The 55,472-nt window shown below is 60.0% G+C and carries 53 protein-coding genes and 5 tRNA genes; 29 read left to right on the top strand and 29 right to left on the bottom strand.

The window, feature by feature from the left end:
• The first annotated feature begins 130 nt into the window (after positions 1–130).
• The 4 genes from zwf to ACRZ94_RS06545 all read left to right on the top strand — a co-directional run bounded on the left by zwf (position 131) and on the right by ACRZ94_RS06545 (position 5,588).
• Positions 131–1,579, top strand: coding sequence for a glucose-6-phosphate dehydrogenase (zwf, locus tag ACRZ94_RS06560; protein WP_480796947.1), 1,449 nt, complete (start codon positions 131–133; stop codon positions 1,577–1,579).
• Positions 1,576–2,247: a 6-phosphogluconolactonase gene (gene pgl, locus ACRZ94_RS06555; RefSeq protein ID WP_480796946.1), complete on the top strand. Its 672-nt coding sequence runs from the start codon at positions 1,576–1,578 to the stop codon at positions 2,245–2,247. Before zwf ends, pgl begins: the two co-directional genes overlap by 4 nt.
• A gap of 5 nt (positions 2,248–2,252) precedes the next feature.
• A complete protein-coding gene (pgi, locus tag ACRZ94_RS06550) occupies positions 2,253–3,863 on the top strand; it encodes a glucose-6-phosphate isomerase (RefSeq protein WP_480796945.1) in 1,611 nt (536 codons plus the stop codon).
• Between the two features lie 105 nt (positions 3,864–3,968).
• A complete protein-coding gene (locus ACRZ94_RS06545) occupies positions 3,969–5,588 on the top strand; it encodes a long-chain-fatty-acid--CoA ligase (protein WP_480796944.1) in 1,620 nt (539 codons plus the stop codon).
• Between the two features lie 14 nt (positions 5,589–5,602).
• Here ACRZ94_RS06545 and ACRZ94_RS06540 read toward each other — a convergent pair.
• The 3 genes from ACRZ94_RS06540 to ACRZ94_RS06530 all read right to left on the bottom strand — a co-directional run bounded on the left by ACRZ94_RS06540 (position 5,603) and on the right by ACRZ94_RS06530 (position 6,871).
• Positions 5,603–5,677 (bottom strand) — tRNA-Asn (locus tag ACRZ94_RS06540).
• A 127-nt stretch (positions 5,678–5,804) separates the two neighbouring features.
• A tRNA-Asn gene (locus ACRZ94_RS06535) sits at positions 5,805–5,879 on the bottom strand.
• Positions 5,880–5,956: 77 nt separating this feature from the next.
• Positions 5,957–6,871, bottom strand: coding sequence for an MBL fold metallo-hydrolase (locus ACRZ94_RS06530; protein WP_480796943.1), 915 nt, complete (start codon positions 6,869–6,871; stop codon positions 5,957–5,959).
• A gap of 44 nt (positions 6,872–6,915) precedes the next feature.
• On the opposite strand from ACRZ94_RS06530, the gene ACRZ94_RS06525 reads away from it, so the two are divergent.
• Positions 6,916–8,235 carry an ATP-binding protein gene (locus tag ACRZ94_RS06525; protein ID WP_480651555.1) on the top strand — a complete coding sequence of 440 codons (1,320 nt, stop codon included), beginning with the start codon at positions 6,916–6,918 and terminating at the stop codon, positions 8,233–8,235.
• 37 nt (positions 8,236–8,272) lie between these two features.
• Here ACRZ94_RS06525 and ACRZ94_RS06520 read toward each other — a convergent pair.
• Positions 8,273–8,349 (bottom strand) — tRNA-Ile (locus ACRZ94_RS06520).
• Positions 8,350–8,456: 107 nt separating this feature from the next.
• Between ACRZ94_RS06520 and purM the strand changes: the two genes are divergently transcribed.
• The 3 genes from purM to rnd all read left to right on the top strand — a co-directional run bounded on the left by purM (position 8,457) and on the right by rnd (position 11,359).
• Positions 8,457–9,503 carry a phosphoribosylformylglycinamidine cyclo-ligase gene (gene purM / locus ACRZ94_RS06515; RefSeq protein WP_480651553.1) on the top strand — a complete coding sequence of 349 codons (1,047 nt, stop codon included), beginning with the start codon at positions 8,457–8,459 and terminating at the stop codon, positions 9,501–9,503.
• Positions 9,500–10,099, top strand: coding sequence for a phosphoribosylglycinamide formyltransferase (gene purN, locus ACRZ94_RS06510; protein WP_480651551.1), 600 nt, complete (start codon positions 9,500–9,502; stop codon positions 10,097–10,099). Before purM ends, purN begins: the two co-directional genes overlap by 4 nt.
• A 102-nt stretch (positions 10,100–10,201) precedes the next feature.
• Complete coding sequence (rnd, locus tag ACRZ94_RS06505) at positions 10,202–11,359, top strand: ribonuclease D (protein WP_480651549.1); 1,158 nt, start codon at positions 10,202–10,204, stop codon at positions 11,357–11,359.
• A 6-nt stretch (positions 11,360–11,365) separates the two neighbouring features.
• Here rnd and ACRZ94_RS06500 read toward each other — a convergent pair whose 3' ends face one another.
• The gene (locus tag ACRZ94_RS06500; protein WP_480651547.1) at positions 11,366–11,896 is read right to left on the bottom strand and encodes a hypothetical protein; all 531 of its coding nucleotides are present in this window, start codon (positions 11,894–11,896) and stop codon (positions 11,366–11,368) included.
• Between the two features lie 139 nt (positions 11,897–12,035).
• Between ACRZ94_RS06500 and ACRZ94_RS06495 the strand changes: the two genes are divergently transcribed.
• Positions 12,036–12,446: a SufE family protein gene (locus ACRZ94_RS06495; protein ID WP_480651545.1), complete on the top strand. Its 411-nt coding sequence runs from the start codon at positions 12,036–12,038 to the stop codon at positions 12,444–12,446.
• A 2-nt stretch (positions 12,447–12,448) separates the two neighbouring features.
• On the opposite strand, the gene ACRZ94_RS06490 is transcribed toward ACRZ94_RS06495, so the two are convergent.
• Positions 12,449–13,102 carry a DUF1638 domain-containing protein gene (locus tag ACRZ94_RS06490; RefSeq protein WP_480651543.1) on the bottom strand — a complete coding sequence of 218 codons (654 nt, stop codon included), beginning with the start codon at positions 13,100–13,102 and terminating at the stop codon, positions 12,449–12,451.
• A gap of 100 nt (positions 13,103–13,202) precedes the next feature.
• Entirely contained in the window at positions 13,203–13,901 is a 699-nt protein-coding gene (locus ACRZ94_RS06485) for a corrinoid protein (protein ID WP_480651541.1), read from the bottom strand.
• 278 nt (positions 13,902–14,179) lie between these two features.
• Between ACRZ94_RS06485 and ACRZ94_RS06480 the strand changes: the two genes are divergently transcribed.
• Complete coding sequence (locus ACRZ94_RS06480) at positions 14,180–15,265, top strand: PA0069 family radical SAM protein (protein ID WP_480796942.1); 1,086 nt, start codon at positions 14,180–14,182, stop codon at positions 15,263–15,265.
• Positions 15,266–15,301: 36 nt separating this feature from the next.
• Here ACRZ94_RS06480 and gltA read toward each other — a convergent pair whose 3' ends face one another.
• Both gltA and gltX read right to left on the bottom strand, forming a co-directional pair.
• The gene (gltA, locus tag ACRZ94_RS06475) at positions 15,302–16,597 is read right to left on the bottom strand and encodes a citrate synthase (protein WP_480651538.1); all 1,296 of its coding nucleotides are present in this window, start codon (positions 16,595–16,597) and stop codon (positions 15,302–15,304) included.
• 120 nt (positions 16,598–16,717) lie between these two features.
• A complete protein-coding gene (gene gltX / locus ACRZ94_RS06470) occupies positions 16,718–18,118 on the bottom strand; it encodes a glutamate--tRNA ligase (RefSeq protein ID WP_480797256.1) in 1,401 nt (466 codons plus the stop codon).
• Positions 18,119–18,196: 78 nt separating this feature from the next.
• Here gltX and ACRZ94_RS06465 point away from each other — a divergent pair, with 78 nt between their 5' ends.
• The gene (locus ACRZ94_RS06465) at positions 18,197–20,245 is read left to right on the top strand and encodes a ComEC/Rec2 family competence protein (protein WP_480796941.1); all 2,049 of its coding nucleotides are present in this window, start codon (positions 18,197–18,199) and stop codon (positions 20,243–20,245) included.
• On the opposite strand, the gene lexA is transcribed toward ACRZ94_RS06465, so the two are convergent.
• From lexA to ACRZ94_RS06435, 6 genes are all read right to left on the bottom strand, one after another.
• A complete protein-coding gene (gene lexA / locus ACRZ94_RS06460) occupies positions 20,239–20,937 on the bottom strand; it encodes a transcriptional repressor LexA (RefSeq protein WP_480796940.1) in 699 nt (232 codons plus the stop codon). The genes ACRZ94_RS06465 and lexA overlap by 7 nt on opposite strands.
• A 78-nt stretch (positions 20,938–21,015) precedes the next feature.
• Positions 21,016–22,188 (bottom strand): molybdopterin molybdotransferase MoeA, encoded by a 1,173-nt coding sequence (locus ACRZ94_RS06455; RefSeq protein WP_480796939.1) that lies wholly within the window; start codon positions 22,186–22,188, stop codon positions 21,016–21,018.
• A complete protein-coding gene (moaC, locus tag ACRZ94_RS06450; RefSeq protein WP_480651528.1) occupies positions 22,185–22,658 on the bottom strand; it encodes a cyclic pyranopterin monophosphate synthase MoaC in 474 nt (157 codons plus the stop codon). The genes ACRZ94_RS06455 and moaC overlap by 4 nt, the downstream gene beginning before the upstream one ends.
• The gene (gene trpC / locus ACRZ94_RS06445) at positions 22,658–23,470 is read right to left on the bottom strand and encodes an indole-3-glycerol phosphate synthase TrpC (RefSeq protein ID WP_480796938.1); all 813 of its coding nucleotides are present in this window, start codon (positions 23,468–23,470) and stop codon (positions 22,658–22,660) included. Before trpC ends, moaC begins: the two co-directional genes overlap by 1 nt.
• Entirely contained in the window at positions 23,467–24,486 is a 1,020-nt protein-coding gene (trpD, locus tag ACRZ94_RS06440) for an anthranilate phosphoribosyltransferase (RefSeq protein WP_480651525.1), read from the bottom strand. The genes trpC and trpD overlap by 4 nt, the downstream gene beginning before the upstream one ends.
• A complete protein-coding gene (locus tag ACRZ94_RS06435; protein WP_480796937.1) occupies positions 24,483–25,064 on the bottom strand; it encodes an anthranilate synthase component II in 582 nt (193 codons plus the stop codon). Before ACRZ94_RS06435 ends, trpD begins: the two co-directional genes overlap by 4 nt.
• A 195-nt stretch (positions 25,065–25,259) precedes the next feature.
• On the opposite strand from ACRZ94_RS06435, the gene ACRZ94_RS06430 reads away from it, so the two are divergent.
• The gene (locus tag ACRZ94_RS06430; protein WP_480796936.1) at positions 25,260–26,813 is read left to right on the top strand and encodes a divergent polysaccharide deacetylase family protein; all 1,554 of its coding nucleotides are present in this window, start codon (positions 25,260–25,262) and stop codon (positions 26,811–26,813) included.
• Between the two features lie 47 nt (positions 26,814–26,860).
• Here the strand turns inward: ACRZ94_RS06430 and trpE are convergent, their stop codons facing one another.
• From trpE to fabI, 5 genes are all read right to left on the bottom strand, one after another.
• Positions 26,861–28,372 carry an anthranilate synthase component I gene (gene trpE / locus ACRZ94_RS06425; RefSeq protein ID WP_480796935.1) on the bottom strand — a complete coding sequence of 504 codons (1,512 nt, stop codon included), beginning with the start codon at positions 28,370–28,372 and terminating at the stop codon, positions 26,861–26,863.
• Positions 28,373–28,384: 12 nt separating this feature from the next.
• On the bottom strand, positions 28,385–30,226 hold the full coding sequence (locus ACRZ94_RS06420) for a peptidyl-prolyl cis-trans isomerase (protein ID WP_480796934.1): 1,842 nt from the start codon (positions 30,224–30,226) through the stop codon (positions 28,385–28,387).
• Between the two features lie 79 nt (positions 30,227–30,305).
• The gene (locus tag ACRZ94_RS06415; protein WP_480796933.1) at positions 30,306–31,481 is read right to left on the bottom strand and encodes an aminotransferase; all 1,176 of its coding nucleotides are present in this window, start codon (positions 31,479–31,481) and stop codon (positions 30,306–30,308) included.
• A gap of 22 nt (positions 31,482–31,503) precedes the next feature.
• A complete protein-coding gene (gene gpt, locus ACRZ94_RS06410; RefSeq protein ID WP_480651514.1) occupies positions 31,504–32,013 on the bottom strand; it encodes a xanthine phosphoribosyltransferase in 510 nt (169 codons plus the stop codon).
• A 4-nt stretch (positions 32,014–32,017) separates the two neighbouring features.
• The gene (gene fabI, locus ACRZ94_RS06405; RefSeq protein ID WP_480651513.1) at positions 32,018–32,824 is read right to left on the bottom strand and encodes an enoyl-ACP reductase FabI; all 807 of its coding nucleotides are present in this window, start codon (positions 32,822–32,824) and stop codon (positions 32,018–32,020) included.
• 134 nt (positions 32,825–32,958) lie between these two features.
• Between fabI and pdxH the strand changes: the two genes are divergently transcribed.
• The 4 genes from pdxH (at position 32,959) to ACRZ94_RS06385 (ending at position 34,807) form a co-directional block, all read left to right on the top strand.
• Positions 32,959–33,564, top strand: coding sequence for a pyridoxamine 5'-phosphate oxidase (gene pdxH / locus ACRZ94_RS06400; protein WP_480651510.1), 606 nt, complete (start codon positions 32,959–32,961; stop codon positions 33,562–33,564).
• 142 nt (positions 33,565–33,706) lie between these two features.
• Positions 33,707–34,213: a cold-shock protein gene (locus tag ACRZ94_RS06395; RefSeq protein ID WP_480652867.1), complete on the top strand. Its 507-nt coding sequence runs from the start codon at positions 33,707–33,709 to the stop codon at positions 34,211–34,213.
• A gap of 6 nt (positions 34,214–34,219) precedes the next feature.
• Positions 34,220–34,687, top strand: coding sequence for a DUF192 domain-containing protein (locus ACRZ94_RS06390; RefSeq protein ID WP_480651509.1), 468 nt, complete (start codon positions 34,220–34,222; stop codon positions 34,685–34,687).
• A gap of 43 nt (positions 34,688–34,730) precedes the next feature.
• A tRNA-Pro gene (locus ACRZ94_RS06385) sits at positions 34,731–34,807 on the top strand.
• Positions 34,808–34,817: 10 nt separating this feature from the next.
• Here the strand turns inward: ACRZ94_RS06385 and ACRZ94_RS06380 are convergent.
• Positions 34,818–35,252, bottom strand: coding sequence for a hypothetical protein (locus ACRZ94_RS06380; protein ID WP_480651507.1), 435 nt, complete (start codon positions 35,250–35,252; stop codon positions 34,818–34,820).
• Positions 35,253–35,783: 531 nt separating this feature from the next.
• Between ACRZ94_RS06380 and ACRZ94_RS06375 the strand changes: the two genes are divergently transcribed.
• The 3 genes from ACRZ94_RS06375 (at position 35,784) to ACRZ94_RS06365 (ending at position 40,191) form a co-directional block, all read left to right on the top strand.
• Positions 35,784–39,401 (top strand): vitamin B12-dependent ribonucleotide reductase, encoded by a 3,618-nt coding sequence (locus ACRZ94_RS06375; protein WP_480796932.1) that lies wholly within the window; start codon positions 35,784–35,786, stop codon positions 39,399–39,401.
• A 245-nt stretch (positions 39,402–39,646) separates the two neighbouring features.
• Positions 39,647–39,949, top strand: a complete 303-nt coding sequence (locus ACRZ94_RS06370; RefSeq protein ID WP_480651503.1) for a hypothetical protein — start codon at positions 39,647–39,649, stop codon at positions 39,947–39,949.
• Complete coding sequence (locus ACRZ94_RS06365; protein ID WP_480651501.1) at positions 39,946–40,191, top strand: EF-hand domain-containing protein; 246 nt, start codon at positions 39,946–39,948, stop codon at positions 40,189–40,191. Before ACRZ94_RS06370 ends, ACRZ94_RS06365 begins: the two co-directional genes overlap by 4 nt.
• 47 nt (positions 40,192–40,238) lie before the next feature.
• Here ACRZ94_RS06365 and ACRZ94_RS06360 read toward each other — a convergent pair whose 3' ends face one another.
• Entirely contained in the window at positions 40,239–41,780 is a 1,542-nt protein-coding gene (locus ACRZ94_RS06360; protein ID WP_480796931.1) for a trimethylamine methyltransferase family protein, read from the bottom strand.
• A gap of 421 nt (positions 41,781–42,201) precedes the next feature.
• On the opposite strand from ACRZ94_RS06360, the gene ACRZ94_RS06355 reads away from it, so the two are divergent.
• Entirely contained in the window at positions 42,202–42,720 is a 519-nt protein-coding gene (locus tag ACRZ94_RS06355; protein WP_480796930.1) for an outer membrane protein, read from the top strand.
• Positions 42,721–42,724: 4 nt separating this feature from the next.
• Here ACRZ94_RS06355 and ACRZ94_RS06350 read toward each other — a convergent pair whose 3' ends face one another.
• Together ACRZ94_RS06350 and ACRZ94_RS06345 are read right to left on the bottom strand one after the other, a co-directional pair.
• Entirely contained in the window at positions 42,725–43,915 is a 1,191-nt protein-coding gene (locus ACRZ94_RS06350) for a pyridoxal phosphate-dependent aminotransferase (protein ID WP_480796929.1), read from the bottom strand.
• Positions 43,916–43,969: 54 nt separating this feature from the next.
• Positions 43,970–44,116 carry a hypothetical protein gene (locus ACRZ94_RS06345; protein WP_480651493.1) on the bottom strand — a complete coding sequence of 49 codons (147 nt, stop codon included), beginning with the start codon at positions 44,114–44,116 and terminating at the stop codon, positions 43,970–43,972.
• Positions 44,117–44,182: 66 nt separating this feature from the next.
• On the opposite strand from ACRZ94_RS06345, the gene cysS reads away from it, so the two are divergent.
• Genes cysS through ACRZ94_RS06330 form a run of 3 tightly spaced genes read left to right on the top strand, consistent with a single transcriptional unit; the run spans position 44,183 to position 48,046 of the window.
• Positions 44,183–45,580 carry a cysteine--tRNA ligase gene (gene cysS, locus ACRZ94_RS06340; protein WP_480796928.1) on the top strand — a complete coding sequence of 466 codons (1,398 nt, stop codon included), beginning with the start codon at positions 44,183–44,185 and terminating at the stop codon, positions 45,578–45,580.
• Between the two features lie 52 nt (positions 45,581–45,632).
• Positions 45,633–47,267 carry a citramalate synthase gene (cimA, locus tag ACRZ94_RS06335; protein WP_480796927.1) on the top strand — a complete coding sequence of 545 codons (1,635 nt, stop codon included), beginning with the start codon at positions 45,633–45,635 and terminating at the stop codon, positions 47,265–47,267.
• Entirely contained in the window at positions 47,264–48,046 is a 783-nt protein-coding gene (locus tag ACRZ94_RS06330) for a squalene/phytoene synthase family protein (protein WP_480796926.1), read from the top strand. Before cimA ends, ACRZ94_RS06330 begins: the two co-directional genes overlap by 4 nt.
• Before the next feature lie 3 nt (positions 48,047–48,049).
• On the opposite strand, the gene ACRZ94_RS06325 is transcribed toward ACRZ94_RS06330, so the two are convergent.
• Complete coding sequence (locus tag ACRZ94_RS06325) at positions 48,050–49,276, bottom strand: MFS transporter (protein WP_480796925.1); 1,227 nt, start codon at positions 49,274–49,276, stop codon at positions 48,050–48,052.
• A gap of 97 nt (positions 49,277–49,373) precedes the next feature.
• Between ACRZ94_RS06325 and ACRZ94_RS06320 the strand changes: the two genes are divergently transcribed.
• The 3 genes from ACRZ94_RS06320 to ACRZ94_RS06310 are packed head-to-tail and all read left to right on the top strand — an operon-like array spanning position 49,374 to position 50,998.
• The gene (locus tag ACRZ94_RS06320; RefSeq protein ID WP_480651484.1) at positions 49,374–50,006 is read left to right on the top strand and encodes a DNA-3-methyladenine glycosylase family protein; all 633 of its coding nucleotides are present in this window, start codon (positions 49,374–49,376) and stop codon (positions 50,004–50,006) included.
• Positions 50,003–50,668, top strand: coding sequence for an alpha/beta hydrolase (locus tag ACRZ94_RS06315; RefSeq protein ID WP_480651482.1), 666 nt, complete (start codon positions 50,003–50,005; stop codon positions 50,666–50,668). The genes ACRZ94_RS06320 and ACRZ94_RS06315 overlap by 4 nt, the downstream gene beginning before the upstream one ends.
• 27 nt (positions 50,669–50,695) lie before the next feature.
• Entirely contained in the window at positions 50,696–50,998 is a 303-nt protein-coding gene (locus tag ACRZ94_RS06310) for a putative quinol monooxygenase (protein WP_480651480.1), read from the top strand.
• A gap of 1 nt (position 50,999) precedes the next feature.
• Here the strand turns inward: ACRZ94_RS06310 and ACRZ94_RS06305 are convergent, their stop codons facing one another.
• Positions 51,000–51,425, bottom strand: a complete 426-nt coding sequence (locus tag ACRZ94_RS06305; RefSeq protein WP_480796924.1) for a VOC family protein — start codon at positions 51,423–51,425, stop codon at positions 51,000–51,002.
• 31 nt (positions 51,426–51,456) lie between these two features.
• Positions 51,457–52,062 (bottom strand): pseudouridine synthase, encoded by a 606-nt coding sequence (locus ACRZ94_RS06300; RefSeq protein WP_480651476.1) that lies wholly within the window; start codon positions 52,060–52,062, stop codon positions 51,457–51,459.
• A gap of 211 nt (positions 52,063–52,273) precedes the next feature.
• Here ACRZ94_RS06300 and ACRZ94_RS06295 point away from each other — a divergent pair, with 211 nt between their 5' ends.
• The gene (locus tag ACRZ94_RS06295; RefSeq protein ID WP_170399157.1) at positions 52,274–52,861 is read left to right on the top strand and encodes an HNH endonuclease; all 588 of its coding nucleotides are present in this window, start codon (positions 52,274–52,276) and stop codon (positions 52,859–52,861) included.
• Here the strand turns inward: ACRZ94_RS06295 and ACRZ94_RS06290 are convergent.
• A complete protein-coding gene (locus ACRZ94_RS06290) occupies positions 52,858–53,325 on the bottom strand; it encodes a disulfide bond formation protein B (RefSeq protein WP_480651473.1) in 468 nt (155 codons plus the stop codon). The genes ACRZ94_RS06295 and ACRZ94_RS06290 overlap by 4 nt on opposite strands.
• Positions 53,322–53,900 (bottom strand): YqaA family protein, encoded by a 579-nt coding sequence (locus ACRZ94_RS06285; protein ID WP_480651471.1) that lies wholly within the window; start codon positions 53,898–53,900, stop codon positions 53,322–53,324. Before ACRZ94_RS06285 ends, ACRZ94_RS06290 begins: the two co-directional genes overlap by 4 nt.
• Positions 53,901–54,045: 145 nt before the next feature.
• On the opposite strand from ACRZ94_RS06285, the gene ACRZ94_RS06280 reads away from it, so the two are divergent.
• Both ACRZ94_RS06280 and ACRZ94_RS06275 read left to right on the top strand, forming a co-directional pair.
• A tRNA-Leu gene (locus ACRZ94_RS06280) sits at positions 54,046–54,131 on the top strand.
• Positions 54,132–54,418: 287 nt separating this feature from the next.
• Positions 54,419–54,901 (top strand): hypothetical protein, encoded by a 483-nt coding sequence (locus tag ACRZ94_RS06275; protein ID WP_480651469.1) that lies wholly within the window; start codon positions 54,419–54,421, stop codon positions 54,899–54,901.
• The last annotated feature ends 571 nt before the right edge of the window (positions 54,902–55,472 follow it).

Here is a 55,472-nt window from a genome sequence, read left to right as displayed (position 1 = left end):
AGCCTTTCCCGATCCTGGGGCTGACAGGTCCACAGCCGTGCTGTGGACCCGTTCCGGATTCACTAAAAAAACTTGGGGATTGATTGCGCTAACATTAGACATGGTCGCCGGGGCAAGGTAAGGAAAACGCATGGTTTCTCGTGTCATTCCTGTCGACCCTTTCGATCTGGTCATTTTTGGCGCAACCGGCGATCTGGCTCAGCGCAAGATTTTGCCGGCGCTGTTTCGCCGTTTTTGCGCCGGGCAATGGGCGGACGGGGTGCAGATCATCGGGGCGGCGCGATCCGATCACGATGCGGAGGGGTTTCGCGAAATCGTGGCCGAGTCGCTCAGGACGCATGCGGCAAAGCACTGCCGGGATGTCTCGGCGCTGAGGTCGTTTCTGCAATGTATCGACTATGTCTCGCTGGATGGCATCTCGGGTGAGGGCTGGGGGGCTTTGGCCAGCAAACTCAGCCATATCCGTGTGCGGGCCTTCTATTTCTCGGTCGGGCCGGCGCTGTTCGGGCCTTTGGCCGAGCGGATCAAGGCCCATAGCCTGATCACCCCGATGACCCGGATTGTCGTGGAAAAACCCTTTGGTCATGATTTGGAGAGCGCGCAGGCGCTGAACGCGACTCTGGCCGTGCATTTTGCCGAAAACCAGATCTATCGCATCGACCATTATCTGGGCAAAGAAACCGTTCAGAACCTGATGGCCGTCCGCTTTGGCAATATGCTGTTTGAACCGCTGTGGAACAGCCAATACGTCGATCATATCCAGATCACCGTGGCCGAATCCGTCGGCATTGATGGGCGCGAGGACTATTATGATCGCGCCGGTGCGATGCGCGACATGATGCAGAACCATCTGATGCAGCTGCTTTGTCTGATCGCGATGGAGCCACCGGCCAAGTTCGATCCCGATGCGGTGCGGGACGAAAAGCTGAAAGTGATCCGCGCGCTTGATCCGGTTGAACCGCACCACATCGTGCGCGGCCAGTTCGTGGGCGACGGGCCTGGATACCGGGATGTGGTGGGCAATCCGCGCTCCACAACCGAAAGCTATGTTGCGCTCAAGGCGCATGTCAGCAATTGGCGGTGGGCGGGTACGCCGTTCTATCTGCGCACCGGCAAGCGGCTGGTGGCGCGGTCCTCGGTTATCAACGTGATGTTCAAGGACGCCCCACATTCGATCTTTGGCGAAGAGGCGGGGCGCCATGCCAACGTGCTGTCGATCCGTTTGCAACCGAACGAAGGCATCACGCTGAAGGTGACGATCAAAGAGCCGGGGCCGGGTGGAATGCGCCTGGTGGATGTGCCGCTGGACATGAGCTTTGCCGAGGCTTTGGGCCCGGAAAATCAGGATCCGCCCGATGCCTATGAACGTCTGGTGATGGATGTGATCCGGGGCAACCAGACCCTGTTCATGCGCGGGGATGAGGTCGAGGCCGCCTGGGCTTGGACCGATCCGATTATTGCAGGGTGGCAGGCACGTGGCGATGTGCCCAAACCCTATGAGAGTGGCAGCACGGGTCCGGGCGACGCCGAACTGCTGATGAAACGAGACGGTCGCCGCTGGCAGGGGATAAACCCATGAAAATACAAGAATACGCTGACCGCGACATGCTGGCCATCGACGTCGCCAACGTTCTGGCCGGAGAGCTTGAGGCTGCCCTGCTGCATCATGATACCGTCTCGTTCGCGGTACCCGGTGGCACCACACCGGGCCCGATTTTTGACGGGCTGTGTGCGGCTGATCTGGAATGGGATCGGGTGCAGGTTCTGCCCACCGACGAACGCTGTGTGCCCGGCGACAGCGACCGCTCGAACGAGGGGCTGATCCGTGCGCGTTTGCTGACCAATCGCGCCTCGGTCGCGCAATACGTCCCGCTTTATCTGCCGGGTAAAGAGCCCGAGGATATTCTGCCCGAACTGGAAAGCCTGATCACTCCGATCCGGCCCCTGTCCGTGCTGGTTCTTGGCATGGGCGAAGACATGCACACCGCGTCTCTGTTCCCCGGAATGGACGGGTTGGAGGCCGCTTTGGACAGCCACGCGCGCCCATTGGCTGTGGCGCGCACGGATGTGCAGCCCGAACCGCGCATCACCCTGACCGCACCTGTGCTGAACGGCGCTTTGTCGAAACATCTTGTGATCTTTGGGGCCGCAAAGCGTGATGCACTGGATCGGGCCATGTCCCTGCCACCCGAAGAGGCCCCAATCGCCGCCGTTCTCAGCGGCATGACAGTGCACTGGGCGGAGTAGGCGTGATGCAATTGGACACTCTGACCGCGCTGGCGGCTGATCGGAAAGACCAAACCATCCTTGATCTGTTCGACAAGGATGCGAACCGGGCGCAGGGGTTTTCGGCCTCAACCGGTGATCTGCTGTTTGATTATTCGAAGACGCAGATCGATGCTGACATCCGCGATGCGCTGATCGGGTTGTGTGACGCGGCCGGTCTGGCGGATCGGCGCGACGCGATGTTTTCGGGCGCGAAGATCAACGAAACCGAGGGGCGCGCGGTGCTGCATACGGCGCTGCGCAATCTGGATGGCGGCCCGGTTGAGGTTGACGGGCTGGACGTGATGCCCGACGTGCTGGACACGCTGCACCGGATGCGGGTCTTTGCCGAAGAGGTGCGCGGCGGCGCGATCACAGGGGCAGGGGGCAGCTTTACCGATGTGGTGAATATCGGCATTGGCGGCTCGGACCTTGGGCCGGTGATGGCGACCCACGCGATGGCCCCGTATCATGATGGCCCCCGGCTACATTATGTCTCCAACGTGGATGGGGCGCATATCGCGGATACGCTGCGCCAGCTTGATCCGACACGCACGCTGGTGATTGTGGCCTCCAAGACCTTTACCACCATTGAAACCATGACCAACGCGCGCACCGCGCGGGCATGGATGATGGATGGCGGGGGCGATCCGGCCAAACAATTCGCCGCCGTGTCCAGCGCTGTGGATAAGACCGAATCCTTCGGTATCCCGGCTGAACGTGTGTTTGGCTTTGCCGATTGGGTCGGCGGGCGATATTCGGTCTGGGGGCCGGTGGGACTGCCTGTGATGATCGCTGTCGGCTCGAACGCGTTTGACGCGTTTCTGCGCGGCGGACAGGCGATGGATGTCCATTTTCAGGCCGCAGACTGGGCCGAGAATATGCCGGTCATGCTGGCCCTTGTCGGCATCTGGCACCGTCAGGTTCTGGGCCATGCCAGCCGCGCGGTTCTGCCCTATGATCAACGCCTGCTGCGCCTGCCAGCCTATTTCCAACAGCTTGAGATGGAATCGAACGGCAAATCCGTCGCCATGGATGGCAGCGCGCTGACTGTGCCGTCTGGTCCTGTTGTCTGGGGTGAACCCGGCACCAATGGCCAGCACGCGTTTTATCAGTTGATCCATCAGGGCACCGATGTGATCCCCTGCGAATTCATGGTCGCCGCCGAAGGGCATGAGCCCGAACTGACCCATCATCATCGCCTCTTGCTGGCCAATTGTCTGGCCCAATCCGAGGCGCTGATGCGCGGACGCTCGCTGGAAAAGGCCCGGCAGCGCATGGCCGACGAGGGCCTGACGGGGGATGAGTTGGAACGCCAGGCCCGCCACCGGGTGTTTCCGGGCAACCGACCCTCCTCGACCCTGATCTACCCGCTGCTCACACCGTTTGTGCTGGGCCAGATCATCGCCCTGTACGAACATCGCGTTTTTGTCGAAGGCGTCTTGCTGGGCATCAATTCCTTCGATCAATGGGGTGTTGAGCTGGGCAAGGAACTTGCCACGTCTCTGGGACCGATAGTGGATGGTGAGCAAAGCGCCAAGGGCAAGGATGGCTCGACCGCGGCGCTGGTCGACTTTGCCTTGCGTCATCGCGGTTGACGCTGCGATTGGCTGCACTCTCTTATTGTCAGACAATTGAAATCTTGGCAGTGTCGGTGCCAAGGTAAAAAGCGCAGCCAAGCGCTGACGATGGGAGGAATGTCCATGCTGGGACAGATGATGACGCAGCCTTTGCTGATCTCGTCACTGATCAATCACGCCGACCGCTATCATGGCCAGACCGAGATTTTCTCGGTCGAAACCGATGGCACGGTGACGGAAACAAACTGGTCTGAGGTGTCGCGCACCGCGCGCAAACTGGCCTCGGCCCTGACCAGCCTGGGTCTGGAGCCGCAGGCGAGAATCGGCACGCTGGCATGGAACAACCGCCGTCATCTTGAGATTTACTATGCCGCGTCAGGCGCAGGTTTTGTCTGTCACACGATCAATCCGCGCCTGTTCCCCGAGCAACTGACCTATATCATCAACCACGCGCAGGACCGCGTTCTGTTTTTTGACGCGACCTTCATCCCGCTTGTTACCGCACTGAAAGAGCATCTGACCGAGGTCGAGCATTTCGTTCTGATGGGACCGCGCAACGCCGAGGCCGAAGGGCAAATCCCCGGTGTGCAGTTTTACGATGAGCTGATCGAGACGGGCGACGCAGGCTTTGAGTGGCCCAGCTTTGACGAAAACACCGCCTCCAGCCTGTGCTACACGTCGGGTACGACCGGGCATCCCAAGGGGGTGCTGTATTCGCATCGTTCGACGGTTCTGCACAGTTTCGGATCGAACACGCGCGACGTGATCGGGTTTTCGGCCATGGATGTGGTGATGCCTGTTGTTCCGATGTTCCACGTCAACGCCTGGGGGTCACCCTATGCCTGCGCCATGTCCGGCTCTCGCATGGTGCTGCCGGGGCCGGATCTGCATGGCGAGGCGTTGGTCAAACTGATCGACACATACGGCGTGACGCTGGCGATGGGCGTGCCGACGATCTGGCAAGGTCTGCTGGCCTATGCCGCACAGTCCGGCAGCCAGTTGGAAAGCCTTGAACGGACGGTGATCGGTGGGGCGGCGTGCCCGCCCTCGATGATCGAAACCTTCCGCGACACCTATGGCGTCGATACGGTCCACGCCTGGGGCATGAGCGAGATGAGCCCGCTGGGCACCGCCAACCATCCGCTGGCCAAGCACCGTGACTTGCCGCTGGAAGAACAGCACAGGCTTAGGGAAAGTCAGGGCCGACCCTGTTACGGGGTCGACCTTAAGATCGTCGATGATGACGGCAATAACCTGCCACATGATGGAGAAACACAGGGCGATCTTCTGGTAAGGGGCCACTGGGTGTTGGACAGCTATTTCCAGATGCAGGATCAAGAGCTTCTGCAGGATGGATGGTTCGCCACGGGCGATGTCGCCACGCTGGACCCGGACGGTTATATGACCATCCGCGACCGGTCCAAGGACATCATCAAATCGGGCGGTGAGTGGATCAGTTCGGTTGAGTTGGAGAATATCGCCGTCGCTCATCCCAAGCTCGCAACCGCCGCCGTGGTTGGTGTGCCGCATGAGAAATGGGACGAACGCCCCTTGCTGGTCGCCGTCAAGGCCGAGGGCGAGGAACCCTCGGAGGAGGAAATTCTGGCTTTCTATGACGGCAAGATTGCCAAGTGGCAGGTCCCGGACAAGGTCGTCTTTGTAGATGCGCTGCCGCTGAACGCCACGGGCAAGATTCTGAAACGCACGCTGCGTGCGGATTTTCAGGATGCCCTAACGGGTTGACATATAAGGGTGAATGGCTCCGGCGGTAGGGATCGAACCTACGACCAATTGATTAACAGTCAACTGCTCTACCGCTGAGCTACGCCGGAACGGTTCGCGCCGTATAGCAATCCGTTTCTGCGGCGTCCAGAGGGCGCGGAAGATTTTTCGTCGAAAAATCTTGGACCCCATTCCACGCGACATGCGTGCCATAGATGTCTGGATTTGTGGGGAATTTGGCTCCGGCGGTAGGGATCGAACCTACGACCAATTGATTAACAGTCAACTGCTCTACCGCTGAGCTACGCCGGAACTGAGGGGCGTATAACAATCCCGATTTTCCCCGTCCAGAGGGGAATGTGACCTTTTCACAAAAAAGTTCTGCGGCGTCAGTTTTGTTGTTGAAAGGTAGCCGTGGCAGAGAGTGCGCCGATGGGTTTCACCCGGTTATTTCCCGTCAGATCAACAAGATGAGCGAACACGTTCCGCTCGGCGGCCCGCAACAGCGCGGCGGGGGTGTCAACATAGATGCGCGCCGCCAAATCCTGAGCTGTCCCGGGTTGTTCCTGTAATGCGTCCAGAATCTGGCCCTCGCGCATCTGGCGGTGATCGATCAGCCAGTCCAGCCGCGCCGCAGGGTCGTGAATCGGGGCACCGTGCCCGGAATGGAACACCGACCACTCCCGCGCGCGCAGGCGGTGGCAGGCGGACATGAAATCCGTCAGGTCTCCATCCGGGGGCGAGACCAGAGAGCTGGCCCACCCCATCACGTGATCGCCGGTAAAGCACACATCCCCCCAGGCCAGCGCGATGTGATTGCCCAGATGCCCGGGCGTGTGAATCACCTCAAGCTGCCAGCCATCGCCGGTGATCTGCGCGCCGTCGGGCAGTTCTTGATCGGGGCGAAAGGCGGTGTCGATGCCTTCGCCGCCACCGGCCAACCCTTCGTGGGCCAGTTGGGTCATGATTGCGCTGCGCCCGGCCTGCGGCCCGCCAAAGGCCAGGACCGGCGCTCCGGTTCGGTCGGCCAGCGGTCGCGCCAGTGGCGAATGGTCAAGATGGCTGTGCGTGACGATGATGTGGCTGATGCGTTGGCCCGGCTGAACCGCCTGCAGAATCGTCTCAAGATGCGCTTCACTCAGGGGGCCGGGGTCAATCACCGCCAGATCGCCTGTGCCCAGCAGATAGGTGTTGGTGCCGCGATAAGTCATGGGCGAGGGATTCGGGGCCAGAATGCGGCGTAGGCCCGGTTGCAGCGCAATGGCTTGACCGGTCGGGGGATTGAAATCGTCAGGGGCCTGCATTTTGCGCTCTTTCTCTTGTCGATACAGCCCGTTAGGTTTAGCGCATGTCCGCACGATGGCTCAAATCTTATATGCCGCGCAGCCTCTATGCCCGTGCTGCGCTGATACTGGTGCTGCCAGTGGTTGTCCTGCTTCTGGTTGTGGGCATTGCGTTTCTGCAAAAGCACCTTGAGGACGTGACGGCGCAGATGACGCGCACTGCCTCGCGCGAGGTGATGCTGGTCGTCGATGCGGTCAACGCGGTGGAAACCCAGCAGCAGGCGCTGGCGGCTATTCGGCCTGATCTGCAGGCGCTGGACATGAAGGCCCGTTTTCTGACCATCAACGAAGAGCCGATGATCGGCCATCGCCGCTGGTATGATTTCATCGCGCCGCAGGTTGAGACGGATCTGTGGAACCTTCTGCCTGATCTTACGGCGGTGGCGCTTCCCAGCGGGCAAGAAGCGCGGGTCTATATGCAGACGGATCTGGGGCTGCTGCAATTGACCTTTGACCGCAGACGCCTGTCACCGGTTGCTCCGCACCAGTTGATCGTGACGATGGTGTTTTTTGCGATCATCATGACGTCGATTTCCTTTCTGTATATGCGCAACCAGCTGCGCCCGATCATGCGTCTGGCGGATGCGGCGCAGGCGTTTGGCCGCGGGCGGGTGGTGCCATACACGCCGGGCGGTGCGATCGAAGTGCGCGCGGCGGGCAGTGCGTTTCTCGATATGCGCGCGCGGATCGAACGGCAGATGGAACAGCGCACCATGATGCTGTCGGGTGTCAGCCACGATCTGCGCACCCCTCTGACCCGCCTGAAACTGGGCCTGTCGATGCTGCCCGAGGAAGAGGCCGCCCCGCTTCAGCAAGACGTGGATGAGATGCAGCTGTTGCTGGATGCTTTTCTGGAGTTCTCACGCGGCGCATCCGAAAGCGCCCCAGAAGAGGTCGATCCGAGAACCCTGTTGGACCAAATCGTCAAAGACGCGCGCCGGGCCGGGTATGAGGCAGACTTGATTCAGGTTGAAGGCGACGGCACCGCTGTTTTGCGGCCCACGGCCATCCGGCGTGGGGTTGAGAACCTGATTGGCAACGCCGTGCGCTATGGCAACCGCGCGGATGTCAGCCTGTCCATCTCGCCCAAGTCCGTTCGGTTCCGGGTCGAAGATGACGGGCCAGGCATTCCGCCCGAGCAGCGGGCCGAGGCGGTCAAACCGTTTTCGCGCCTTGATCCCGCGCGCAACCAGAATCAGGGCAGCGGGGTCGGGTTGGGGCTGGCGATTGTCTCAGATATTGCCCGCGCCCATGGCGGTGTGCTGCGGCTTAGCAAAAGCGAAAGATTGGGCGGATTGTGCGCCGATATCATCATTGGGCGCTAAGGTCCCGACTGCGTTTTCTGCTGCTGTTGCGGAGATTTGGTAGGCCCGGCAGGACTTGAACCCGCAACCAAAGCGTTATGAGCGCTCTGCTCTAACCAATTGAGCTACAGGCCCGCCTGAGCGCTTTGAGTATCACGGTGAACGCCCGCGTCAAGCCTGACCGTTGCAACAAGCCGCACAATCGACTAACCCGCGCGGGAACCATTCATAAGGGGCTGGCCATGACGACGGGCAAGAACGGAATCACCTATGCCGATGCGGGCGTTGATATTGATGCGGGGAACGCTCTGGTCGACCGGATCAAGCCTGCGGCCAAGCGGACGGACCGATCCGGCGTGATGAGCGGGCTGGGCGGATTTGGCGCTCTGTTCGACCTCAAGGCGGCTGGCTACACGGACCCGGTTTTGGTGGGTGCCACCGATGGCGTGGGCACCAAGCTGCGGATTGCGATCGACACCGGTGTGGTCGATGGCGTGGGGATCGACCTTGTCGCCATGTGCGTCAATGACCTGATCTGTCAGGGTGCTGAGCCTCTGTTTTTCCTTGATTATTTCGCAACCGGAAAGCTGGACACCGACACCGCCGCACGGATCATCGAAGGGATCGCCGAGGGCTGCGTGCAGTCCGGCTGCGCCCTGATCGGGGGTGAGACAGCTGAAATGCCGGGCATGTACCCGGATGGCGATTTCGATCTGGCCGGTTTCTCGGTCGGCGCGATGGAGCGGGGCGCGCATCTGCCTGCGGGCGTACAGCAGGGGGATGTGCTGCTGGGTCTGGCCTCGAACGGGGTGCATTCCAACGGCTATTCGCTGGTGCGCAAACTGGTTGAGATGTCGGGGCTGGGCTGGGACGCCGCGTCGCCCTTTGGTGAGGGATCGCTGGGTGAGGCGCTGCTGACGCCGACTCGGCTGTATGTCAAACCCGCGTTGCAGGCGATCCGGGCAGGGGGCGTGCATGCGCTGGCCCATATCACCGGTGGCGGTCTGACTGAAAACCTGCCGCGTGTCCTGCCCGAAGGGCTGGGCGCTGAGATCGACCTGAATGCCTGGGACTTGCCGCCAGTTTTCCGCTGGATGGCGGAAACCGGCGGGATTGCCGAGGCTGAGATGCTGAAGACCTTCAACTGCGGCATCGGCATGATCGTCGCCTGTGACGCGGACCGTGCGGATGAACTGGCCGCATTGCTGGCTGATGCGGACGAGACCGTCTCGCGCATCGGCACCATCACCGACACGCCCGGCATGGCCTATTCAGGCAAGCTGTTGTGAGCCACAAGCGTGTCGCCATCCTGATTTCGGGCGGTGGATCGAACATGGTGTCTCTGGTCGACAGCATGGTGGGCGATCACCCGGCCCGGCCTTGTCTGGTGTTGTCCAACGATGCCGAGGCGGGTGGTCTGAAAAAGGCCGCTGCGCGCGGTATCCCAACCGCTTGGGTGGACCATCGCCCCTTCAAGGGCGACCGCGCCGCGTTCGAGGCGGAACTGTTGAAACCACTGGAGGCCGCGCAACCTGATATTGTCTGCCTTGCGGGCTTTATGCGTGTTCTGACCGGCGATTTCGTCTCGCGCTTTCAGGGGCGGATGCTGAACATCCACCCGTCGCTGCTGCCGAAATACAAGGGCCTTAATACCCATGCCCGCGCGATTGAGGCCGGGGATGCCGAGCATGGATGCTCGGTCCATGAGGTGACGGCGGCGTTGGATGACGGCCCGATTCTGGGCCAGGCGCGGGTCCAAATCGAACCGGGCGACACCCCGGAACAGCTGGCGGCGCGTGTGTTGGTCTGGGAACACCAGCTCTACCCGGCAGTGTTGCGCCGTTACGCCAGTGGAGATCGGACTCCGGTGTTGCTGCCGGGGTGATTTACAGACGGGCGATATTCTGCCTATGGTTTCCCCCAAGGCTGGGTACGGCATTTCGCTGACGGAAAGCCATCAAGAAAAAGAGCAAGAATAGCACCACGCATGAAAACCCTGACAACGACGCAAGAGCTGGCCGATTTCTGCAGGGCCGCGGCGGAATACGATTATGTGACCGTAGACACCGAATTCCTGCGTGAGCGTACTTATTACTCCAAGCTCTGCCTTGTTCAGCTGGCCGTCCCATCCGAGGACGAAGACAGCGCCGTGTTGGTTGATCCACTGGCCAGTGGCCTGTCGCTGGACCCGCTTTATGAGCTGTTCGGCAATGAAAACGTGGTCAAGGTGTTCCACGCCGCCCGTCAGGATCTTGAGATTTTCTGGGTCGAAGCGGGCGTCTTTCCTGTTCCACTTTTTGACACGCAGGTCGCGGCCATGGTCTGCGGGTTTGGGGAACAGGTCGGCTATGAGACGCTGGTGCGCAAGATCTGCAAGCAGGGGGTCGACAAGACCTCTCGCTTTACCGATTGGTCGCGGCGTCCGCTGTCGGATGCGCAGAAAACCTATGCTCTGGCCGATGTAACGCATCTGCGCCAGATTTACGAACATCTGGCGGCGCAGCTGAAAAAGACAAAGCGCAGCCATTGGGTGGCCGAGGAATTGCAGATTCTGACCCGCCCCGACACTTATGACATTCGGCCCGAGGACGCGTGGAAACGGGTCAAGACCCGCACCAACTCGGCCAAGTTCCTGGCAGTGGTGCGTGAACTGGCGCAGTTCCGCGAAGGCTATGCGCAGGAAAACAACGTACCCCGCAGCCGCGTGTTCAAGGATGATGCACTGATCGAGCTGGCCTCGACCAAACCGAAATCGCCCTCTGATCTGGGTGGATCGCGCCTTTTGCTGCGCGAGGCGCGCAAGGGCGCAATTGCCGAAGGTATTCTGGCGGCCGTCAAAAAAGGCGTGAACTGCCCGGCCGATCAATTGCCACGGGTGGATAACAGCCGCGACAAGCTCAAGGTCAACCCGGCGCTGGCCGATCTGCTGCGTGTCTTGCTGAAGTCCAAGACAGAAAGCTCAGGCGTGGCGGCGAAACTGATTGCCACAAGCGCCGAGTTGGACCAGATCGCGGCCGGTGAGCGTACATTGCCCGCCATGTCCGGCTGGCGGTTCGAGGTGTTCGGAGAGGATGCCCTGAAACTGTGTGAGGGCAAGATCGCACTGGCCGCCAACGGCCAGAGCGTCGAGGTCGTGACGCTGTAACGCCTGTTAACGGCGCCGAGATTCCAGCGCGTTCTGCTGGCCCACGACCCGTACCAGACGCACACCTTCCAGATCGCGTCTGGACACGTTGATCGCGTCCGACACCATCCGCGACCGCTCGGTGCCTTGGTTGGTCGGGCTCTGCGGATACTCAACCCGGAATGTGTATTCCAGAACCCCGTTTTTCTGGTTCTCTTCGCTTTCGACAAGGACCAGCCGCGCGTTAAAGGCCCCTTGGCGGGCGGCGGTACCCGCAGCGTAGATAATAGCCCCATTGGCTGTGGGGTCGATCCGCAGTTCATCGATTTTGGCGATCGCAACGCTCAGATCGTCTGGCACGCTGCGGGAAAACAACCCGCCGCGTTCGTTGTCGGGAACCAGCAGGTTCGCGTCATTGGCGGCAGTTACCGGGTCCACAGCCGGGGCCGGGGTGCTTGATCCGAACCAATTCGACGGGTTCACCCGAGAATCCCCCCAGTTGCTGCAGGCAGAAACGGTCAGGGCAGCGACCAGAAGAACAATATACGATTTTTGCATGGTCCAGATGTCCAGAGCTGTAATTCCAGCAATGGGTTACCGCAAAAGCCGGTGTTTGAAAAGCCGCGCGAAGGGGTGGACAGGTCCAGATCAGCGGCATAGGTCACAATTGTGAACGCAACAAAAGGACTGCCCGACCATGGCCACGCCCGCCTTTGAGGAAATCGTTGAGGATTTCGAGTTTCTGGACGATTGGGAAGATCGCTATCGCCACGTGATCGAGCAAGGCAAAGCGATGGAGCCATTGGACGATGCGCTCAAGGTTCCGGCCACCAAGGTTCACGGTTGCGCCAGCCAGGTTTGGTTGCACCCGATCATCGAAGATGGCGTATTCCGTTTTGACGGAGACAGCGACGCGCTGATCGTGCGTGGGCTGATCGCGGTATTGCGGTCCTTGTATAACGGCTTGCCGGTTCGCGATGTTGCCGCCGTCGATGCCGGAGGCGAGCTGGCGCGTCTGGGTCTGAACGACCACCTTTCGGCACAGCGCTCAAACGGGTTGCGCGCGATGATCGAGCGTATCCGCGAGGTGGCGCAGGAAAACGCCTGACCTCAGCGGTTCGCCCAGTCCGTCAGCGTCGATTCAAGATCGCCATAACCGGTCAGGCGGCGCTCAAATTCCAGGCCCATGCGTTCGGCGCATTCACGGGCGCGTTCGGTCAGGGCCGGATCATCGGTTTGGGCCTGATAGATCAGCTTGGTGTAATTGCCGAAATACATGTCGCGCAGCTCGGGGTGGCGGTCCAGGCCCAGAGGTTTCCAGACAAAGGCATCGAATTGCCGGGCCAGAAAATCGGTCAGGTAAAAGGCGGTGGTCTCATCTTCACCTCGGGCCTCAAACTGCTGATTGCCTTCGAAAAAGGAATAGCAGTGCGGGCCCTTCACTATTTCGATTCCCAACTCGTTGCAGGCCCGTTCCAGCAGCCCGCCCGTGCCACAATCGGCGTAGACGACATAGATCGTCTCATACTGCGCACGATGTTTGGCCACAGCATCCTGTACCGCCTGCGTGATGCGGTCGGGATGCACATGCAGGATGGCGGGCAGGCAAGTCAGTTCCATATGGTCCCAGCCATTGCGCTGCTTGAGGTCCAGAATCTCGCGCGCAAGGGCCCCGCAGGCCAGCAGCAGAATTTTGCCCCGTTCGCTTGAGACATATCCTTCGGTCGTGAGGCTGGCGTCGTCTGGCAAGTCGCTGTGCTGCATAGGTTACCCCTCGGTCGTTGCGCATCAGATAGTCAGGGCTGCGGCGCAAAAAAAGGCCGCCCGAAAACCGGACGGCCCCAGAACAGTCAATTTTGTCCGATCAGCCGGCCAGTTGGTTGTGCTTGCGCGATACCATGTCCTTGGCCATTTCCACAGCAACGGCTGCGTCGCGGCAGTAGCCGTCAGCGCCAATCGCTTTGCCGAACTCTTCGTTCAGGGGCGCGCCGCCAACCAGAACGATGTAGTCCTCGCGCAAGCCCTGTTCGACCATCGTGTCGATCACGACCTTCATGTAAGGCATCGTGGTGGTCAGCAGGGCGGACATGCCCAGAATGTCGGGCTTTTCGGTTTCCAGCGCCTCAAGGTAGTTTTCGACCGGGTTGTTGATGCCGATGTCGACAACTTCGAAGCCTGCGCCTTCCATCATCATTGAAACAAGGTTCTTGCCGATGTCGTGGATGTCGCCTTTTACGGTGCCGATCACCATCTTGCCCACGCGCGGTGCGCCGGTTTCGGCCAGCAGCGGCTTGAGGATGAACATGCCGCCCTTCATCGCGTTCGCGGCCAGCAGAACTTCGGGGACGAACAGGATGCCGTCACGGAAGTCGTGGCCAACAACGGTCATGCCGCCGACCAGCGCTTTGGTCAGGATGTCGTAAGGCGTCCATCCGCGTTCCAGCAGGATGTTCGTACCTTCTTCGATTTCTTCCTTCAGACCGTCGTAAAGATCGTCGAACATCTGTTCGACAAGCTCTTCATCATTCAGTTCGGACAGGACGATGTCTTCTTCATCGGACATGGGGCGTTTCCCTGAGCTGTTCGGGCACTGCGCCCGTGGGTGGCATTTTCCTCGTTTTGACCAAAACGCCGCAGTTGGACTGTGACAATTGCGACGTCGTTAGTTTCGAGACCGACCTTTATGTCAAATTCTTGATCACTTCGATGTCATTCTTTGCATCATGATTTTGCATCACATTCATTTTCCAGAAATTCTGCAAAGAAACGCAGGGTTTTCAAGTTAAGATCGACCGGGTTGTTTCGCTTGTTCTCCAACGGTTTGCGCGTTACACAGTGAAAATGAACAAAACGGGAACAAATGGTAAGGCATCGCCTGTTCGGGGGCGGGGTGTCGCCAGCAATATCGCAGGTCGGTTTGAGGCGTATCAGACCGACCAGATCGATGATGGGTGGGAGGGTGAAGAGGATATTCCGCCCCTGCGCACTGAGGTCGTAGAAGAGATCGCGCGCAGTGTGATCACCTATAACCGGTCGCCTGATTTGCCGTTTGACCGTTCGATCAACCCGTATCGCGGGTGCGAGCATGGCTGTGTCTATTGTTTTGCCCGCCCGACGCATGCGTATCTGGGGCTGTCGCCGGGGCTGGACTTTGAAACCCGGTTGGTGGCCCGGCCAAACGCGCCCGAGGTGCTGCGGCACGAGCTGTCGTCGAAATCCTACAAGGTGGCGACAATCGCCTTGGGGACCAATACGGACCCATATCAACCGGTTGAGAAAACACGTTTGATAACAAGGCGCTGTCTGTCTGTTCTTAAGGATTTTCACCACCCGATTGGGATCGTGACCAAGGGCACGTTGATCGAGCGGGACTTGGATATTCTGGCCCCCATGGCGCAGATGGGCCTGGTGCGGGTCGGGATTTCTCTGACGACCCTGGACGCGGATTTGTCACGACGGATGGAACCCCGTGCGCCGTCACCCAAGCGGCGTCTGGCCACGATTCGTCGGCTGACAGAGGCGGGTGTGCCGGTGCGTGTCATGACCTCGCCCGTGATTCCCGGCCTGACGGATCATGAGTTGGAGAACCTGCTGGAAGCCGGCAAAGACGCCGGGGCGGATGCCGCCAGCTGGATCATGTTGCGCCTGCCGCGCGAGGTCTCGGCGCTGTGGCAGGACTGGCTGAAAGAGCATGAGGCCGCGCGGTTCGAAAAGATCATGTCCAAACTGCGCGAGATGCACGGGGGCAGGGAGTATGACCCGCGATGGGGCCACCGGATGCGGGGTGAGGGCGAATACGCCACCCTTATCGCCAAACGCTTTGCCATTGCGGTCAAACGGTTGGGCTTGTCGACCCGGACGCCTCCCCTGCGCAACGACCTGTTCGCGCGCCCACCTCAGGTGGGTGATCAGTTGAGCCTATTGTAAGAAAAAACCCCGGAGCCGGGTCCGGGGTTTCTGGGATCATCGGTTTTCGATATCCGTGTAATCGCGGGTGGTCTCGCCCAGATACAACTGGCGCGGACGGCCGATTTTGTTTTGCGGATCTGCAATCATCTCTTTCCACTGGCTGACCCAGCCAACGGTGCGCGACAGCGCAAAGATCGGGGTGAACATCGAGGTCGGGAAGCCCATCGCCTCAAGAATGATGCCCGAGTAGAAATCCACATTCGGGAACAGCTTCTTCTCGGCGAAATACGGATCTTCCAACGCCTGCTTTTCCAGCGCCTTGGCGACCTGTAGCTTGGGGTTGTTTTCAACACCCAGCAGGTCCAGCACTTCGTCCGCAGACTGTTTCATCACCTTGGCGCGCGGGTCAAAGTTCTTGTAGACGCGGTGGCCAAAGCCCATCAGGCGGAACGGATCGTCCTTGTCCTTGGCGCGGGCGATGTATTCGGGGATACGATCGACCGAGCCGATCTCTTCCAGCATCTCAAGACATGCCTGGTTCGCACCGCCATGGGCGGGGCCCCAAAGACAGGCGATACCCGCCGCGATACAGGCGAACGGGTTGGCACCCGAGCTTGACGCCAGGCGCACGGTCGAGGTCGAGGCGTTCTGCTCGTGATCGGCGTGCAGAGTAAAGATGCGGTCCATCGCGCGGCTGAGGATCGGGTTCACCTCATATTCCTCGGCCGGGACGCTAAAGCACATGCGCAGGAAGTTCGACGCATAGTCCAAATCGTTTCGCGGATACACGAAGGGCTGACCAGTGTGATACTTATAAGCCCAGGCCGCGATGGTCGGCATCTTGGCGATCAGGCGATGCGAGGCAACCTCGCGCTGATGCGGGTCCGAGATATCGGTCGAATCGTGATAGAAGGCCGACATTGCGCCGACGACGCCGACCATGATCGCCATCGGGTGCGCATCGCGACGGAAACCACGATAGAAATACTGCATCTGCTCATGCAGCATGGTGTGACGGGTGATGGTGGATTCGAATTTCTCAAGATCGGGCGCGGTCGGCAGCTCTCCGTACAGCAGCAGGTAGCAGACCTCGAGGAAATGAGATTTGCCAGCCAACTGGTCGATCGGATAGCCACGGTGCAGCAGTTCACCTTTTTCGCCGTCGATATAAGTGATTGTGCTGTCGCAGCTGGCGGTCGAGGTAAAGCCGGGATCATAGGTGAACACACCCGCAGTGCCGTACAGCTTGCGGATATCGATCACATCAGGACCTGCAGTCGGCGAATGAATCGGCAGCTCATATGTTTCGCCATGGACTGTCAGAGTGGCTGATTTCTTGCTGTCGGTCATAGTGTCCCTTCCTCATTCATGCGCAGTTTGGATCGCTGTCCGAACCTGCGGGCAACGGATGCGCGCAGGCGCGCAGTCCGGGTGTTAGCGGAGCAGCGTTACCCAAATGTGAACCTTGGTTTAGGTCGCTGCGTCAGAAAGCCGTGCAAGGGTTTCATCGCGCCCCAACACAAGCATCATGTCAAAAACTGATGGGGTCACCGCCCGACCCGCCAAAGCGGCGCGCAATGGCCCCGCCAGCTTGCCGAACTTGAGCCCGTTGGCTTCCGCAAAGGAATTCAGGGCCCCCTCCAGTTCGCTCCGCGTCCAGCTAACATTTTGCAACTGCGGCGTCAATTCATTCAGTATACCGTCGGATACTGAGGCCAGCGCCTTGGTGGCCTTTTCATCCGGTTCAACTGGGCGCGCAGTCAGCGCAAAATGGGCTTTTTCAAGCAGTTCCGGAAAAGTTCGCGCCCGATCCTTGAGGCAATACATCGCACGTTCCAGATCACCAGATTGTGTGTCACTGAGAGCAGGCTGGTCTGAAGCAGCCAAATACGCCTGAATTTCCTGCCGCAGCGCAGCATCATCTGTGATCGCAATATGCTGACCGCACAGATTCTCCAGCTTTTTCAGATCGAACCGCGCCGGGCTTTTGCCGATTCCGTCCAGATCGAACCATTCCTTGGCCTGTGCGTCAGTGAAAAACTCGTCATCGCCGTGGCTCCAGCCCAGACGCGCCAGATAGTTCCGCATCCCGGCTGCCGGATAGCCCATCGCCTGGTATTCCTGCGCGCCCAACGCGCCGTGGCGTTTCGAAAGTTTCTTGCCGTCGGGGCCGTGGATCAGCGGGATATGCGCCCAGACAGGAACGTCCCAGCCCATCGCTTCATAGATCATCATCTGGCGCGCGGCATTGTTCAGGTGATCATCGCCCCGGATCACATGGGTCACGCCCATATCGTGGTCATCCACTACCACGGCCAGCATATAGACCGGAGTCCCGTCCGAGCGCAGCAGGATCATGTCGTCCAACTGGTCATTGCGGATGGTCACATCCCCCTGCACCTGATCGCGGATCACCGTTTCGCCGTCCTGCGGGGCCTTGATACGGATCACAAACGGCGCGTCGGGATAGGACGACGGGTCGGCATCACGCCAGGGGCTGCGGAACAGGGTGGATTTGCCCTCGGCTTTGGCCTGTTCGCGGAATTCGGCGATCTCGTCCTGCGTAGAGAAACACTTATAGGCTTTGCCCTCGGCCAGCAGGTGATGCGCGACTTCGGCGTGCCGCGCGGCACCCTCGAACTGGCTGACCACATCGCCGTCGTGATCCAGCCCCAGCCATTCCATGCCTTGCAGGATTGCCGCCGTCGCCTCGGGGGTTGACCGTTCGCGGTCCGTATCCTCGATCCGCAGCAGGAACTTGCCGCCGCGCCCGCGGGCATACAGCCAGTTGAACAGCGCAGTGCGGGCACCGCCGATATGCAAAAAGCCAGTGGGGGACGGGGCGAAACGGGTGACGACCTGATCGGACATTGTGTGGATTAACCTTTTGGTAACCGTGTCGGGCATAGTTTTGCGCCTGTCTAACGAGCCCGAAGGACGGGGGCAACCATGCGTGTTCTGGCACGGGTTGAGGCCGCATTGCTGAACCAGACAGGGTACCTGTTCCAATGGTCTCCGGTCTGTCTGGCAATTGGTATCGGCTTGTACTTCTGCCTTCGGTTTGAACCCGGCTGGCAGGTCTATGCAGGCGTGCTGGCGGGGATCGCGGCCCTGATCGGGGCAGGGCGCGCGATACAGACCGGATGGGCTGCGTTGGCAATGGGGGGCGCGCTGATTGCGGCCGGGTTTGTCCTGGCTGGCGCACGGGCCCACACAGTGGCAGAGCCGGTCCTGTCCTGGCGGTACTATGGCCCGATCGAGGGGCGGGTCGTCGCCATGGATCGCTCTGCTTCGGACGCGTTGCGGGTGACGCTGGACCGGGTGCGCATAGGGGATGTGCCCGCAGACCGGCGGCCGCAACGCGTCCGGCTTTCGCTGCATGGCGACGCCCCTGCGCTGGCCCCCGGTCAGCGGATCATGACCACCGGGCATTTGTCTCCGCCACAGGGGCCTGTTGAACCCGGCGGTTTCGACTTTCGCCGCCACGCCTGGTTTCAGGGACTGGGCGCGGTGGGCTATACGCGCGTTCCCGTGGTGACTATCGCACCGCCCGAGGCCGCCGGGGACGGCGTTCGGATTACTGCGCTGCGGATGGCGATCTCGGAACGGGTGCGCGCGATCCTGCCGGGTGAGGTCGGGGGTTTCGCAGCCGCTGTCACCACTGGCGACCGCAGCGGCATGGGGCAAGAGACGCTGAAATCGCTGCGCGCTTCGAATCTGGCGCATCTGCTGGCCATTTCGGGCCTGCATATGGGGCTGCTGACAGGGTTCGTGTTTCTGGTCTTTCGTCTGGCCTTGTCCGCCATCCCAGCCGTGGCCCTGCGTGTCCCTGTGCGCAAACTGGCGGCGGTCTTTGCGTTGATTGCGGCGGTGATCTACCTGATGCTGTCAGGGGGCAACGTGGCCACGGAACGCGCCTTTGTAATGGCAAGCGTCATGTTGGGGGCCGTGCTGATCGACCGCCGGGCCATATCTCTGCGCGCTGTTGCCGTTGCTGCCCTGATCGTGCTGGTTCTGCGCCCGGAATCGTTGCTTAGCCCCGGTTTTCAGATGTCTTTTGCGGCCACAACAGCCCTTGTCGCGGTGTTTGGTCAACTTAGAGAGTTCGGGCCGATGCCGGGCCCCAAATGGACCAAGCCGGTTGTCGGCCTGCTGATGTCCTCGGCCATTGCGGGGTTGGCCACCGCGCCGATCGGGGCGGCGCATTTCAATACGATGTCGCATTATGGATTGCTGGCCAACATGCTCTCGGTGCCGGTGATGGGGACCATTGTTGTCCCCTCGGCCTTTGTGGCCGCGCTGCTGTCGCCCTTTGGGCTTGAGGCGCTGCCGCTGCACGTCATGGGGCTGGGGTTGGAGTGGATTTTGATCGTCTCGGACAAGGTTTCGGGGCTGAGCGGCGCGCAGGGCTATGTGGTCAGCCCGCCGCATTATGTGCTGCCGATGTTTGCCTTGGGTGCCCTGTGGATGGCGTTGTGGCGCGGGCGGGCGAAATGGGTCGGGATCGCCCCGGTGATCGCGGCGTTTCTGTTATGGGGGCAAGGCCATCGCCCCGAGGTTCTGATCGCGGATTCCGGCGGATTGGTGGGGGTCATGACCGATGCGGGCCGGGCGCTGAGCAAGGAAAAAGGCAGCGGATTCATCGCAAATGTCTGGCTGGAGAATGACGGCGACGGCGTGGATCAGCCCAAGGCGGCAAGCCGCTGGCCCTCTGGCAATCTGGTGCAGCGCTATGTCTGGCAGGGAAAGGAACTGATCCATATCACCGGAAAACGTGCGGCTAAGGGGTTTTCGGAATGTGCAGAGAACCAGATCGTGGTCTCTGCAGTGGCTCTGGACCTGACCGGAGAGTGTGGGCTGTTCGACCCGGAGACGTTGAAAGAAACTGGCAGTCTGGCGCTATCCGGGGACCGCGTCCTTTCCAGCCGTGAGGTCAGCGGCCAAAGGCTGTGGTCCCCGCAGGAAAACAGGGACCGCAGATCAAAGCAGTTTCAGTAGCTTCGGATCAACCCGACAAGCCGGCCCTGCACCTTGACCTTGTCTTCGGGCAGAACGCGGGTTTCATAGGCAGGGTTCGCCGCCTCAAGCGCGATGGCGTTGCCCCGGCGAAAGAAACGTTTCAATGTGGCTTCCTGATCCTCGACCAGAGCAACCACAATATCCCCGTTATCGGCGGTCTTGGTCTCGCGAATAACGACAACATCACCGTCATTGATGCCCGCGTCGATCATCGAGTCGCCCCGAACTTCCAACGCGTAATGCTCGCCGCGGCCCGACACCATGCTGCCCGGAACTGCAACCCGGTGGGAAACATGGCTGATCGCCTCAATCGGAACACCGGCAGCAATCCGCCCCATAACCGGCAGTTCCATCGCATCGACAGTCACCGGTTCGAAATTGGCGAGCCGCGGGCCTTCGGGCTTGTCGCCTTCGATCACGCGCGGCTTGAACGCGGCCGTCGGCTCGCCCCCCAGACTTTCCGGTAGCTTCACAATTTCAATCGCGCGGGCGCGGTGCGCTAGGCGGCGGATAAATCCGCGTTCCTCCAGCGCCGTGATCAACCGGTGGATGCCGGATTTCGAGCGCAAGTCCAGCGCGGCCTTCATTTCGTCAAAACTGGGCGGAACGCCGTCCGCTTGTACGCGATTGTGGATGAATTCCAACAAATCCAACTGTTTCTTGGTCAGCATTGCTCACACCTCGTCGGTCATGCGTTTTCTTTTGTTCTACGCATGTTCACGTTTTGTGTCAACGGATTTGAGCGGTGCCTAGATCGGCAGGTACAAGACCTCATCCCCCGCAGCACGAGCCGGGTCATGCGGTTCGCGCACCAAAAGAGCGTTCGCCTGCGCCAAAACACTGAGCAGTGAGCTGTCCTGATCGGCACATGCGCGGATGCCCGACCCGTCAAGTACCGCCCGCATATAATGCTCGCGTGGACCGTTCTGACCAATCGGTTCAGCCAGTGGGGCACGTTGGAAGGGCGTCAGAACACGGTCTTGCCCCAGCATGCGGCGAACCATCGGAAGCAAGAAGAGATAGCCGCAAACCATTGCGCTCACAGGGTTTCCGGGTAATCCGACCATTGCGGTATCGCCCAGCCGCCCAGCCATCAGCGGTTTGCCGGGACGCATGCGGATTTTGTAGAACGCGCGCTCCATCCCCAGCGCGTCGGCAACATCGGCCACCAGATCATATTCGCCAACCGAAGCCCCGCCGATGGTCACCACCAGATCGGCCCCTTTGGCCAGGCTAAACGCCGTTTCAAGCGAGGCGACCGTGTCGCGTGCAATTGGCAGAATGCGCACATGCGCGCCAGCGTTTTCCAGCAAAGCCTTCAGCCCGAAGGTATTGGACGCGATGATCTGATCCGGCCCCGGCGTTTCGCCCGGCATCACCAGCTCATCCCCGGTTGAGATCAAAACGACCTCGGGTTTGCGCGTGACAGGGACCGAGGCGATGTTCATCGCCGCCATCAATGCCACGTCTTCGGGGCGCAAGCTGCGCGGGGCAGAGATAGATGCACCTGCCTTGAAATCGACACCTGCCGGGCGAATGTTCGATTTGGGACCGGGATCGTCTGTGATTGTCAGAAGATCTCCGCGACGGTCGGTATCTTCTTGAATAACAACAAAGTCCGCACCTTCGGGAACCGGTGCGCCGGTGAAAATCCGCACCGCCTGACCAGCGCCGACCTTGCCCTGAAACCTGCGTCCTGCTGCCGCTTCGCCAATGACCTTGAACATGGCGTGCAGCTCAACTTCGGTCGCCTTGAGCGCATAGCCATCCATGGACGAGGCCGCGAAGGGCGGTTGATCGCGGTTTGCTTTGACCTCTTGCGCCAGAGTGCGCCCGGCTGCGACCGCTATGGGGACTGTTTCGGCCGCAAGCGGCGAAACAAGGTCAAACAGCAGGGCGCGGGCGTCTTCTACCGAAATCATGTCGCCTCATAACGCCCTGATTTACCGCCATCTTTCAGAAGAACGCGAATGCCGCCGATCTCCATGGCTTTGTCGACAGCCTTGGTCATGTCATAGACGGTCAAGGCCGCGGTGGACGCGGCAGTCAGAGCCTCCATCTCAACCCCGGTTTGGCCCGAGGTTTTGACAGTGGCCTCAATCTGAACACCCGGCAGGTCGGGATCCAGGGTCAGTTCAACGGCGACCTTGGTGACCGGCAGCGGGTGGCACAGAGGAATCAGGTCGGGCGTTTTCTTAGCACCCATAATCCCGGCCAGACGAGCAACGCCCAAAACATCACCCTTCTTGGCCCGGCCTTCTGAAATCAAATCAAAGGTTTCCCGCGCCATTTTGATGTGACTCGCAGCCACGGCAACCCGGTCCGTGACCGCCTTGTCCGACACATCGACCATATGCGCCTGACCTTGCGCATCGAAATGAGTGAGCGGCATCACATTCCTCCGGGCATCAGCGGGCTGGCTAACAGCGACCGCGTGGCATGGGCCACGTCATCCTTGCGCATCAGGCTTTCCCCGATCAGGAAGCTGCGCGCGCCGTAACGGGCCATATCGGCAAGATCTTCCGGAGACCCCAGACCGCTTTCACACACGATTGTCCGATCACCGGGCACCAGTTTCGACAAGCGGCGCGTTGTATCAAGAGTGGTCTCGAACGTCTTGAGATTGCGGTTATTTATCCCGATCAGAGGGCTTTTGAGTTGAACAGCCCGTTCCAGCTCTGCCTCGTCATGGACCTCGATCAGAACGTCCATGCCCCAGTCAAACGCAGTTTGCTCAAGCTCAGCCGCTTGGGCATCTTCGACCGAGGCCATGATGATTAGGATGCAATCTGCACCCAAGGCGCGCGCTTCGACCACCTGATAGGGGTCATACATGAAATCCTTGCGCAGCGCGGGCAGAGAGGTCGCGGCGCGGGCGGCGGTCAGATACTCTTTGGCACCTTGGAAACTGGGCGTGTCGGTCAGCACGGACAAACAGGCCGCGCCGCCATCTTCATAGGCTTTGGCCAGAACAGGCGGATCGAAATCCGGGCGGATCAGACCCTTGGACGGGCTGGCCTTTTTGACCTCGGCGATCAGGCCATAGCCTGTGCGGGCGGCTGAATGAAGCGCTTCGGCAAATCCTCGCACCTCGGATGCCGCGCGGGCCTCATTTTCCAGCGTTTCCAAAGACTTATGCGTCTTGTCTGAGGCGACTTCCTCAAGCTTATAAGCTTTGATCTTGTCCAGTACCGTCACGGTCATGCGGCCTCCTGCGTCATTCGGGCCAGTGCGGCGATTTTTTCTTTGGCTTTGCCGCTATCGATGCTTTCGACGGCTTGTGCTACGCCGTCTTTCAGGTCCGAGGCCGCATCGGCCACCACCAGCGCTGCCGCCGCGTTCAGCAGAACCGCATCGCGATAGGCTGACGGCGTGCCATCCAGCAGCGCGCGGAAGGCGACGGCATTCTCTTCGGGCGTCCCGCCAAGGATGTCTTCGAACGGATGCACGGGCAGGCCCGCGTCTTCTGGATGCAATTCGACATCCTTGACACGGCCATCCTCCCAGGCGGCGACCCAGCTTACGCCGGTGATCGTCAACTCATCGGTTCCGTCCGAGCCATGGACCAGCCACGCGTGTTCGGCCCCCAGTACCCCAAGGGTTTCGGCCATGGGGCGGATCAATTCGCGACTGAACGCGCCGGTCAGCTGACGTTTGACACCGGCGGGGTTGGTCAGAGGCCCAAGGATGTTGAAAATCGTCCGCGTCCCAAGCTCTTGCCGCGAGGGCATGACATGGGCAATCGCCGGATGGTGCATCGGGGCCATCATGAAACCGATACCGACCTCTTTCAGCGCATTTTCAACCACTTCCGGGCCGACCATCACGTTGATTCCCAGCTGACCCAACGCATCAGCAGCGCCGGATTTTGAGCTGAGATTGCGGTTGCCATGCTTAGCCACGGTCACACCGGCGCCTGCGACGACAAAGGCCGTCGCGGTTGAGATGTTGAGCGTTCCTTTACCGTCGCCCCCGGTGCCCACAATGTCGATGGCCCCGGCGGGTGCGGCCACGGCGTTGCACTTGGCACGCATCACGCCAGCTGCGGCGGCATATTCATCAACTGTTTCGCCACGGGTCCGCATCGCCATCAGCAAGCCGCCGATCTGGCTGGGCGTGGCAGCGCCATCAAACAGGATGCCAAAGGCTTGCTCGGCCTCGGCGCGGGTCAGGGGCCGTTCGGCGGCGGCTCCGATCAGCGGTTTCAGAGCGTCGCTCATGCGGGTACTTTCATCTCGGACAGGAAATTCTTGAGCAGGGCGTGGCCATGCTCGGACGCGATGGATTCGGGGTGGAACTGAACGCCGTGGATGGGCAGCTCTTTGTGCTGCAGGCCCATGATGGTGCCGTCTTCCAGATGCGCAGTCACCTCAAGGCAATCAGGCAGGGTGTTCGGGTCAACCACCAGCGAATGATAGCGCGTCGCCTCGAACGGCGAAGGCAGACCGGCGAACACGCCCTTGCCGGTGTGGTGCATGGTGCCCATTTTGCCATGCACGATCTCATGACAACGAATGACGTCGCCGCCGAACGCCTGGCCAATGGTCTGATGACCCAGACATACACCCATCAAAGGCGTTTTGGTCTCGGCGGCGGCTTCGGTCAGAGCCAGGCAAATTCCAGCCTGATCCGGGTCGCAGGGACCGGGGCTGAGAAGGATACCGGCGGGGTTCATGGCCATGGCTTCCTGGACGTCTACGGCATCATTTCGCCGAATGACCATTTCGGCGCCAAGTTCGCCTAAATAATGTACCAGGTTGTAGGTAAACGAGTCGTAGTTGTCGATCAGCAGCAGCATTTGGGCACTTGTCTCGGCTTGGGCATTTCGGACTGGCGATGCAGCCCCGGGCCACGGTATAATGTCGGGACATACATGCTCAGGCTTGCGCAGCAGCGTCAAGGGGACATCCCGATCTTGGCGCTGCGGTAAGTAAATGCCGCAGCAGACGGCGAATATGCGATCGAAGCAGGACCAGGACGAGAGGCAATTGGAATGGGCGGATTTGTCGGTGGAATGATCGTGGGAGCGATCGTTGTTCTTGCAATGGGGGCAGTGCTGTCCCTGAGGGCACCGTTGACGCGTGAACCAGAGGTCGCGCTTTCAGCGCCGGAACCGGAATCGGCAGACGTGGCTGAGACAACCGCCAATACGCCCGAGACTGATGGTGACGGCGATGTGGTGGATCTCGCACCCGCGGTCCCTGATTCTCCGGTTGAGCGCACCGATACACTGGCTGAACTGTCGGATGTCGAGCTTGAGCCGGAGTCGCAACCCGAGGTTCCGCAGCCCACGGCCCAAGGTGAAGAACCCGGCGCGACCGAGTCGACCCCGGTGACCGTTTCGACCGAAGCGCCGGTTGCACCGCAGGCTCCGTCGGTGACACAGGCCGCCCCCGACTCGGGAGCTGCACCAGAAGTGTCGTTGGTGGTCCCGGAACCTCAGCCCGCGCCGCTTGAGACCGTGGAACCGCAACCTGAAGTGTCGACGACGGAACCGGATTTGACCGAAACCGCCCCGCAGTCTGAACCAGAAACCGTTGAAGATACGCAGCCTGAAACCGTTGAAGAGCCGCAGCCTGAACCTGAAGTCGCGACTGTTACTCCCGAACCCGAAGTGAACACAGAACCCGAAGTGGCCGCGACCCCTGCGCCCGAGCCACAGGCCGATCCGGTTGCTGACAGCCCGATTGCAGTCGAAGGCGATGAAGACACGGCGCCGCGCAATCTGCCGCGGATCGCTTCGGTTCCTCAGATTGGGGGGGTGGACAGCACAGGCGGAGCACCGACGATTGGCAAACGCGTTGTTCCGCTGACCGAACGCTCGGGCAGCGATGAGCCAACCGGCGATGCCGATGCGGCCCCGATTGTGCCCGGAAAACCGATCGAGGCTTATGCCGCCGATTTTGACAACCCAGACTCCAAGCCGCTGATGTCCATCATCCTGATCGATGATGAGGGCGCGTATGGGGCCGAGGCCCTGCGCGATTTCCCCTATGCGCTCAGCTTTGCGGTCAGTCCCTCAGACCCGGAAGCCGCTGAAAAAATGGCACGCCATCGCGAGGCTGGGTTTGAAGTTTTGGCGCTGGCCGATCTGCCCGAGGCGGCCAGTGCGCAGGACGCCGAGGTTTCTCTGGCCGTCTGGTTCGATACGCTGCCGGAAACCGTGGGCATTCTCGAAGGGGTTGAGTCGGGCATTCAGGGCAATAGAAAACTGGCCGACCAAGTGGCTGCGATTGCCGCCGGCACGGGCCGGGGGCTGATCACGCAGGATAACGGGTTGAACACCGTGCAAAAGCTGGCGGCGCGCAATGGTGTGCCGTCAGGCGTGATTTTCCGCGATATCGACAGCGCCCGTCAGGACCCCAAGATCATGCGGCGCTTTCTGGATCAGGCGGCGTTCCGTGCCGGGCAAGAGGGCAGCGTTGTGATGCTGGGTCGCTTGCGGCCCGACACGATCTCGGCCCTGTTGTTGTGGGGGCTGGAAGATCGCGGAAACCGCGTGGCGATGGCCCCGATTTCCGCCGTGATGATGCAAGAGGTTCAGTAAGCGCCGAACTGAACAAAGCGGCTGACCCAGGCGGTCAGCCGTTTTCTTTAGCTGTTGCGTGATCCGGTGAACCGCGCCGCATCCGCCGCGGCCCGACGGATCGCGTTCGATTTGTGAACGGTCTCCATATATTCCGCCTCGGGGTCGCTGTCATAAACGACCCCACCACCGGCCTGAATATAAAGCTTGTGATCCTTCACGATGGCCGTGCGCAGGGCGATACACATATCCATATCGCCACCGGCGCTGAAGTAACCAACACCGCCGCCATAAACGCCGCGTTTTTCCGGCTCCAGCTCGTCTATGATCTCCATCGCGCGTACTTTGGGCGCACCAGATACGGTACCAGCGGGCATCCCGGCAAAGAACGCATCCAGCGCGTCTTTGTCTTCGGCCAGCTCTCCGACCACGTTGGACACGATGTGCATGACGTGGCTGTAGCGTTCGATGATGAACTCTTCGGTCGGGCGTACGGTGCCGATCTTGGCGACGCGGCCCGTGTCGTTGCGGCCCAGATCCAGCAGCATCAGATGTTCGGCCAGCTCTTTCTTGTCGGCCAGCAGATCGACCTCATTGGCTTTGTCTTCTTCGGGCGTCGCGCCACGGGGGCGGGTGCCAGCGATGGGGCGGATCGTCACCTCATTGCCGAAGACGCGGACCAGAATCTCGGGGCTGGCGCCCACGACCTGAAAGCCGCCAAAGTTGAAATAGAACATGAAGGGCGACGGGTTGGTACGCCGCAGCGAGCGATAAAGCGCAAAGGGGGGCTGCGGGAAATCCTGCGTCCAGCGCTGCGCCGGAACCACCTGAAAGATGTCGCCCGCGCGGATGTATTCCTTGGCTTTTTCCACCGCTTCCATATAGCCGGATTTGGTGAAATTCGACACAGGCGCGCCCGCCTCGGACGCATCGCCCAGATCGCGGGTTTCCGCAGGCATGGCCCGTTCCAGATCGCGCACCGCGTCCATCACACGCTCGGCGGCTTGCGCATAGGCCGCTTTGGCCGATTGCCCCTCGGCCACCCAGGCGGGTGAGACAACGGTGACCTCGCCTTTGACGCCGTCCAGAACGGCAATCACCGACGGGCGCAGCATGATCGCATCGGGCAGGCCCAGCGGATCGGGGTTCACATCGGGCAGGTATTCGACCAGCCGCACCATGTCATAGCCCAGATAGCCAAACAGGCCCGCCGCCGCCTGCGGCAGGTCATCGGGCAGGTCAATCCTGCTTTCGGCCAGCAGCGCGCGCAGGTTGTCCATCGGGTTGCCATCCTGCGGCGCAAAGCCTTCGGGATCAAACCGGGCCTGCCGGTTTAACTCGGACGTCTCGCCCCGGCAGCGCCAGACCAGATCGGGCTTCATGCCGATGATCGAATAGCGCCCGCGGATTTCACCGCCGGTCACTGATTCCAGCATGAACGCGTCTTTTTGCGCGCCCGTCAGCTTGAGCATCAGGGATACGGGCGTATCCAGATCCGCAGCCAGACGGGTATAGACGACCTGATTTTCGCCGGCCTCATAGGCGCGGGCGAAACTGTCAAACTCGGGGGTCAGGGCCATTCTGGGTCTCTTTTAATAGCTCGACTGCACGGCGTTCAGCGCGCGTTGATCCACGATGGGGCGGGCGCGTTCCTGTGCATCGCGCACGAAGGCGTCGAAGATGTTCTGGGCCAGCGCCTGATTCAGCTGCGCGCCAAGAGCGGTCTGGGCCTGACGCAGCTCATCCGTTTCGGCGGGCGGCAGGGTTTCATCCAGCCGGACGATAAAGGCGGCACCGGTTGCGGGGATCACGCGCAGCTCACCGGGGTCCATCTCAAAGACCTGAACCATGAAATCGGCGGGCACATCGTCCAGAAACGCGGTGCGGGTCAGGGCATTTTCGACCCGGAAGGGCAGTTCGGTCGCGGTGAAGTCACCATCGGCTTTCAGCCCCTCCATCACCGTTGCCGCCTGCGCGGCCAGCGCCTTGTTCGTTTCTGCCAGCGTCCAAGCGGCGGCAACCCGGTCACGGGCGCTGTCCAGCGGTTCGGGGCGGCGGGGCAGCACTTCGTTCAGGCGCAGGGCAAAGATCGAGCCGTCTTCCAGAAATGCGATCTCGGGGAAATCGCCTTCGTTCACCGCTGCGGCGGCCGAGCGGAAACCGTCATAGGCTGCAACGCCGTCATCGCTCTGCTGGCTCCAGTCGATCTGTCCCAATTCCATCTCGGTCTCGGATGCCACCTCTTCCAGCGTAGCGCCACCGGCCAACATGTCGTTGAAGTCTTCGGCCTGCGCCTCAATCTGGCGGCGGGCGCGGTCTGCGGCCAGTTCCTCGCGCAGGGCGGGGGCAGCATCTTCGAACGGAGTGTTGTTTTCGGCCAGCGACCCATTGATGCGGAACAGTGCCGGGCCAAAGGTCGAGGGCAGCGGGCCCACAACAGTGTCCAGATCGGCGGCAAAGACGGCATCGGCGGCTTCACCCAGATCATCGCGGGTCACGTCGCCCAAATCGATATCGCTCAGCTCCAGCTGACGGTCGCGCACCAGTTGTTCAAAAGTGGTTCCGCCGACCTCAAGCTGGGCCTTGGCGCTTTCAGCGTCTTCCTGCGACGGATAGGTCAGGCGTTCGACCAACCGGCGTTCGGGCTGGTAGAATTCCGAGGCGCGGTCGTCATACAAGCGGCGCACCGAATCCTCATCAACGTCGATGCTGTCCAACAGCATGTCAGGCGACAGGATCGCATAAGTCAGCTGCTTGGTGCGGGGCAGGGTGAACTGATCCTGATTGTCATCGTAATAGGTCTGGATCTGTTCATCGGTGGGTGCGGAAATCGCGACCTCCAACGCCTCAGGGCCCACGGTCGCAACGGTAAAGCTGCGGCGGGCACCGACGTAATCGGTCATGACCTCGGTCAGGACCGAGGGCATCTCAACCCCGCTGACAATGGCGTTTTGCACGATGGTGCGCGCAGATTCCTTGCGCAGGTCCGATTCGAACTCGGAATCCGTCATGCCGACCTGATCCAGCTGAAACTGATAGGCTTCGCGGTCAAACTCACCATTCACGCCTTGAAAGGCCGGAATGGCAAGGATTTCGCGTTGCAGGTTCTCATCGCCGATCGACAGGCCCAGCTCGCCGACTTCGTTGTCCAGCGCGGCCAGCGCGGTCAGACGGGACAGGGCCAGACGGTCCAGTCCGAACTCATGCGCCTGCGACATTTGCAGGGGCTGACCAGTCTGGCTTTCGACCGCGCGGATTTCGCGCTGCAATTCGCGCACATACTCATTGACCGAGATGTCTTCGTTGCCGACCTGCGCGACGGTGCGCACGGTGCCGGTCAGGCTGGTTGCGCCAAAGCCCGCAAGGCCCAGCATCAGCAGGCCCATGAGGATCCAGACAAATGTCTTCGATAGGTTTTTCATGCCTGCGGCCATGGTGCCCTCTTGTTCTGTGGCAAAGGTCTGCCCTGTCGGTTGCCGCCCTGAATACGACGGGCACCGCCGGGGGGCAAGATCATAAGGTCAGGGCCAGAAGCCGGTCGAACAGTTCCGTTATTCCGGTCCGGTCGAGATTGGCAAAGGCCACGCGCACCTGCCGTTTTCCGGCTGGATCGTCCTGCGGCATGAACATGGTGCCGGGCAGCAAGAGAATCCCGGCCTCGACCACCAGACGACGGGCCAGTTCGTCGGACGGAATGTCAAAGGGATGTTCAAGATAGGCAAAATACGCCCCAAGCCCCAGCAGACGCCAGCCTTTATTTGCCAACCGGGGCATTTGTTCCTCAATCGCAGCGCGGCGGTCCAGGATTTCTGCCCGTTCTCCTGCAACCCACTGCGACAGGTTCTGCATACCCCAAAGGGCCGCAAACTGCCCCATTTGACCGGGGCAGATGGCGACCGTATCCAGAAACTTCTCGATCTCGGCCAGCAATGCGGGGTCCGTTGCAATGGCGCCCACACGGTGACCGGTCAGCCGGTAGGATTTCGAGAACGAGTACAGATGTACCAGCGTCTGGTCCCAATCAGGCTGGTGGAACAGCGTGTGGGGCGAGCCGCTGCGGCTGTCGAAATCGCGGTAGGTTTCATCAACCAACAGGTGGATGCCGGTTTCGCGGGCCAGATCATAAAAGGCGCGCACCAGCTTGGCAGGGTATTCCACACCGCCCGGATTGTTCGGCGTTACCAGTGAGATTGCGCGGGTTTTGTCTGTGATCAGGGCGCGGGCCGCTTCGGGATCGGGAAGCAGATTGTCGTCAGTTTTCAGCGCCACGGCGCCCACGCCCGCCATATCCAGCCACATTTTATGGTTGAAATACCATGGGGTTGGCAGGATGATCTCATCCCCTTCATCGGTGAGGGCCGAGATTGCGGCGGCAAACGCCTGGTTGCAGCCCGAGGTGATCGCAACCTGCTCGGCGGTCACGTCGGCTGAGTAATGATGGCTGATCTGAGAGGCCAGCTCGGCCCTGAGGTCCGGATTCCCAAGAACCGGCCCGTAGAGATGGGCGCTGTCTTCGCTGACCGCGAATTCTGCCATGGCCTGACGCAAGGCCAGCGGCGGCGGGTCCACCGGGGCCGCCTGACTGACATTGATCAGGGGACGGTCTTTTGGAAACACCACACCGTCCAGCCAGCGCCGCGCCTCCATCACCGGAGGGGAAAAGGTGGCGGCGGTGCGTGTCCGGTTCATTGGGTGGTCCAAATATATGGGATCAGTCGGTACCGCGATAGGGTTCGACATATTGCAGGGCCATATCCCACGGGAAGAAAATCCACGTGTCCTGGCTGACCTCGGTGATGAACGTGTCGACCATCGGGCGGCCTTTGGGTTTGGCATAGACAGTGGCGAAATGCGCCTTGGGGTACATGGCGCGTACCAGTTCCAGCGTTTTGCCGCTGTCGACCAGATCATCGACGATCAGAATGCCCTCACCATCGCCCATCAACTCGGCATCGGGGGCCTTAAGCACTTCGGCCTCGCCCTGTGCCTGATGGTGGTAGGAGCGCACGCTGATCGTGTCGACGGTGCGGATGTCCAGCTCGCGGCTGACGATCATCGCGGGGGCCATGCCGCCGCGTGTGATCGCGACAACGGCGCGCCATGCGCCGTCATCCGGGCCCTGTCCGTCCAGCCGCCACGCCAACGCGCGCGAGTCGCGGTGAATCTGGTCCCAGCTGATGTGAAAGCCCTTTTCGTGGGGCAGACGGTCCTTGGCGCTCATGTTCTTAACCTTTTTCAACGTCCGGTGCATCGACAGCCTTCATGCCGACGATGTGATAGCCCGAATCCACGTGCAGATTCTCTCCGGTCACGCCGCTGCTGAGGTCGGACAGCAGATAAAGTGCCGACTTGCCTACGTCATCAATGGTCACGTTGCGGCGCAGGGGCGAGTTATACTCGTTCCACTTCATGATATAGCGGAAATCGCCAATCCCGCTGGCGGCCAGCGTCTTGATCGGACCGGCCGAGATCGAGTTCACGCGGATGCCGTCCTTGCCGAGGTCTTCAGCCAGATATTTGACCGATGCCTCAAGTGCTGCTTTGGCAACGCCCATCACATTATAATGCGGCATCACCTGTTCGGCGCCGTAATAGGTCAGGGTGATGGCGCTGCCGCCTTCGCCCATCATCTTTTCGGCGCGCTGCATCACGGCGGTGAAGGAATAAACCGACACATCCATGGTCAGCTTGAAATTCGCCCGGCTGGTGTCGACATAGCGACCGCGCAGTTCGTTCTTGTCGGAAAAGCCGATGGCATGAACAACAAAGTCCAATTTGCCCCATTTTTCCTCAAGCGAGGTGAACAGCGCATCAATCGACGCCTCATCGCTTACGTCACAGGGCAGGACGATTTCGCTGCCCAATTGGGCCGCCAGCGGATCGACCCGTTTTTTCAGGGCATCGCCCTGATAGGAAAAGGCCAGCTCGGCCCCGGCATCAGAAAGCGCGCGGGCAATGCCCCATGCGATCGATTTATCATTGGCCAGTCCCATGATGAGGCCGCGCTTGCCGGCCATCAACTGATTTGACATGTTCGGTTCTCCGCCTGTCTTCGCGTCATGTTGAGTTGGTTTATGCCATTGGTTGCGCTGCTTCAAGGCCGTGGACTCTTGCTCGCAGCGGGTTCTCGCCTTAGATTAACATTAAATGTTTCCGGGGGATGGAAATGACCGAGCGTGGTGGCATTTTCGCTGGCTCCGATCCGTTTGAAATAGCGGGGCGGTGGTTGAGTGAGGCCGAAGACAGCGAGCCCAATGATCCGAACGCCATAGCGCTGGCGACGGTGGATTCGGATGGCATGCCCAATGTCCGCATGGTGTTGTTGAAAGAGATCGAGCCCGATGCGTTCGTCTTTTACACCAATTACACCAGTGCCAAGGCGGCCGAGCTCGACTCGGCGGGGAAAGCCGCTTTTGTGATTCATTGGAAATCGTTGCGGCGTCAAATCCGAGTTCGTGGTACAATAACCCGGGAAAGCGGGCCGAAAGCTGACGAATATTATGCGTCCCGTTCTTTAAAGAGCCGTCTTGGGGCCTGGGCGTCGAAGCAGTCGCAGCCCCTCAGTAGCCGGTCGGCGTTGATGGCAGAGGTTGCGAAAGTGACAGCGAAACTGGGACCCAATCCTGAGCGGCCACCTTTTTGGGGAGGGTACAGGCTGGAGCCCACCGAGATCGAATTCTGGGCCGATGGGGCGTTCAGGCTACATGACAGGTTCCAATGGCGGCGTGAACAGGTGGACTCGGGTTGGCAAGTGCAGAGGCTGAATCCATGACATTCACGTATCGTGAAATGCAACACGCAGGAATCAAACAGTTTTTTCAGCTTGAATTTGCGCGCCATTCCCATACACATCGCACCCTTAACGAAGTCTTAAATTTCATGATGGGAAGACAGTGCCGGAAGATCTGAACAACATGTACCGCGTCAGTGGACACGTGAAATGGTTCGACCCTGCCAAGGGGTACGGATTCGTTGTGTCTGACGAAGGCGGCCCGGATATTCTGTTGCATGTGAACGTGTTGCGCAATTTCGGCCAAAGCTCTGTTGCCGATGGCGCGGGCATTGAGATCATGACCCATCGCACAGATCGCGGTGTGCAGGCTGTTGAGGTGATCAGTGTCGATCCCCCGGCCCGAACCGACTCGATGATGCTGGCCGATTTCGCCGAGCTGGACCCGGTGGTCATCGCCGAAGCCCCGTTGGAGGCAGCGCGGGTGAAATGGTTCGACAAGGGCAAAGGATTCGGATTCGCGAATGTATTTGGTCGGGGCGAGGATGTGTTTCTGCACATTGAGGTTCTGCGCCGGTCTGGTCTGGCCGATCTGCAACCGGGTGAGGCGCTGGCGATGCGTGTCATTGACGGTAAACGTGGACGTATGGCGGCGCAGGTCCTTGCCTGGGAAGCCGCATTGGATGACTGATCCAAAATGACCAGGTTTGTTGCGGTTCTCACAGTCTTGACGGCGCTTTGGGCCGCACATGTACAGGCGGCTTGCCGCGAAGATCGGGTTGGGGTGCGCAATGACACGACTCAGATCTCATTCAACATTGAATTGGCCATAAGCCCGCAGGAACGGTCGCGCGGGCTGATGTTTCGCGAATCCATGCCACAGCGGTCTGGCATGCTGTTTGTGTTCGACCCACCGCAGCGCGTTGCCTTTTGGATGAAGAACACGCTGATCCCGTTGGACATCATTTTTCTGGACCGCACCGGGACTGTGACTCGTGTGCATGAAAACGCGATACCGCATGATGAAACGCTGATTGAAGGCGGCGATTCGGTTTTTGCGGTGCTGGAAATCAACGCGGGTTTGGCGGCGCGCTACCTGATCACGCGGGGCACGCAAATGCAGCACGAAGTTTTTTCGCAAGGCCCCGCAATTTGGCCCTGTTAGGGCTTTTCAAATCAGATCGGCATCGTTAGGAAGGCGCACGGTCCGGGGCGTGGCGCAGTCTGGTAGCGCACCTGTTTTGGGTACAGGGGGTCGTAGGTTCGAATCCTGCCGCCCCGACCACTTCTTTCCTTTATCTAGGCGATCCACCCATAGCTTGAAAAAGCGCGCTGATCGCCTGATCCACTGCCGTGCTTTCCACCGGAACCTGTACTGAACTGCCGTTCCTCTGCGGGACATTAAAGAACAACTCGGCATCCACTTGGTAGCCCGAGCTGTTTTTGACCGTGGTCATCCGTGTGATGCTCTGGGGCAGGTCTTGCGGATAGCCATCATAGTTGAGAATCAGAAACGCGGTGGTTTCGGGGGGGAGAAGCTCTGTGCATTCGAACACCCGATTCCCGGCTTTTCGGAATTCTTCGCCGGGTCCGCTGCATTGTGTTTCAAACGCGTTCAGCAAACGGTCAGGAAACGTATCGAACTGTGCACTGCGCGTGGGCGGTGGGACATCCTGTGGTGTGCAGGCCACGATCAGAGCCATCACTGGAAGAAAACGAAACCCAGACATTCAGACCGATCCTTTTACTCAAGCGTTACGCGTGCCTGATAGCGGCAGAGAGCCGTTTGGCCGTCGCGCTGATTCTGAACAAGCCTACCCATCATATGTCGGGTTTATCAAATGCCGGTAACTGTGCCGCAAAACACAGTTAATTGAGATGGGCGCCGCGCTGTCCCGATGGCTGGGCCTGTGGTCAAACCTGTGGAGGAATCGCAATTGTCCGCCTGACGGCCAAGTTCTGAATTTTGGTCAATATAAAAGTTTTCAAAAATCACTGAAAAAGGCCGTTGACGATCTATGGCCGAATACGCCAGATTGTATGGGCCGAAAGGAGTGCCACTAAATCTGGTAGGTCAAACCGGGTAAGGCACTGGGCGAGGGTCGGACAGCACATCAATTACACGTGCAACCGCATGAATGGTTCTGCGCTGTTGAAAGACAGTGCCCGGTCTCTTGCGCCCAAATTTCAGGCGCGGTGGAAGATACTCTTAGACGTGTCCGACGCCAAAAGGGAAGTTGATTAAATCTAGGGCGGCGGACATGAAGATTGAACGGAAATTCACTAAATCGGGCCAGGACGCATACGCAGATTTGGATTTTGTGTCCGTAACCTCTGAGATTCGGAACCCGGACGGCACCATCGTCTTTCGTCTGGACGACATCGAAGTCCCCGCAAAGTGGAGCCAGGTCGCAAGCGACGTGATCGCACAGAAATACTTCCGCAAGGCTGGCGTTCCGTCCGAGATGAAAAAGGTCAAGGAAAAGGATGTTCCCGAGTTCCTGTGGCGCTCGGTCCCGGCGGAAGGGGCAGAGTTCACGGGTGAGACGTCGTCCAAGCAGGTCTTTGATCGTCTGGCCGGCGCGTGGACCTATTGGGGGTGGAAAGGCGGCTACTTCTCGACCGAGGAAGACGCGCGCGCTTACTTTGACGAGATGCGCTATATGCTGGCGACCCAGCGTGCCGCGCCGAACTCGCCGCAGTGGTTCAACACGGGTCTGCATTGGGCCTATGGCATCGACGGCCCGGCTCAGGGGCACCACTATGTCGACTACAAGACCGGCAAGCTGACCAAATCGAAATCCGCCTACGAACATCCGCAGCCGCATGCGTGCTTTATCCAGTCGGTCGATGATGATTTGGTGAACGAAGGCGGCATCATGGACCTGTGGGTGCGCGAGGCGCGCCTGTTCAAATACGGCTCGGGCACCGGGACCAACTTCAGCCACCTGCGCGCCGAAGGTGAATCGCTGTCAGGTGGCGGCAAGTCCTCGGGCCTCATGGGCTTTCTCAAGATCGGCGACCGCGCCGCGGGCGCAATCAAATCAGGCGGTACAACCCGTCGAGCAGCAAAGATGGTGATCGTCGACGCCGATCACCCCGATATCGAGCAATTCATCGAATGGAAGGTGATCGAAGAGCAAAAGGTGGCCTCGATCGTTGCCGGATCGAAGATGCACGAAAAGATGCTGAACGGCATTTTCGAGGCCATCCGGTCCTGGGACGGCGCGGCGGATGACGCCTATGATCCGAACAAGAACGACGCGCTGAAATCTGCTGTGCGCGAGGCGAAAAAAGTCGCGATCCCCGAGACTTACATCAAGCGCGTGCTGGATTACGCCAAGCAGGGTCACGACAGCATCGAATTCCCGACCTACGACACGGACTGGGATTCGGAAGCCTACAGCTCGGTTTCGGGTCAGAACTCCAACAACTCGATCCGCGTGACAAATGCGTTCCTGACGGCTGTTGAGAAAGACGCTGATTGGGAGCTGATCAACCGCACCGATGGCAAGGTTGCCAAGACCGTCAAGGCGCGTGACCTGTGGGAAAAGGTCGGTCATGCGGCATGGGCCTGTGCCGATCCGGGCATCCAGTTCCATGACACCGTAAACGAGTGGCACACATGCCCGGCAGACGGAGAGATTCGCGGCTCGAACCCGTGCTCGGAATACATGTTCCTGGACGACACGGCCTGTAACCTGGCGTCGATGAACCTGCTGACCTTCCTCAAGGATGGCGAGTTCCAGGCGGCGGACTATATGCATGCCTCGCGTCTGTGGACGCTCACGCTGGAAATCTCGGTGACCATGGCGCAGTTCCCGTCGAAGGAAATCGCGCAACTGTCCTATGATTTCCGCACCTTGGGTCTGGGCTATGCGAACATCGGCGGCCTGCTGATGAACATGGGTTACAGCTATGACTCGGATGAGGGTCGGGCCATCTGTGGCGCGCTGACCGCGATCATGACCGGTGTGGCCTATGCGACCTCGGCCGAAATCGCCGGTGAGCTGGGTGCCTTCAAAGGCTATGAGCGTAACGCAGATCACATGTTGCGCGTCATCCGCAACCACCGCCGCGCGTCGCAGGGTGTGACCGAGGGGTATGAGAAGCTGGCGGTCAAGCCGGTGCCTTTGGACCACGGTAATTGCCCGGACAAGCGTCTGGTCGATCTGGCCATGTCGGCCTGGGATGAGGCGCTGAGCCTCGGCGAGAAAAACGGCTACCGCAATGCGCAGGCCACCGTGATCGCGCCCACCGGCACCATCGGTCTGGTGATGGATTGCGACACCACCGGGATCGAGCCGGATTTTGCGCTGGTTAAGTTCAAAAAGCTGGCCGGTGGCGGTTACTTCAAGATCATCAACCGCTCGGTGCCTTCGGCGCTGGAGAAACTGGGCTATTCCTCGTCTCAGATCGAAGAAATCGTGGGTTACGCAGTCGGTCACGGCACCATCGGTAACGCGCCGGGGATCAACCACACCTCGCTGACCGGTCACGGCTTTGGCCCCAATGAACTGGCCAAAGTGGACGCCGCGCTGGAAAGCGCCTTTGATATCCGGTTCGTCTTCAACCAGTGGACGCTGGGCGAAGATTTCTGCACCGGCGTGTTGGGCATTCCGGCGACCAAGCTGAATGATCCGACGTTTGATCTGCTGCGCCATCTGGGCTTTACCAAGGCGGATATCGACGCGGCGAACGATCACGTTTGCGGGACCATGACGCTGGAAGGTGCGCCGCATCTGAAGGAAGAGCACTATTCGATCTTCGACTGCGCCAACCCGTGCGGCAAGAAAGGTAAGCGTTTCCTTGGCGTTGACAGCCACATCACCATGATGGCGGCAGCGCAAAGCTTCATCTCGGGCGCGATTTCCAAGACGATCAACATGCCGAATGACGCGACCATCGAGGATTGCCAGAAGGCTTATGAACTCAGCTGGTCGCTGGGTGTGAAGGCCAACGCGCTCTACCGCGACGGCTCGAAACTTTCGCAACCTCTGGCAGCAGCGCTGGTCGAGGATGATGACGAAGCAGCCGAGGTTCTGGAAAGCGGCTCGCCCGCCGAAAAGGCCGCCGTGCTGGCCGAAAAGGTCATCGAAAAGGTGGTCGTGAAGGAAATCGTCCGCTCGCATCGTGAAAAGATGCCTGAGCGTCGGAAAGGCTACACGCAGAAAGCCATCGTGGGCGGCCATAAGGTCTATCTGCGGACGGGCGAGTATTCGGACGGTTCGCTGGGCGAGATCTTCATCGATATGCACAAGGAAGGTGCTGGCTTCCGGGCGATGATGAACAACTTTGCCATCGCGGTCTCAGTCGGTCTGCAATACGGCGTGCCGCTCGAAGAGTTCGTGGATGCATTCACTTTTACCAAGTTCGAACCGGCGGGAATGGTGCAGGGCAACGACTCGATCAAGAACGCGACATCGATCCTGGATTACATCTTCCGTGAACTGGCTGTGTCCTATCTGGACCGCACCGATCTGGCCCATGTGAAGCCCGAGGGCGCGACCTTTGATGACATTGGTCGCGGTGAGGAAGAGGGCGTCTCGAATGTGTCCGAGATCAGCGAAAGCGCGGCGTCCAAGTCTTTGGAAGTGTTGAAGCAAATCAGTTCCACCGGGTATCTGCGCAAGCGGCTGCCGCAGGATCTGGCCGTGTTCAACCCGCAGGCGGACGCGACCGGCATGGCCGAACAGGCCGCCGTGTTCGAAGCGCCAGTAGCTGAAACCGCAGTTGCAACCGGGATGGACGCCCGCACCAAAGCCAAGATGCAAGGCTACGAGGGCGATCCTTGCGGTGAATGCGGCAACTACACGCTGGTGCGCAACGGCACCTGCATGAAGTGCAACACCTGCGGCGCGACAAGCGGGTGTAGCTGAGTTTAGCGCCCCGGCACCCCGGGGCGCAGGGGTCGGATAGCTGCCACAGGTACCGACCCCGACGAATACGGAGAAAGGCGCCGAGACTTACCGCCGATGCCTTTCTCCACTCGGCCGACATGCCCGTGTTGGCCGGGAACAGGGTGGGGCGGAATATTGCTCTTTCCCACTCTTCCACGGGGCGGGTGCGCTCGCCCCATGCGCAGTCCAGGCCGCAGGCAAAAAAACACCGGGCGGTCAACGAAATGAGCCTGGAAGGCGAAACTACAGGGGGCTTCGGCCCCCTTTTCTTTTTTCGGGTTGAGGCAGGCGGATTTGAGCAGAGCCTTGCCGGAATTGCGGTCCTGCACCGGGCAAGACCCGCCGAGGCCGCTTGGGGGATTTTTGCCGAGCAACTTGCCGCAGGTGCGACTCGGCCGAACACGCAAAGATTGGCGCGAAACAGGCGGATTCCCTCAGTACGGGTGACAGCGGGGGTGCTGGCGATGTTTGTGGTCGGTGTCCGGACGCAAAACCAAGCAGAACTCAATCAGGAGGCATCACAATGAAACCGCAAACACTGACAGTTATTTCCACCCTTATCCTTGGACTGCCGATCATGGCCGCCGCTGACACCACAGCCGATGCAAACGGAGATGGCGTGCTGACCATCGAAGAGGTTCAGGCCGTTGTGCCCGGTGTTGACGCCGATACATTCTCGGTCATGGACGCCAATGGCGACGGCGCGCTGGATGAGGCCGAGATCGTCGTGGCACAGGAAGCAGGGCTGTTGCCCGCCACCGACGGCTGAACAAAAGAAAGCGGCCAGAGATCTTCTGGCCGCTCTTCAATATCTTATCAGTTCAGGTGAATGTTGAATTTGCCGCGCAGCTCAGCATCCAGCAAGGGATCGAACCGCGCGGGTGACGGAGTGGCGAGGATTTCCTCTTTCCGTTTGACGGCCTTTTCGATCAGGTCCGGCTTGCCCAGTTCAACCCATTCCTTGGGTGACGTCCGATCGCCGAAGGTGGGGTAGACATAGTCTGCCTGCATCCGGCTGAGCGTGGCATCCGTGCCCAGATAGTGGCCGGGTCCGCCCATGCAGACCTCGGCGATCTGGTCCAGCGCCAGGGTTTCATCCGTCACCTCAATCCCGCGCACGCATCGCTGCGCCTGACCGATCAGATCATCGGCCAGGATAAGGCTTTCGTGGCAGAACCCCAGCAGTGAGGCATGCATCCCCGCCGCCTCGTACACCATGTTCAGCCCCGACAATCCGGCCATCACGTTCGAGCACATCTGCTCCCACCCGGCCTGCATGTCGGGCAGTTTCGAATCTGAGGCCCCCGCAGCCGCGCCGCCGGGCAGGTCATAGAACCGGTGCATTTGGGCGCAGCCTGCGGTCAGCAGCGCCTGTTCGCCCGACCCGATGGACATGGCCCCCGTGCGCAGGTCCAGCCCGAAGGGCCAGGTGCCGAAAATCGCCGGGGCGCCGGGACTTACCGCATTTACGTAAACCAGCCCGGCCAGGCATTCCGCCGTCGCCTGTGTGATCGCGCCTGCAATCGTAGAGGGCGCCGTTGCGCCCGCCATACCGGCGGACAGCAACAGGATCGGCATTCCGGCCTTGATGCACAGCTCCATCACTTCGCAGCTTTCGGTTGCGAATTTCATCGGAGGCACAACAAAGCAGTTTGTGTTCGAGATAAAAGGCCGCTCGCGGTACTTATCCTCGCCACCTGCGATCATATGGATCATCTCCATCGCCGGGGCGACATGATGAGGTTCGGTGAACGATGTGCCGATATGTTTGAACGTGCCGGAACAGGATGCGTAGATCGTGTTCAGGTCCATCTCAAGGTTGTCGGCAATATCGCGGCAGACCATAGGGCGTTGAACGAAATGGATATTGTCCAGCTGTTCGCAAATCCGCGACGCGTCATGCAGGTCCTGAACGGTGGAATCCCGGTATTCCTGCCCGTGAACGTCGACCATGCTGACTGCCGCGCCTGCGGTGCCGTAATGCACTTTGGTGCCGCTCAGATCTAGATCGGTTTTGCCATCCCTGCTGTAGAGTGTGACGGATCGGTTTGCATTGGCCAGCGTGTCTTCGACCAACGCGCGCGGAAACCGGATGCGCCCGTCATCCCCAAGGGTACAACCCGCACCGACCAGATAGTCGATCCCGCTTTGGGGCGCATCGGCCAACCCGATGGTTTCCAGCGCGGTCAAAGCGGCCTCGTGGATGCGTTCGACCTGCGCCTGTGTCAGGACGTTGAGAACGCCGCCCTCCATCCCGGGGCGGACGGGGCGCAGATGGTCGGGCAGGGCAGTTGCGCGGGCGGCACGACGGGCGGCACGACCACCACTGCGGGAAGAGCTACGGGTTTGTTCGTTCATGGTTTGGAATCCAGTTTGCTAGGCGTCGCAGAAAGTTGAGAGTTTTACGCCTGAAACGGTCTGCCCCGCGCTGCACGACCCCTATCCGCACCGATGGTGCGGCTCACCAGCCGGATTTTCCAAACATCATTTTGCACGCGGTTCATCCCTTGTTGCTGCGCAGTATTCCGGTTGGGCAGTACATGTTCTGTTCTGTTTGCGACCTAGCCATTCAAAAGCGAAGTTCAATTGCGCAGTTTAGGCCAATAGCTTCTTTCGCCAAAGTATTTTCCAGCCGCGACAGAATTCTGTTATAGTACCTTCACTTATTTTAGAGCGGTTCGTGAAAGCAATTGATTCTTAACCATTGCGAACCATGTTTTGAGACGAAGACGACCCGAATGACCAAACGCTACGGCAGAAGGTTAAGTAGGAGAGATTGATGAAAGGCCTTGTGACCCTCAGCGTCCTTTGGATGGCGGCCCTTGCGGCCCCTTCAATGGCTGAGGATTGGACAGGGGCCTATGCGGGTTTCAGCCTTGGATACGCCGATGCTGACGGCCCAAACGGATCAAGCGGCAACGACATCGCCTTTGGCCCTCATATCGGATATGACCGGGATTTCGGCAATTTCGTTCTGGGGGGTGAGCTGGAATATAACCGGCTGTCGCTGAACCTGGGTGACGGAGAGGGCAGCTTGGACAGCATGACCCGCCTGAAACTGCGCGGCGGATATGATTTCGGCCCCGCGCTTGGCTATGTTGTAGTCGGTGCCGCGCGAGTGGATGCCTCGGCCGACAACGACACAGCCGCTGTTTACGGTATTGGCGTGGCCTATCCGATCAATGACCGCTTTATCATCAGTGGTGAGGCGCTGCGTCAGGAATTCGACGATGTCACCCAGTCGGATGGCGGACTTCAGTCGAACGTGTTCAACCTGCGCACCTCGTTCCGTTTCTGAGGTGTCATCCAACTGCTGCCGGACGGTCGGCTTTTTCGGCTGCGAATTGGCAAATGGTTTCGAGGGCGGCCTGAAACCTTTCGTCATCAATTGTCATCGCCACTCGGATATGTCCGGCCGCTGCCGCACCAAAGCTTTCGCCCGGCATGACAGCGATGGAATGCGTGTCCAGCAGGGCATTGGCAAAGTCTTCTCCGCTGAGCCCCGTGGCCCGAATGTCCAGCATCAGATACATAGCACCCTGTGCGGGGACCAGTCTGACGGTATTCTGGGCCTTCAGCACCTCAAGCGCCAGCGCGCGACGCTGGCGGAAAGGCGCAGCGATGCGCTGTTCCAACTCGTCCCCTGCGCTCAGCGCAAAACTGGCGGCGTCCTGAATAAAGCCCGGTACGCCATAGGTTGTGTGGGTGGCCAGATTGATCAGGTGGCTGATCACCTCTTCCGGTGCAACGATCCAACCGCACCGAGACCCGGTCATGGCGTGGGATTTGGACATTGAGCCCACCACCAATGTCCGCTCGGCCATTCCGGGCAGGGTTCGGGGTGAGATATGTGCGCCTTCCCAGACCTGTGTGTCGTAAACCTCATCCGAAATCAGCCAGAGGTCGCGGGCCTGACAGACCGTGGCAATCCCCTCCAGCGTTTGCCGGGAATAAACCACGCCGGTTGGGTTGTTCGGCGTGTTGACCAACAGGGAAACCGCACCTTCTGCGGCGGCCTCAATCTGTTCGGGGCGGGGCTGAAAGGCGTCTTCGGCCCGGGTTTGGATGGCCCGCGCCGTGGCACCCGCGCCCCGGATCGTGCCGGGATAGGTAGCATAGTAGGGGTCCAGATACAGCCCGACATCGCCGGGATCGCAGACCGCCACATGGGCGGCAAATAGCGCCGCTTGGCCCCCGGGTGTGATCAACACGTTGTTGCGTGTGGTCAGTACTCCGGTGCGGGCCTGCACCCGTGCGGCGACCGTATCGCGCAGCAAATCCGTGCCGGGCACCATGGCATAGCCGGTGTGGCCTTGCCGTGCAGACAGGTCCATCGCCTGCAGAATCGAAGGGTCGGTGCGGATGTCATGTTCTCCGATGGTCAGTTCGGTCACGGCGTGGCCTTCGCTGATCATCCGGCGGGCGCGATAGAACACGTCCCACCCGTCACTGCCGCCTTCTGTCAGGTGAGTGATCCGCTGCGACAGTTTCATGATGCGCCTCCGTCTGGTCTTTGGCGCTGACTGGGCCAGAGGCGCGCGGGAAAGTCAATCAGTGACGCCGGGGCGCAAAACTGCGGGCTTGGCGTCGGGCCAGCGGCGTGATAAATCAGCCTTATGAACCGTATGACCTGCACCATTATCTGCTGCATTACCTGCTGATTTATCAAGCGGGCCGGTTTCTTTCGTTTTCATCCCTGAGACAAGTTGCTAAGCCCGCGCCAACGCGACACTGCTTATGCTGTCTTTAGGAGCCGACCGATGACGACGATCAAACTGCACAACACACGGACGCGGACGAAAGAGGCTTTCGTGCCGATCAGCGCCGACAATGTGCGGATGTATGTCTGCGGTCCCACGGTCTATGACCGCGCGCATCTGGGCAATGCTCGGCCCGTGGTGGTGTTCGATGTGCTCTATCGTCTGTTGCGGCACGCCTATGGTGCGGATCACGTCACCTATGTGCGCAATTTCACCGATGTGGATGACAAGATCAACGCAACGGCTTTGTCCCGGCAACAGGCCGGGGCCGAGGGCACGTTGGAGCAGCTGGTGCAGGAACGCTCGGACGAGACCATCGGCTGGTATTTGCACGATATGGGCGCGCTGGGGGCGCTGGAGCCGAACCAGATGCCGCGCGCGACCGAGTTTATCCCTCAGATGATTGCGATGATCGAGGGGTTGATTGCCAAGGGCCATGCCTATGCAGCTGAAGGGCATGTGCTGTTCGCGGTCGACAGCTGGAAAGAGAATTATGGCGCGCTGTCCGGGCGCTCGGTCGATGACATGATTGCGGGCGCGCGGGTTGAGGTTGCACCTTACAAAAAGAACCCGATGGATTTTGTGCTGTGGAAACCCTCGACAGACGAACTGCCCGGGTGGGACAGCCCATGGGGGCGCGGGCGTCCGGGCTGGCACATCGAATGCTCGGCCATGAGCTATGAGTTGCTGGGTGAAAGTTTCGACATTCACGGTGGCGGCAATGATCTGATGTTCCCGCACCACGAGAACGAGATTGCGCAAAGCTGCTGCGCCCACCCTGAGGGCGAGTTTGCGCGGGTCTGGCTTCACAATGAGATGCTGCAGGTTGAGGGCAAGAAGATGTCCAAATCACTGGGCAATTTCTTTACCGTCCATGACCTGTTGGAACAGGGAATTCCGGGTGAGGTGATCCGGTTTGTGTTTCTTCAGACCCATTATCGCAAGCCGATGGACTGGACCCAAAAGAAAGCGCGGGATGCTGAGGCCACGCTGCGCAAATGGCGGGCGCTGACAGCGGGCATCGAACCCGCAGCCAGCGCAGCACCCGCCGTTATCGCTGCGCTGAGTGACGACCTGAACACTGCGGGTGCTGTGGCCGAACTCCACCGTCTGGCGGCGGACGGGGATGCGGCGGGGCTGTTGGCCAGCGCGCGTCTGCTGGGTCTGTTGACGCCTGAGATGGGGGCGTGGGCGGATACTGCGGCGGTCGATTTGTCCGCCTTTGCAGATCGGTTGGCAGAGGCGCGGACGACGGCCATGCAAAGCAAGGACTTCGCTGAAGTGGACCGCCTGAAAGCGGCTTATTTGGCTGCCGGTTTGGAGGTCCGCATGAGCAAGGACGGCGTCGAACTGGTACCGGGCGCGGGGTTTGATTCCGCCAAGCTGGAGACGATCTGAACCGCGTTTTCTAGACGAAAGACGCAATAATCTGGGCCAGCGGGAGCGAGCCATGACCAAAGAACGCCTTTACCTGTATGACACCACCCTGCGCGACGGGCAGCAAACGCAGGGTGTTCAGTTTTCGACCGCGGAAAAAGTGCAGATTGCGCAGGCGCTGGACGAACTGGGTGTGGATTACATTGAAGGCGGTTGGCCCGGTGCAAACCCTACGGACAGTGCCTTTTTCGAAGCCGCGCCCAAGACCTCGGCCCGTTTGACCGCGTTCGGGATGACCAAACGCTCGGGCCGGTCGGCTGAGAATGACGATGTTCTGGCCGCCGTGATGAATGCGGGCACGCAAGCGGTGTGTCTGGTCGGCAAATCGCATGATTACCACGTGACCCACGCGCTTGGGATCGCGCTGGAGGAGAATGTCGAGAATGTCCGCGCGTCCGTCGCGCATATCGTAGCGCAGGGGCGCGAGGCACTGTTTGATGCCGAGCATTTCTTTGACGGCTATAAGGACAACCCCGCCTATGCGGTTCAGGTCTGCCGGGCAGCGCTGGAGGCGGGCGCGCGCTGGGTGGTGCTGTGTGACACGAACGGCGGCGCGCTGCCTGCTGAGGTCTCGCGTATCGTCGCCGAAGTGATTGCCGCAGGTCTGCCGGGCGACCGGCTGGGTATTCATACGCATAACGATACCGAAAACGCGGTGGCCTGTTCGCTGGCTGCTGTGGATGCAGGGGCGCGGCAGATTCAAGGCACGCTGAACGGCTTGGGCGAACGGTGCGGCAATGCCAATCTGACTGCGCTGATCCCGACTCTGCTGTTGAAGGAACCCTATGCCTCGGGGTTTGACACCGGTGTCAGCCTGCAGGCGCTGGCCGGATTGACGCGCATCAGCCGGATGCTGGACGATATTCTGAACCGTGTGCCCAGCAAGCAATCGGCCTATGTCGGGGCCTCGGCCTTTGCCCATAAGGCGGGGCTGCATGCCAGCGCGATCCTCAAGGACCCGTCGACCTATGAGCATATCGAACCCGGCGCGGTCGGTAATGCGCGGATCATCCCGATGTCGAACCAGGCGGGCCAGTCGAACCTGCGCAAGCGCCTGACCGAGGCTGGGCTGGTCGTGGAAAAAGCGGACCCGGCGCTGGGGCGTATCCTCGACCGGATCAAACAGCGCGAGGCCGAGGGATATTCCTATGACACCGCGCAGGCCAGTTTTGAATTGCTGGCGCGCGATGAACTGGGACAGTTGCCCGAGTTCTTTGAGGTCAAGCGCTACAAGGTCACCGTTGAACGGCGAAAGAACAAGTACAACCGGATGGTCAGCCTGTCCGAGGCCGTGGTCGTTGTGAAGGTTGACGGGGAAAAGAAGCTGTCAGTCAGTGAATCCCACGACGAACAGGGCAGCGACCGGGGGCCGGTGAACGCGCTGGCCAAGGCGCTGGCGAAGGATTTGGGGCAGTATTCGCAGATATTGGCCGATATGCGGCTGGTCGACTTCAAGGTGCGGATCACGCAGGGCGGGACCGAGGCGGTGACTCGCGTCATCATCGACAGCGAAGACGGGCAGGGGCGGCGCTGGTCAACCGTGGGCGTCAGCGCGAACATAGTCGATGCCTCGTTCGAGGCGCTGCTGGACGCGATACAGTGGAAACTGGTGCGCGATTGCGGGCCAAACGCGGCGGTGGCTGAGTGACAGTAGAGTTCGACGACGACGTCAAAGCCTGCGCCGCGCTGGTGCACAAGGCCGACCCGGATCGGTTCATGGCGGTGATGGCTGCTCCGGTTGCCGTGCGCCCCGTGCTGTTCCCGCTTTATGCGCTGAACGTCGAAGTCGCGCGTGCGCCATGGGTCACGCAAGAGACGATGATTGCCGAGATGCGGCTGCAATGGTGGCGCGATGCCTTGCAAGAGATTGCCGAAGGGCAAGCCGTGCGCAGGCACGAGGTTGTGACGCCGTTGTCGCGGGCCCTATCCCCGCAATTGGCTGCCATGCTGGACGAATATGTGGCTGTAAGGCGTTGGGATATATACCGTGATCCGTTTGAGGATCAGGAACATTTTGATGCTTACATCAACCACAGCGCTGGCTCTTTGATGGTAGCAGCGGCGCAGATGTTGGGTACCGCCGATGAGAGTGTCTTGCGCGATTTTGGCTTTGGGGTTGGGGTAGCAAATTGGTTGCGGGCCATTCCCGATCTTGAGGCACGCGGGCGCATTCCCTTGCTGGACGGCACCCCGGATGGCGTGCGCGCCCTTGCGCAAACGGCTTTGGACAGGCTGCACTGCGCTCGCACTAACGCGACCGTCGTTTCACCTGACGCGCGCCCTGCGCTCTATTCCGGTTGGCAGACCGATTGGATTCTGCGCCGGGCCATCGCGCGACCAGACCGTGTGGCGGCAGGGGATTTGGCGCAGGGCGAGATTCGCCGTAGGGCGTCATTGATGTGGGTTGTGGCCAGCGGACGCTGGTGAGGATCAGACTGTTTCCGGCTCGGACGGTTTCAGAACCAGCCACAACAGCGCCGCGCCCGCCAATGTCAGCAGCGGGATCATGGCCAGGTTTACCGCTGTCCAGCCTTCAACCGCCGATCCGCCCGAACAGTTCATCAACCCGCCCGAGGCGAGCGAGGCGATTGTGACGCCTCCGAACACCAGCAGGTCGTTCAGGCCCTGCATCCGGCCACGTTCGCTGACGTCATGCGAGGCGGCCAGCATGGTGGTGGCACCGATAAAGCCAAAGTTCCAGCCGATGCCCAGCAGGATCAGGGCGATGAAAAAGTTTTCCAGCTCAACGCCTTGCAGGGCGACGACGCCCGCTCCGGCCAGAATGGCAAGGCCAAGGGCAACGATCTTCTCAACCCCGAACCGGGCGATCAATTGGCCGGTGAAAAAGCTGGGGATGTACATGGCAAGTACGTGACCCGTCACCACATCCGCCGCGTCATTGGCCGAATAGCCGCATCCGACAACGGCCAGCGGGGTCGAGGTCATGACCAGATTCATCAGCGCGTAGGACACCATCGCGCAGATGATCGCCACGGCGATACGCGGTGTTTTCAGCATCTCAAGACGGCTGCGGCCCTTGGGGGCGCCTTCCTCGGCCTTGGGGGGGGTGGGGATGTCCAGAAAGAAGAACAGGGCTGACCCGATGACGTTCACCGCGATGACGGCGATATATGTCCCAAGGAAGGGTATGACATAAGCCGTCGACGTCAGCTTGACGATCTGTGGTCCAATGATCGCCGCCGCCAGACCGCCTGCCATGACATATGAGATCGCCTTGGGGCGGAAAGCGTCCGAGGCGGTATCCGCAGCGGCAAAGCGGTAAAAACCATGCGCGCTCATGTAGATGCCAGTCAGCAGGCTGCCCACAAGGAACACGGGGAACGATCCCAGATACAACCCGTATGCTCCGACCAAACCGCCAAGCGCGCCTGCGGTTGCGCCGACCAGAAACCCTGCGCGTCTGCCCCAGCGCTGCATGATGGCGGAAATCGGCGTTGCCGCCAGCATCGATCCCAGCACGATCAATGAGATCGGCAAGGTCGCCAGACAGGCATTGGTCGCCAACGACTGTCCGGCGAGACCGCCAACGATAAAGATCATCGGCATCTGCGCGCCAAGCACCGCTTGTGCCGCAACCAATACGGCGACATTGCGTTTGGCCTGACTGTCGTTTGGGGCAGTTGAGGTCATTGTCATGCGCCTATGGGTATCGGTGAAAACCCAGACGCACAAGCGGGTTGCATATGCGGCAAAGCCGCCTAACGTGCTCGTGACCTTGGGGGCCAGAGAGCAGATGTCCGTCGGACGTATCATCGAAACCAATGACTGTGTAAGCGAGGGCGCCGCGTGGCTGGCCGATGCGTGCCCGCGTATGTCCTATGCGATGGACCAGACTGGCCCGTTGCCGCTGCGCCGCCGCCCGGACGGGTTTGCGCAGCTGCTAAGCGCGATTGTCAGCCAGCAGGTCAGCGTGGCCTCGGCCAATGCAATCTGGAAGCGGTTGCAGGATGCGAAACTGACGGGCCCGCGCAAAATCATGTGGGCCACGGATGACGATTTGCGGGCTGTTGGGCTGAGCCGTCAGAAAATCAGATACGCGCGGGCCTTGGCCGAAGCGCGCATTGATTACAAAGCGTTGCGCGACGTTTCTAACGAGGAGGTCGTCGCCACACTGACCGAAGTGCCGGGCATTGGCATTTGGACGGCCGAGATTTACGCGATGTTTTCACTGGGTCGCGCTGACGTGATCGCGCCCGGTGATCTGGCGCTGCAAGAGGCGGCGCGCATCCTCTATGACCTGCCCAAACGTCCGACGGATAAAGAACTCCGCCAAATGGCTGAAGCGTGGTCGCCCTGGCGGTCGGTTGCGGCGCGGGTGCTGTGGGCCTATTACCGGGTGGCCAAAGAACGAGAAGGGATCAGATGACTCGAGTTTTGAATGCGCTCCGAAAAGAGCCGGTTTCGGGCGATATACGCTCGGTCGTGGTGTTTGTGCACGGCTACGGGGCCAACGGGGCCGACCTGCTGGGTCTGGCCGATCCGCTGGGGGAACATCTGCCTGATACGCTGTTCGTGGCCCCCGATGCGCCGGAACAGATACCCGGAATGCCCAATGGGTTCCAGTGGTTTCCGATCCCGTGGATCGACGGCTCATCCGAGGAAGAGGCGCGCCGGGGCATGGAGATGGCCGTTGAAGACTTCAACGCCTTCCTCGACGCACTGATGGTGGACGAAGATGTCCTGCCCGAGCAGGTGGTTCTGTTCGGCTTCAGCCAGGGCACGATGATGAGCCTGCACGTCGCCCCGCGCCGCGAGGACCCTGTGGCGGGCGTCGTGGCCTTCTCGGGCCGGTTGCTGGAGCCTGATCTGCTGCCGGATGAGACGGTCAGCCGCATGCCGATCCTGCTGGTGCATGGTGATGCGGATGACGTGGTGCCGCCGCAATCCTTGCCCGAGGCTGCCGAAGCCCTGCAAGCGGCAGATTTCAAAGAGGTCTACGCCCATGTCATGAAGGGCACAGGCCACGGTATCGCCCCTGACGGGCTAAGCGTTGCGCTGGCGTTCATGCGTGACAAGCTGAGCCTCTGAGCGTGATCTGAATTGAGAGGGAATGCAATGCTGGTTGTCACCGGAACGGTTGAAGTCGCGCCAGAGGGCGTTGAAAAGGCTGCGAAAGCGGCGTTGGAGATGGTTGCGGAAACCGTGAAAGAAGAGGGCTGTCTTACCTATGAGTTCAGCCAAATTCTGGGCACCCCAAACCGCTTTCGTGTCTATGAGGAGTGGGAAAGTCAGGCCGCGCTTGAGACCCATTTTGAAACCCCTCACATGGCCAGATTTCGCGCAGCCCTTGGCGAAGCCGGCGTCAGCGCGAGCGACATTTGCCGGATCGTTGGGGGTGAGAAACTGCCGCTGAAATGAGCTAGCCCCAGAGGTGGGGCTCGGCAAATTCGACCGAGTTTCCCGCGGGGTCTCGGACGTAAAGCGATCGTGCGCCGCTGGGCCAGTCGAATTCGGCATCGACAGGGATGTTCCAGTCCAGCAGGTGTTTGCGCATGGTGTCGATCTGGGTACGCGTCAGGGTCAGGCACACATGCCCGGGTCCGTGCGCGCCATGCGGTGGGACAGGCAGATCGGGATTTGTCGGAGGTTGCGCGGTCTCTTGCGCGTTGAACAACAACAGAACCGACGGACCCACCCGGTAGAACACATGCCGGTCTGCCACCCGCTGGATTTTCTCAAGGGTCAGAACATCGCCATAGAAACGCTCGGCCTCATCCAGATCGTCGACGTAAAGCGCAGCCTCAAGAATCCCGGCGGGTTGGGGTATGTCCGGCGTGATCTTCATCCGGTAAGCCTATCACAAAGCGCGGTTTTTGTCACCTGCGTGGGCGTCGGTCCCGCTTGCGCTGAGGGGCGGCGCTCAGGGTCGGTGCTGGCAGGCTGTCCCATTGGCCCGACTCAAGCCCCTCAAGCGACCAATCGCCAACCCGTGCCCGGATCAGCCGCAGCGTGGGGTGCCCCACGGCGGCCGTCATGCGGCGGACCTGCCGGTTTTTCCCTTCGCGCAGGGTCAGTTCGATCCAGCAATCAGGTATGGTCTGGCGCACGCGAATGGGCGGGGTGCGCGGCCACAACCCCTCGGGTTCGTCCATCAGACGGGCCTTGGCGGGGCGGGTCACGCCGTCTTTCATTTCAACCCCGTCGCGCAGCGCCTTGAGGGCCGCTGAATCCGGCAACCCTTCGACCTGAACCCAATAGGTTTTGGCCATCTTATGTTTGGGGTCCGAAATTTGTGCCTGCAGCCGCCCGTTGTCGGTCAGCAGCATCAGCCCTTCGCTGTCGCGATCCAACCGCCCGGCCGGGTAGACGCCCGGCAGGTCGATATAGTCAGACAGGGTGCTGCGCGGTGTATCCGCATTGGCGCGGTCGGTGAATTGCGGCAGCACGTCAAAAGGTTTGTTGAATCGGATGAACCAGCTCATGGATCACGCCATAGCCCGCAGGCCACAGTCGCGCAAGCTGTGGATAACTGTCACGTCTCTGTTACGGATTCGCCGTAACCAATCCCGAGATATTGTGGAAACTCAGGGCTTGTCAGAGTTTTAACACGATATATAGTTGAACCAAGGCCGGGGCGGGTGTTCCCCGCTCTGATGCCAAAACGGGCAGAGCAGAGCGAGGAGCGAGTCAGATATGGATGGAGATTTCAGAACCGAATTTGTCAGGGAACCCGGTGCGCTCAAGCATCATCCGGCATTGGTTTTGAACGCCGATTATCGCCCCTTGTCCTATTACCCGCTGTCCCTGTGGCCCTGGCAAGAGGCGATCAAGGCGGCCTGGCTGGACCGGGTCGACATTGTGGCCGAATACGATGAGGTCGTCCGAAGCCCGAGTACCGAGATACGAATACCGTCGGTCGTTGTCCTCAAAGACTATGTAAAACCCAGAAAGCGCGTGGCCTTCACGCGCTTTAATTTATTTCTGAGGGATGAATTCCGCTGCCAGTATTGCGGCAGCAAGGGGGATCTGACCTTTGATCATGTGGTGCCGCGCGCCGCCGGCGGTGTGACCAGCTGGCAGAACGTGGTGGCGGCGTGTAGCCCGTGCAACCTCAAGAAGGGGTCGAAATCACTGAGGCAGGCGGGCATGACCTTGCGCAAACCGCCCCGTCAACCGGATGCTGAGGCGTTGCGGAATATCGGGCGCAAGTTCCCGCCAAACCACCTGCATGACAGCTGGATCGACTTTCTCTACTGGGATGCGGAACTGGACGAGTTTTAACGGCCCGCGCGCCACGCCGCGAGCCAGACAAGGACCAAAGCGCCCGACAGAACGGCGTTCCACCCGGCCATGGACAGGCCCAACATCTGCCACGGGATGTCATCGCAGCGTACCAGTGGCGCGGACATGATCTGATCCATCAGGTCCTGTGTGGACAACCCACCTATGTCGCCCGAAGTACAGCTTGACGGACCTTCCCACCACGCAAGTTCTACCCCGGCGTGAAAAACACCGATGGCCGCAGTTGTCAGGGCGGCTAAGGCACCCAGCAAGGGCAACAGGTTCACGCGGGGCAGGGTCAGCGCCAGCACCCCGATTAGGGCTGCTGCCCCATGCGGATAGCGCTGCCAGATGCACATTTTGCAGGGGGCAAGTCCGCCGATGTATTGAAACGCCCACGCGCCAAGCAGCAGGGCCGCAGACCCGCCTGCCGCAACCAGGACCAGAATGCTCTTGCGTGTCATAGGTATTTCACCGCCAAAAAGCCGCCAAACAGCAGGATGATGAACAGGGTGAACATAAGACCCAACCGCTTTTCAATGAAGTCTCGGATGGGTTCACCGAACTTCCACAACAGACCGGCGACAAGGAAGAACCGCAGCGCACGGGCCAGAATCGAGGTGGCGATGAACGTGCCCAACGGCATGCCGGTCCAGCCCGACATGATGGTGATTACCTTGTAGGGGAAGGGCGTGACACCGGCTGCAAGCACGGCCCAGAACCCAAAATCATTGAACCGCGTATTGAACTCTTCCATCGCGTGGGTCTTGCCCATGGCCTCAAGCACGGGCTGTCCGATGCTGTCATAGAAAAACGCACCAATCGCATAACCCAGGATGCCACCCAGAACCGAGGCCACCAATGCCACCGTTGCGATCAGCCAGGCCCGTGATGGGCGCGCCAAAATCATGGGAATCATCAGCACGTCAGGTGGGATCGGAAAGACCGAGCTTTCGATAAAGGCGACAATAGCCAGCGCCCAAAGAGCGTGCGGATGTTCGGCCAAACGAATGGTCCAGTCATAGAGCGATCGCAACATATGGTACTAAAATCCTGATTAAACCTTGCCTATGCCAAACCATGCGCCTTTAGGGCCGTCAACCATTGCGGTGAAAACAAACTGTATTTGGGTTGGTTTTTGCCTCTGGACCTTCCCGGTCATGGACGCTAATCCAGTGTTCGTGGCCCAAGTGGCGGAATGGTAGACGCAGGGGATTCAAAATCCCCCGGTAGTGATACCGTGCCGGTTCGAGTCCGGCCTTGGGTACCATAGTAAAAACAGAGGGTTAGGGAAGCTGATCCTCTGTTTTTTCTTATCCGCCATTTCGTTTACTCACACCGCTAACTCAAACTTTCACGTTCTGGTCTTGTGTCAGAGCTGACGGGTTTGGGTGTGTGTCTGACGTTCCCCGTCCCGCATCGTTTACCAGTTTTTTATCAAAGACGTGGCAATTTCTTCCGGTGGAGAAAGCGGCCGCAAACAATTTTCGTTGTTCAAGCCGCATCTTGGCTTTAGGACGAGTGAAACCACTCTAATTAAGTCTAAAGGATTTTTTGATGAGAACGGTGCTGATATCCGCAGGCTTCCTGGCCCTGGCAGGATGTGATACGATACAAGAGACAACAAGTTCAGCGAGCGAACCCCAAGGTAGAGCCGCTGTCTTTTCAATGTCTGAGCTGCAACCTCTTTTGGCCGAATGTATAAAGGTCGTAACCCAAGCAAAAGCTCCGAATAAGAGTTTGGGAAAAGAATCGCGGGCAAGCGTCGCAATACCACCGCTGAACGTAACTGGGGCCAAGCGTCGCTGCCTGGTAACCATGCCAAATACAGGACCAAAACCTCAGGAAATTGCAGAAGAAACTGCTGCTCTGTTGGCAAAAAATGGATTTACACCTGCGAGTAATCCAGAAATTTCAAAAAAGTGGAAGAAGCACGCGTCACCGTATATTTTCTCCAATGGTGATGACTATATTGCTGTTTCGGGTCAAAAGTTCTCGGACTTCGTCAATAAGAGTCAGTTGTTTTTTAACCTGTTTTAACTTTGATCGGAAAAGGACATCCTGCAGGGGGCTCTATGTAAGTGTCTCTTTTCCCCTCGTACACTCAGGTTTAGTTATTCGCCGCAGTTTCCCGAGCCCCGAATGCGCTTTGCTGGCACCACCGCATCTGTAAAACCCTGTTTCTGTTTCAACAGTTTGTGCGAGGCATCAGGCTGTGCGTTCCGAGGGCCGATACGGGGAAGCCTCTGCAACGTGCCTCAGATCTGAGGAATGAACGCATCCAGAAATTCGCGGGGGTTGACAAGAGCAGTCTCAATAGGAAACGTCGAATATGTTGGGAGATTATGGAAATTCAGACGCTTGGCCCGGTGAAAAACAGTTCCGGGCTCGTCTTGGAAGACGTGCCCTTTTGGCAAGCGCTGAGTGATCTCTCATCCACCAAAAATGGGAGTTCTCAAAATGAAAAACAGCAGCAAGCTTAGCCTCGGTGCGGTTGTGGCGTCAGCCCTTATGGCCCCTGCCGCATACGCCGAAGAGTTTATCACGATTGGTACGGGTGGTGTTACTGGGGTTTATTATCCGACGGGTGGCGCGATTTGTCGGTTGGTGA

This window comes from Ruegeria sp. CH10 (genome assembly GCF_056537125.1).
Note: the sequence above shows the minus strand (reverse complement) of the source record. Positions and strands in the feature narration are given on the sequence as shown.

Bases quoted from the DNA above. Each gene is read 5' to 3' on its own strand.
- zwf (WP_480796947.1), top strand. From the start codon at position 131: ATGGTTTCTCGTGTCATTCCTGTCGACCCTTTCGATCTGGTCATTTTT.
- pgl (WP_480796946.1), top strand. From the start codon at position 1,576: ATGAAAATACAAGAATACGCTGACCGCGACATGCTGGCCATCGACGTC.
- pgi (WP_480796945.1), top strand. From the start codon at position 2,253: ATGCAATTGGACACTCTGACCGCGCTGGCGGCTGATCGGAAAGACCAA.
- ACRZ94_RS06545 (WP_480796944.1), top strand. From the start codon at position 3,969: ATGCTGGGACAGATGATGACGCAGCCTTTGCTGATCTCGTCACTGATC.
- ACRZ94_RS06530 (WP_480796943.1), bottom strand. From the start codon at position 6,871: ATGCAGGCCCCTGACGATTTCAATCCCCCGACCGGTCAAGCCATTGCG.
- ACRZ94_RS06525 (WP_480651555.1), top strand. From the start codon at position 6,916: ATGTCCGCACGATGGCTCAAATCTTATATGCCGCGCAGCCTCTATGCC.
- purM (WP_480651553.1), top strand. From the start codon at position 8,457: ATGACGACGGGCAAGAACGGAATCACCTATGCCGATGCGGGCGTTGAT.
- rnd (WP_480651549.1), top strand. From the start codon at position 10,202: ATGAAAACCCTGACAACGACGCAAGAGCTGGCCGATTTCTGCAGGGCC.
- ACRZ94_RS06500 (WP_480651547.1), bottom strand. From the start codon at position 11,896: ATGCAAAAATCGTATATTGTTCTTCTGGTCGCTGCCCTGACCGTTTCT.
- ACRZ94_RS06495 (WP_480651545.1), top strand. From the start codon at position 12,036: ATGGCCACGCCCGCCTTTGAGGAAATCGTTGAGGATTTCGAGTTTCTG.
- ACRZ94_RS06490 (WP_480651543.1), bottom strand. From the start codon at position 13,102: ATGCAGCACAGCGACTTGCCAGACGACGCCAGCCTCACGACCGAAGGA.
- ACRZ94_RS06485 (WP_480651541.1), bottom strand. From the start codon at position 13,901: ATGTCCGATGAAGAAGACATCGTCCTGTCCGAACTGAATGATGAAGAG.
- ACRZ94_RS06480 (WP_480796942.1), top strand. From the start codon at position 14,180: ATGAACAAAACGGGAACAAATGGTAAGGCATCGCCTGTTCGGGGGCGG.
- gltA (WP_480651538.1), bottom strand. From the start codon at position 16,597: ATGACCGACAGCAAGAAATCAGCCACTCTGACAGTCCATGGCGAAACA.
- gltX (WP_480797256.1), bottom strand. From the start codon at position 18,118: ATGTCCGATCAGGTCGTCACCCGTTTCGCCCCGTCCCCCACTGGCTTT.
- ACRZ94_RS06465 (WP_480796941.1), top strand. From the start codon at position 18,197: ATGCGTGTTCTGGCACGGGTTGAGGCCGCATTGCTGAACCAGACAGGG.
- lexA (WP_480796940.1), bottom strand. From the start codon at position 20,937: ATGCTGACCAAGAAACAGTTGGATTTGTTGGAATTCATCCACAATCGC.
- ACRZ94_RS06455 (WP_480796939.1), bottom strand. From the start codon at position 22,188: ATGATTTCGGTAGAAGACGCCCGCGCCCTGCTGTTTGACCTTGTTTCG.
- moaC (WP_480651528.1), bottom strand. From the start codon at position 22,658: ATGCCGCTCACTCATTTCGATGCGCAAGGTCAGGCGCATATGGTCGAT.
- trpC (WP_480796938.1), bottom strand. From the start codon at position 23,470: ATGACCGTGACGGTACTGGACAAGATCAAAGCTTATAAGCTTGAGGAA.
- trpD (WP_480651525.1), bottom strand. From the start codon at position 24,486: ATGAGCGACGCTCTGAAACCGCTGATCGGAGCCGCCGCCGAACGGCCC.
- ACRZ94_RS06435 (WP_480796937.1), bottom strand. From the start codon at position 25,064: ATGCTGCTGCTGATCGACAACTACGACTCGTTTACCTACAACCTGGTA.
- ACRZ94_RS06430 (WP_480796936.1), top strand. From the start codon at position 25,260: ATGGGCGGATTTGTCGGTGGAATGATCGTGGGAGCGATCGTTGTTCTT.
- trpE (WP_480796935.1), bottom strand. From the start codon at position 28,372: ATGGCCCTGACCCCCGAGTTTGACAGTTTCGCCCGCGCCTATGAGGCC.
- ACRZ94_RS06420 (WP_480796934.1), bottom strand. From the start codon at position 30,226: ATGGCCGCAGGCATGAAAAACCTATCGAAGACATTTGTCTGGATCCTC.
- ACRZ94_RS06415 (WP_480796933.1), bottom strand. From the start codon at position 31,481: ATGAACCGGACACGCACCGCCGCCACCTTTTCCCCTCCGGTGATGGAG.
- gpt (WP_480651514.1), bottom strand. From the start codon at position 32,013: ATGAGCGCCAAGGACCGTCTGCCCCACGAAAAGGGCTTTCACATCAGC.
- fabI (WP_480651513.1), bottom strand. From the start codon at position 32,824: ATGTCAAATCAGTTGATGGCCGGCAAGCGCGGCCTCATCATGGGACTG.
- pdxH (WP_480651510.1), top strand. From the start codon at position 32,959: ATGACCGAGCGTGGTGGCATTTTCGCTGGCTCCGATCCGTTTGAAATA.
- ACRZ94_RS06395 (WP_480652867.1), top strand. From the start codon at position 33,707: ATGTACCGCGTCAGTGGACACGTGAAATGGTTCGACCCTGCCAAGGGG.
- ACRZ94_RS06390 (WP_480651509.1), top strand. From the start codon at position 34,220: ATGACCAGGTTTGTTGCGGTTCTCACAGTCTTGACGGCGCTTTGGGCC.
- ACRZ94_RS06380 (WP_480651507.1), bottom strand. From the start codon at position 35,252: ATGTCTGGGTTTCGTTTTCTTCCAGTGATGGCTCTGATCGTGGCCTGC.
- ACRZ94_RS06375 (WP_480796932.1), top strand. From the start codon at position 35,784: ATGAAGATTGAACGGAAATTCACTAAATCGGGCCAGGACGCATACGCA.
- ACRZ94_RS06370 (WP_480651503.1), top strand. From the start codon at position 39,647: ATGAGCCTGGAAGGCGAAACTACAGGGGGCTTCGGCCCCCTTTTCTTT.
- ACRZ94_RS06365 (WP_480651501.1), top strand. From the start codon at position 39,946: ATGAAACCGCAAACACTGACAGTTATTTCCACCCTTATCCTTGGACTG.
- ACRZ94_RS06360 (WP_480796931.1), bottom strand. From the start codon at position 41,780: ATGAACGAACAAACCCGTAGCTCTTCCCGCAGTGGTGGTCGTGCCGCC.
- ACRZ94_RS06355 (WP_480796930.1), top strand. From the start codon at position 42,202: ATGAAAGGCCTTGTGACCCTCAGCGTCCTTTGGATGGCGGCCCTTGCG.
- ACRZ94_RS06350 (WP_480796929.1), bottom strand. From the start codon at position 43,915: ATGAAACTGTCGCAGCGGATCACTCACCTGACAGAAGGCGGCAGTGAC.
- ACRZ94_RS06345 (WP_480651493.1), bottom strand. From the start codon at position 44,116: ATGAAAACGAAAGAAACCGGCCCGCTTGATAAATCAGCAGGTAATGCA.
- cysS (WP_480796928.1), top strand. From the start codon at position 44,183: ATGACGACGATCAAACTGCACAACACACGGACGCGGACGAAAGAGGCT.
- cimA (WP_480796927.1), top strand. From the start codon at position 45,633: ATGACCAAAGAACGCCTTTACCTGTATGACACCACCCTGCGCGACGGG.
- ACRZ94_RS06325 (WP_480796925.1), bottom strand. From the start codon at position 49,276: ATGACAATGACCTCAACTGCCCCAAACGACAGTCAGGCCAAACGCAAT.
- ACRZ94_RS06320 (WP_480651484.1), top strand. From the start codon at position 49,374: ATGTCCGTCGGACGTATCATCGAAACCAATGACTGTGTAAGCGAGGGC.
- ACRZ94_RS06315 (WP_480651482.1), top strand. From the start codon at position 50,003: ATGACTCGAGTTTTGAATGCGCTCCGAAAAGAGCCGGTTTCGGGCGAT.
- ACRZ94_RS06310 (WP_480651480.1), top strand. From the start codon at position 50,696: ATGCTGGTTGTCACCGGAACGGTTGAAGTCGCGCCAGAGGGCGTTGAA.
- ACRZ94_RS06305 (WP_480796924.1), bottom strand. From the start codon at position 51,425: ATGAAGATCACGCCGGACATACCCCAACCCGCCGGGATTCTTGAGGCT.
- ACRZ94_RS06300 (WP_480651476.1), bottom strand. From the start codon at position 52,062: ATGAGCTGGTTCATCCGATTCAACAAACCTTTTGACGTGCTGCCGCAA.
- ACRZ94_RS06295 (WP_170399157.1), top strand. From the start codon at position 52,274: ATGGATGGAGATTTCAGAACCGAATTTGTCAGGGAACCCGGTGCGCTC.
- ACRZ94_RS06290 (WP_480651473.1), bottom strand. From the start codon at position 53,325: ATGACACGCAAGAGCATTCTGGTCCTGGTTGCGGCAGGCGGGTCTGCG.
- ACRZ94_RS06285 (WP_480651471.1), bottom strand. From the start codon at position 53,900: ATGTTGCGATCGCTCTATGACTGGACCATTCGTTTGGCCGAACATCCG.
- ACRZ94_RS06275 (WP_480651469.1), top strand. From the start codon at position 54,419: ATGAGAACGGTGCTGATATCCGCAGGCTTCCTGGCCCTGGCAGGATGT.